Below are 44188 nucleotides of genomic sequence, written 5' to 3' on the forward strand. Positions count from 1 at the left end.
ATATAGAAAGGCAAATAAATCTACTTGAAGGAGAAAAACATGCAAGTGGCTACTCAGACGGCTCCGATCTCAAAGACACAATTATGGATTGGTCGCGGTGTAACCGCACTACCTGTTTTGTTCCTGCTCTTCGACAGTGTTATTCACATGATGCAGATTGCGCCTGTTATGGACTCACTCAATCAGCTCGGATATCCAGTCAACCTGGCCCTCGTTCTCGGTATTATTGAACTTGTTTGTCTTGTTGCCTATATATTTCCGCCTACCTCTGTGCTGGGAGCAATCCTGCTGACAGGCTATCTTGGAGGAGCGGTCGCTACCCACTTGCGTGTTGGAGATCCCCTTTTCAGTAACGTTCTCTTCCCCGTTTATGTTGGCATACTGATCTGGGGAGGACTCTACCTGCGTGACGAGCGGCTGCGCGCGCTTTTCCCGTTCCGCAAGTAGTGAGTGATCCCGGTACGGAATAGCAGAGTAAAGGAAGACACAGCATGACGAATATAACGGATGGAAACGAAACAAGCAAGAGCCATACAGGTAATTATGCTCCAGTGAATGGCCTGCAGATGTATTACGAGATCCACGGCACGGGCCGACCACTGGTGCTATTGCACGGCGCCATGTCAGCGATCGATACCTCATTTGGAAAATTGCTAGCGGGCCTTGCCGCGACCCGACAGGTGATTGCTATCGAACAACAGGCGCACGGACGCACGGCCGACGTGGATCGTCCGCTGACGATGGAGCAGATGGCCGAAGATACCGCTGCCCTGTTGCGACACATAGGAGTCGAAGAGGCTGACTTCTTTGGCTACAGCATGGGAGCTGGCATCGCTCTGCAGATTGCCATCGCGCATCCGAAACTGGTGCGTAAGCTGGTCCTGACCTCGGTCACCTATAATAATGAAGGTTTCCATCCCGGGCTGCTGGCAGGAATGGAAACCTTGAAACCAGAAGATCTGGTTGGCTCTCCATTTTATGAGGAATACATCAATATTGCTCCCAGGCCCCAGGACTGGCCTCAGCTGGTCTCCAAAGTGAAGCAACTGGATAGCGCGATGCCAGATCTGTCGCCTGAAGTTATTCGAGCAATTAAGGCACCCACTCTGCTCATTATTGGAGATTCCGACATCATTCGTCCCGAGCATATCGTAGAGATGTTCAGGTTGTTTGGCGGAGGCGTAGCCGGTGATGTCGTTGGCCTGCCACATTCACAGCTGGCGATCCTGCCTGGCACTACCCACGTAACGACAGTGTACCGCGCTGATTTGTTGCTCCCAATTATCCCGCCGTTTCTTGACGCACCTATGCCAGAGAGCAAATAATGTGAAGCGGGAAGGGATCGATACCGGGTAGCGGTGAGCAAGTGAGCCGTAGATGGGGTGCTATGTGCATGATCCCATCGCGGCTCTTATTGATGAGAGAGGAAACGTCATGTCAGAGATTGACTATTTGCTGCATCCGATTGGTTTTCTACAATCGTCTCTTAAGCGTCGTGAAGATGCGCCCAAGCAGGGTCGTGAGGGGGCTCCCGATGCCTGGCTTATTGTGAATGAAGCGGTGGTCGAAGGACTGGATGGGATTGCGGTGGGTGATGAACTGATCATAGTGAGCTGGTTTCATAAATCTCAACGCGACACATTGAAGGTACATCCTCGTGGAAAACGTGAGATACCTCTGACAGGCGTCTTTGCGACACGATCGCCCGATAGACCAAATCCGCTGGGTCTACACCGGGTAACGGTGCTGGAAATCGCCGGAACAAGGTTGAATGTAGGGCCAATAGAAGCAATTGATGGAACGCCAGTCATAGACATCAAACCAGTGCTCCATCAATCAATAGACGCATAGTAGTGTACAGTCCATGATTTACCGTGGGATCGTTTTGTCAAATGGGTACACTGCTTTAGTAAATTATGGAACAAAAGATGTTAATGGCGTTCCATAGCTGGAGATAAATGTGCACGGCGGATAGCACCACTCAGCATAGCCAGCGCGGCCAGCAAGATCTGGCCGCCGGAAGCCAGCAGTACAGTGACAACCGGGCCATAGTATTGTAAGGACAAACCAGTCAGGGTAAGTCCTAGAGGAGCAAGGCCATTGCTAATCAGGCGAAATATACTATTAACTCGTCCGCGCATTGCATCAGGCGTGAGCGCAAAGCGATAGCTCATATTTACAATGTTGTAAATCGGGCTAAGTAAAAATATGGCGCCTATGATGCAGCCGAGCAAAAATGGTGCTGGTAAGGCCACCAATAGTAGCCACAGCAATGATGGGGTCTATCCCTGTTGAGTAACGATCCTACTCGTAGTGAGTAACAGGATGTGGTGTTGATTGCTGATTCTTAGAACTAAAAAGACGTGCTACATTTTCGATGAGGTTGATAGTGTCTTTTCGGATCCGGATGCTGGTCGGGCTACAAGCGTCAGCAAGCGCCCAAAAAGCGTTTTATTGAATGGACGATAGCGTGTATTCTGGAAAGCTGTAAAGAGCCAACGATCCTCTTGCTTGACCGCAACCATAGTCTGCGTGGAGAGAGACCTGCGTGAAGGTCGCTTCTGATGTTTCTGGATTATTCTTCCTGTGGTATGAAGCAGAGCGACATCGGGCGCCAGAAAGCGCATATCCTGGATATTACCGCTCAACCGGGAACCTTTCATAAAGCCCTCAAAAAGTGGGCGATGGACCTGCGCGATAGCGGCTTTTCCTTTGGTATGTGTGCCATCGAAGGTAATGTAATCGGCATCCTCAGTGAAGACGGCGGCGAACGCATCGGTATTGCCCCAGGCCTCATTAAGTTGAGTAAAGAGAGTACGAATAGCTGCCTCATCGGCCTCTTGCCCATTTACATGTGAAAGTTGCTGCATTTTTTAATCTCCATCTTACGGCTCTATGACAATATAGACTTGTTTAGCGCTTATAATATTTACAATCTAAATATCTAGTTTAAACTAGATATTTAGATTGTAAATAAGAAACAGACTAATGTCAAGGCATCAATGAGAAGATATTTAACTGAGAGGATTGATTTTAAGAGCGTACTACAATGACGTACGGTAATGCATGTGGTAAAAAGCGCGAAGAGCATTTATGATTCTCTGACGGTTGTCCCAAAAAGGATCCCTCTACCCTCTACCATAGTAGCATCGCTTGTGATGCTTATCTTTCTATCGCCTCCCATATGCTCGGTCGGGCGATGGAAAAGAAGATATGGTGCAGGCAACCTCCCTGCGTTCTCTTACGTAATCACTATCTAGGAGGAACTATCATGAACGAACACGATGCTCCAATACGCACACCAATAAACCCGCTCAGCGAACGCTTCTTGCGCTGGATCAGCGGGAGCGGGCGCGGGCAAGCGTTCGGTCGCCTGCTCAGCAGGTTGATCGCGCTCCCTCAGCTCAAGCGTCTCTCCGCCAGCGAGATCCCCTGGACTCCGCTTTCGCGACCAATCTCCGAAGCCACGGTCGCCATCGTCACGACGAGCGGTGTTCATCTTAGTCGGGACAAGCCCTTTCATTTGAACAGCGACTCCTCCTTTCGTGTCATTCCACGTGATACGAAGGCCGCCGATCTCACGATTACGCATCAGGCATACGACAGGACGGATGCTTTACGGGATATCAATCTCGTCTTCCCATTGGGGCGCCTGCGTGAGCTAGAGGCAGAGAGCATCATCGGTCGGGTTGCAGACGAGCACTTTGGATTCGGCCTGAGCGGAAGCGCGAAAGCGCTGATTGCCTCCGGACGAGAGATCGCGCGCCGCCTGGCCCACGCACATGTTGACCTGGTACTCCTCGTTCCTGCCTGACCAATCTGCACACGGTCCGTGGGACTGCTAGCAAGAGAGATCGAGGCTGCGGGCGTTACGACGGTCGCGCTTGCACTCGTTAAGGAGGTCGCCGAGGCGGCGAGAGCGCCGCGAATGCTCTATCTGCACTGGCCCTTTGGGCACGCCTTGGGCGAGCCGGGAAACGTTGCCCAGCAACGCACAATTCTACACGATCTGCTGTCCATGGCCCGCAGCGCGTCACGGCCTGGGCTTGTGATCGAGCTTCCCTATCGATGGCGACGAGAGACCTACCCACCAATCGTCGACTGGACCGCCGATAGTGTTGCCGCCGTGTAACAACATATGTGCAAAAAAACTGTGGAGCACCCTGAATCAAGCACCCAAAAGCGGTGTATTGACCATCCGAATTTACAACCACTAAGCGTTGTAGATCCCCTGTAGAGCGACTTCTCAGGTGGTCAATAGCTGGGCTGCTCATGCTTCGCGTCGATTGCTCACTCTACGCCTTAAAACCGGGTCTTGCTCACTTTCGATAGTTCGAGTGTCGTCGCTTTATGATCACACCGCAAGAGATCGCTCTAGAAGCCTCGAAAGCTGTTCACTCCCGTCCGCTGATGAGCTTAAACGCCGGAAGTGAGCAAGACCCTTGAAGAGATTTTGCGCTATCTTCACTTTAATAGCTAATTGTATAGCATTGCTATTAAATGCCATATATGTTATATTGTTTTTCAATGAGACAACGTTGTCATAATAGATGGGCAACCTGGTTTTTTTATTCTCTGTGGGTCATTTAGAGCAAGGAGGCTCTTTGGTGCAACCTACAACAAACCGCAAGCTGCAGCATATTGTTGCTCATACGCGTGGACCCCCTGTCATCTCCTCATGATGACTGCAGCTAAAGTCGTCTTCTCCCTTCTTTCTCATTCATGCTTTTTGTTGCAAGGAGGCAATGTTATGCTCAAGATGCGTTGGCTTTTCGCGCTTTCTTCCTTCTCCTTCCTCTTCACATTGGTTTTCGGCATCACTACACTTCCTGCTCATGCTTTTACATCGTCGGACGCCGATACCGCTATGCAAACTTATGTCAACACCTTTTACGACTCCAACGCCAAATATTTTTACTATGACACCAGCCATAGCAAATACAATGACTTTTGGAAGGAGGCCATTAGCTGGGACATTGTCATGGATGCGTATCAGCGTACCAACAGTGCTACCTATCGGCAAATGATTGACGATGTGTACGATGGCTTCATGGCTCGCAATTCCGATATGTCAACTGCTTGTAATACGTCTAACTCTTTTACCCTGAGCAATAATTATAACGACGATATTGGCTGGTGGGCTAAAGCCAGTATTCGCGCTTATGAGATTACAGGGGAAAGCCGCTATGAAAACTGTGCAAAGCGGCTCTTTGATTCTATTTATGCCTACTGGGATACGAGCACCTATGGAGGCGGTATCTGGTGGACACGCACCAATCCCACACAGAAAAATGTTGCAACAAATGCTCCGGCTGCGATAACGGCTGCAAAACTCGCGGTAGACCTGCCTGATAACAGCTATCTTAGCAAGGCGGAAGCGATCTATTCCTGGGTGAAGAGCACACTGACGAATGGTTCTGGTACTGTATACGACGATTATGATTCGGGGACTTTGCATACCTGGCAATTTACCTACAATTACGGAACGTTCATCGGCGCGGCCGATGCCCTCTATCATGATACCAACACTTCCTCATACTTGACCGATGCGGAAAACGCTGCGAATACATCAATGACGGCAGTCACGCAGAATGGTATCCTTCAAGATGAAGGAACAGGCGACGGTGGTGGGTTCAAGGGAATTTATGCCCGCTATGTGGCGGAACTGGCTACCACCTATCACCAGAGTCAATATCTCAGCTTTTTGCAGAAGAACGCTACAGTTGCCTGGAGTAACCGCCGTAGCCCTGATAATCTTATCAACACCAACTGGACGACCGAGGCTCCTAGTGGGACCATTGAGACGCATGCCGCAGGCTCAGCAGTAGCAATTCTACAGGACGTGCCGGTAGACAATATTACTGCTTACCAGGCAGAGAACGGAACATTGCACAGTTTATCTACAGAAGCAATCTACAGTGGTTATCATGGTACAGGATATGTAGCTGGCTGGAATAAAGATGGACAATGGGTTGATTTCTCGGTGTCAGTTCCTACTTCGGGAGCCTATCGTCTGATTCTGCGCTACGCTGGAGGCGCGGGTAACGCTTCTCGCTATATCTATGCCAATGGTAAAGGTGTTGTGAACAATCTCTCGTTCCCAGGCACAGGCAGTTGGAGTTCGTATAGTACAGTGACGGTTTATAATGTAAACCTGAACGCGGGAAGCAATACCATCTCGGTCATCTACAATAGTTCACTAGGGAGCAAGAACTGGCTCAATCTGGATGAATTGACGGTAGTCGCGCAGTAAATGGTAGATCGCCCCTTTTGATGAACCGTTTAGGCATTAGCAATAGTGGTTGTGTTACTAGAAAGAAGGAGTGAGTGTGAGTGCCTGTGGCATCCACGCTCACTCCTTACCTTACTACCCCCGAGAGCAGGTGATGAACCTGCTAGCTATAAACATCTAACTAGTAAGCTCCCGAGAGGACAACAGAAGCAGGATTGTTATCGATGCGCTGCCAGCCGGTGATGGGCGTACCTTGATAGAGCCAGATTGACCCATCGTTATGCAACTGGTAGAGATCTCCATTGCCATCGGCGGCAATAGCAACGGCCGCAGGATTGTTATCGACCTGTTGCCAGTTATTCGGGGTACCCAGATACTTGTAGATCGTCCCATCGGTATGCAACAGGTACAGTCCCCCCACGTTATCGACCGCAAAGGCAATGTTGCCACTCCAGCTATCCAGTTCCTGCCAGCCAGTCATCGGAGTGCCCTGGTAGAGCCAGAGTGTGCCATCGTTATGCAGTTGATACAGGTTGCCCTTGCCATCAGCTTCAATAGAGATGGTAAGCGGGTTGTTATCGAGCTCTTGCCAGGTATAGGGAGTGCCCTGATACTTCCAGATCGATCCATCGGTATGCAGCAGGTACAGTCCTCCCAGACCATCAGTTGCCAGCCCAATATTGCCAGGCCATTTATCCAGTTCCTGCCAGCCAGTCATCGGAATGCCCTGATAGAGCCAGACCGTACCATCGTTATGCAATTGGTAGAGATGGCCTTTCCCATCGACAGCAATCGCCGTAGCAGCCGGGTTGTTATCGACCTCCTGCCAACTGAACGGAGTGCCCTGGTAGAACCAGATCGACCCATCGTTACGCAACTGGTAGAGATTGCCAGAGCCATCTGTAGCCATCGCGGAAGTTCGCACATTGTTATCCAGTTCCTGCCAGGTGGACCCCTGATAGAACCAGATTGACCCATCGTTACGCATCTGATATCTATTTGTGCCGAACTGGCTGAAGCCGCGCATGGGGTATTGTTTCGTGGTGTAGTAAGCGGAAAGCTCAGCAATTGAAGTGAAGTACGAACTGCCGCCTGGCGTCCCGATAATACGTACGCCATCGCCCCATGTGTCGTTGAATGTGAACACATAGTTGGTATTGGCTCCGGCTGCATTGCTGTAGGGATAGCTCGGCGTGACATGCAATCCAGAGACGTTCACCCACTGGAAATTCTGGCGCACCTGGACGGTTAGACCATTGCTATACCAGCCGCCATCGCTAAACATATTGCCAGTCGTATAGACGACCTTATTCAGGTTATAGGCCTGATTCCAGGTATAGCCCCACCAATCTTGCGTCTTGGCCGCCTGATCATAGTCGTCTTCGTTCTCCGAAAGGTTGCCGTTGTTCAGTGAATCCGTGAAGTTTGCTCCACTCAGCGAGCCAAAATGCGTACTCTTACTGATGGCAGTTGTGCCATTGCCAGTCTGAGCCAGGTTGTTCGTATCACTTCTGGCATTTGCGGGCGTCGTGGATGTATACGGCTGAACATACATCTTACGCAAGTCGAAGTTGTAAGAATCGCCGCTACAGCAGACATTGCTCTGCAAATACATCGATTTACCGTCCGCGCTGATGAATTTAGAAGGGATACTGGTGCCGTATTGTCCGCGATTCTGGGTCAATTGAATGGGACCAAAGTCTTTCGACATAAACAGGCTCCATGGTCCCCAGGGATTGGGCGACTCATAGAATTCGTGGGTTGCATAGCTCCATGAGCTGAAGATATAGCGGTGCAATGGAGCATCGTAGGTGACGCCACCCTGACCGAAGGGGTGTCCATTGGTACAGCAGAAGTTGCCAAATGTCTGCGGATACATTTGGCGATCATCTTCTAATACTGGAACCTTGGCGTTAATGTCGCTGGACCAGGTTGGATTCCCACTGCCATCGGTACCGGTATAGAATTGCCAGCTTGAGCGCGTTTGTACGCTGGCACTGGGAACACGACCCAGGTAGAGCGACTGCTGGTCACGCCAGTTGCTATCAAAGCCATAAGCGTACACATATCCATCGATGGAATTCGCGTAGTTCTTGCCATAATCAAGGAAAAAGATCGTGGTAAAGGCGCTATTCGGGAACATCGGAGCATTGGCATCCCAGGTCCAGGTAGCCCCATGGTCGACCGATTTCGCAATCGATGCCGCGGGGACTGAATTAAAGTGATCTCGCTGTATATTCTGGAATGCAAGGTAGATCGTGTTATTGACGCAAAGCATGCCCGTTGGTTTGAGGTAGTATGCTGGTCCGCTCCAATTGGTTCCGACGTTCGTGGCGAGCGTCGTACCTGTCAGGTTCGGTGGCGTTCCGCTGATACGACTCACGGCCATATCAAAACGATTGGTGGTGCCTCCTGAGAATGCAGTGCCATCACCATTGGCTGCGTACAGATTGTTGTCGTCAGCCCAACACGAGGGCCATAAATCACCATCAGATGGTGTCTGATAGGTAGAGTAGGATTCTTCTTGTGCGGTTGCAAAGAAGGTGCTTTGTGGCGCCAGGGTCGCGACCCGCAGCGAGATGTCGTCGAACCGTGCCCAATAATCTGTCCCCTGCCCCCAGAATCCTCCATAGACAGTGACGGTTGTGTTTGGACCGGAATTAAAGTTCACGATCTGCTGCGTATAAAAAGGCAACGTACCGAATGACATCTCCTGGAGGACCGTCACACCATCAGCTTTACGAACGCCGAAGTATCCCACGTTTTGCGCAAAGCTGTTTTGTATCCAGCCCGTGAGCGTGTAATTCGTGTTTGGCTGTACTGGAACAGCCTGGATAATAGCGTGCCAGTTGCTATCGGAAGTACGTATCCACGCGTTGTTCAGGCCGGAATGGGCAAAGCCTGCGTTCAGATCAATCCCCTGGCTTCCTGGACCTTCCACATTCCAGGGAGCCGAGACCGTCCCCGTGGTCTGCTGCTCGAAACCACTATCTTGCACCAGATTTTGGGTGGCATAGGCTTGCCGGGGGGTGGTGGCAAGAGATGCGTTTCGTGAAGACGTGGTCGCAGCATGTGCTGAAGAGGAACGCATGAAGGGGATGCTTACCATGACGACGAGCATGGCAGTCAAAAAGATACTTGTAAGACGTTTAATCAATGAAAGCCTCCCTGCTTATTGAAAACGTTTTCCTATATATCCGTGCAAAACGTTCTCATAAACTTTGAAAACGTTTTCAAATAAATATAGTAAAAATAGTACCTGATCATTATTGGATTTGTCAATAGAGGTGTGAAGCGAATTATCACAAAGAAACGAGCTCTTTTTCTGTTAAGTGGGCACCTATATTCGCTAATTGTCCTTCAAAGAGGTGCATAGATGTCAGAATTTCATGAAAAGGATTTCTTAATAAGAGAAATATGCAGAGGCTCGTAGTGGCAGGTATATCGGCCTGGAAAGCTATTGGGGTCAATCTGTATTTATGGTCCCAATAGCTTTTCCAGAGAGCAAAACTCATACGTCAGGATCCACAATCGCCATTTCGCCTGCGGGTGTATTGCGATAAGCTTCAAATAGCTTCATAATTTCTAGCGACTGCTCCAGCGTGCCTTTCTCTGGAGCACGACCTGCCAGCACGCTTTCACAGAAATGCAGCACTTCCGGGACATAGCCCAGATAAAACAGATTTTTATTGTATAGCTGGCCCAAAGAGAACTCTGGCTCCCAGTATAGTGGGGCCTCTTTTTCATCTACGAGATACGAGGCTGAGCGACCATACCCCAGGCCGCTCGCTTTGCGGTAGTATGTTATCTTCAAGCCATTTTGTACCACGATATTCGCCTTTTCGCCTACGATTTCCAGGTATTCTAGTGGACTACTCGCCGATATGCCTGCGCACATGTGCAACGTTCCCACAGCCCCGGAGTGAAAACGCAGTGTCGTGATGCTCCCGCCGTTATGAGGTTCCCACTCATAGGAGAGGCGATGGACCTTTCCCATCAAGTAGCCTAACACAGCTCCCGGATGATAAATATGATCCAGCAGGCCCGTAAGCTGTCTCAGATCCTGACGTTGCTCGAAGGCTGGCATCGCTTGTGGATAACGCAAGTAACACGAGGAGATACGTCCAAAATCGAGCGTAGAAATAAGCTGTTTCACCTTCTCCATGCCTGGAGTGAAAATCTTCTTTAAGCCTGTCATCACGTAACGTTGATGCACCTTGCTGGCCTCCATCAGCTGACGGATTTCGGCTGTGCTGGCGGCCGTAGGCTTTTCCATCCAGACGTGCGAGCCATGTGCGAGGGCGTCCAGGGCAATATCCGTTGCCTGCACCCGACCATCAGGATGATAAGAGGTCACAATGAACACGGCATCTGGCCGTTCATGGTCGAGCATCTGGCGATAATCAGTATAGTAAGAGCGTGCTCCAAACTGGCGTGCATATGCCTCCGCGCGCTCACCTTGAATGTCAGCGATAGCAACCAGGTCTACGGGAGCATACTGAAAGGTCGGGTAGACATTCCGAAAGGAGTGGCCGCCAGCTCCAATGAAGCAGACACGTAACTTACGCTCATACTCAAAATTATACTTTACATACCTCTCGACTTTCTTATCCATCGAGTGCTTCGTTTCAGATTGCATCAACAATTCCTTTCCTTCTGGAACTTCTGTGTATCAAATTCCTGGGACTTTTCTGGTGATGGTTGCTAAAATGAAATATGAATGGTATACAATATACAATATATCAAAGTCAGTGGGAAGAGGTATTTGCATTGGAGAGAGCAGCATTGACCAATAAACTGGAACATCAATCTCTCACTCAGAGAATCCACGATCGAGTCCGTGAACTGATCGAGTCAGGTGCATTGTCACCTGGAACACAACTCGATGAACGTAAGCTCGCAAAAGATATGGCCGTGAGTCGAACACCTTTACGAGAGGCAATCGCGACGCTTGTTGAGGCAGGCATTGTTGAGCGACACCCTTATCGCGGGAACTTTGTCCGTACGTTCAGCGCCGGGCAAGTAAATGATCTCTATGTGGTTCGCCAGGCACTCGAAGGATTGGCTACGCGGCTGGCGGTATCCAAACTTTCAGAAGAAGGATTGGCAGAGCTACACCTGATTCTCGATGAGGCCCAGGCAGCGCTGGAACGTAGTGACTTGATTGGCTACAGTAACGCTGATCAACGTTTTCATGAAGCTATCGCACAAGCCAGTGAAAACGAGATCTTGATAGAGTCTCTTAATCGCTTGAAATGTCAGATTCAAATCGTGCGCTTGAGCGCGAATCGTGACCCTGACGTGGTTGCACGTACTGCTCTGGAACGTCCTCGCATTCTTGCTGCATTAGAAGCACGCGATGGAGACCTGGCGGCCCGGCTGATAGAGGAGCATATTGATGGAGTTCGCCGCGCTGTAATCTCTCAGATGTCAGCAACAGAAGCCTAGAACTTTCGGCTCTGGGATAGCTATTATCATTGGTCAATATGAATTATAAGGAGGATTATCATTGAATACACACGATAAGGTCAGAAAGATAATAGATGAACCTATGCAACATTTGAGTTGGGGACACCTCTCCTGGTTAGTAGGAGCGAAACAAATGCCTGGAGCGGAACAAACAATGGGAGTCGTCACGATTTATCCGGGCAAACGCAATGCCTTGCATAAACACCCCAACTGCGAAGAACTGCTCTATGTCGTCTCCGGTGAGTGTGATCATAAGCTAGGAGATGAAATCTTCCATCTGACGCCAGGCAGCGTGATTTGTATTCCGCGTGGAGTACCACATTGGGCCAGGTGTACCAGTGCCGAATCGTTGGTAGCGGTGATCTCTTTCTCATCTCCCGACCGCCAGACCGATACCCTTGAAGGTGATGAAGCGAGCTGATGCTGATTACAGCCGTGGTATAGTTTCTGGTAAGTTCGTCAATAACATCCAAGTGCGGGAGAACCGTGCAATCAGATACTGGACACTTTGTCACCAACCTCTCTCTGATTTCGTAGTCAAAACAAGGGAATATCCAGGCCAACAACAAATAGGGAAAGGAACATTGTCACCATCAAAACACACATTTGCATCCGGGCCTCAGTAATCCGGATGCAAATTCGACGGAGGAAAAAGGTTATGCCAGAGCTCAATGCCAACACGTGCAAGATCTTCAAGGCAAATTTGGGCCACTACTCTTTGCTGGAAATCATCCATCATGTGGTGGGCAATGAACTTGCTATCATTGTCGGATATACAAATCGTCTACAACGAGCAATATGGACATCAGAACAACCGCTAGAACAGAAGGCCTGGGCACAGAGTCGTGAAAAATGGGAGGATTATTTGCGCATCATTACGCAGAAGGAGGCGCAACTCAATGACTTTCTCACACAAATTCGTGTATTAACGCTTCATCCGGCTGATGAAAGATTTTGTTCAACCATGTTGAAACTCGATGTTACCGGCTTAGTACAGAAAATCATTGACCGACTTTTTCCCCTTTTCTGTGATCAAGAAATCCAGGTTCATGTGCCTGAACAGCCATACTTTATTGTATGTGATCCTCTTTGGATCGAAGTTGTATTAGAACATTTGTTTACGCATAATCTAGCCTTTCATGATGGCTCCGAACCAGCCACTATCTCTCTGGAGTGTCGCGACGAGCCTGCGTATCATCTTCATGAAGTACAAATAAGTATCCGTGTCACAAAACGCCCAGTCAAACGCATACCGATTGCCGAAGGGAAGATGTTTGAAACGTGGTCGCAGACACTCGACCAAAGAGATCAGGACGTTTGCATAGCATTATGCTATGACATCCTGCAAAAACATGGAGGACGTCTTTGGACTGAACAAGGACAGGAACAAGCAGAAAGTATGATTATTGCACTACCCTTAGCGTCAGAAGCAAGTGCCGAATAATGCCATTTGACTTGATTAATTATTGGATCTTCCTTCGAAATGGATAGAGTCAAAAAGAGAAATAAAAGATATAGCTGTATAATAAACATTTTTTTTATTAATATCTATAATCGTAATCAGCCGGTTAAATACCATCCAAAATTGTATAAAGGAGTTTAATCTACAGATGACTCAAGAAGCTAAAAACATCGCATCTGAGTACCGAGGATATGCACAGGCATTTCAAGGCGAGAGCGTGGTACAAGCCTATCATTTTCGTGCTCCTTATCCGTCTGAAACCTTTGCTCTTCTGGCTGGACTCATTCGACCTGGTGAACCCAGCCATGTCCTTGATGTCGGCTGTGGCACTGGCAATATTGCTCGTCACCTCGTCGAGCGAGTTGATCGGATTGATGCAGTAGACTTTTCGCAGCAGATGATCGAGCAAGGCAAACGCCTTCCCAATGGAGACCACCCTCATTTGCGCTGGCTCTACGGGCGCGTAGAGGATGCGACGCTTGATCCACCGTATGCGCTGGTGACAGCAGGTGAGAGTTTGCACTGGATGGATTGGGGGATCGTCATGCCACGTTTTCATGAGATCCTGATGAAAGATGGCTATCTGGCTATCGTGGCAACCCACACGATCCCTGATCCCTGGTCACCTCTGGGTGAGATCCTTCCGCGTTACAGAACGGATAGATATCAAGGACAGCCAGATGACACGCAGCAGCAAAGCCTCTTTCAAAAAGTCGGTGAGTGTACAACCAGGCCAATTACATTTGTCCAATCTCTCGACGACTTTATCGAATCCTTTCACTCACGGGCAGGCTTTTCTCGGGAACGTATGGGGCAGGCACAGGCTACGGCTTTTGATCAGGAAGCAAAAAAGATCTTGCTGAAATCCTATAGCGATGGCACGATCACATTCCAGGTCACGGCACGTATTGTGTGGGGTTTCCCAGGAGGCCACTAAAGAAGTTGTTGGACGGAGGTGCAGAGGGGTTGTGTTGATGGAGCAGATAGCTTCCTCCGTCCTTGCAAGCAATGATCTACCACTGGATTATTCCTTCGAGTTAAGAAACCTGGAAAGTGTCTGTGCCAGGATCATGAGCTTGACTCACCTTATTAATTTATTGTATTATCTGTATATCCAAATTAATTCGTTGGATAGATTGCCTACATAATAGGCTAGGATCTAAGATATCAGACCGTGTTTGGGGTAGTCCCACAGGTCTATAAAATCAAAGCCCTGGAAGTGATTGGTCACGAGATCATTCCTGCGGTCGCGGACCTCTAGTATCCGGCGGGGGGTGAGTTCTGTAGTGTGCCGAAAAGACGGCAGAAGGAGGTGCATCGATGCCATATCAATATAGATGGCTGGCAGTCATAGCAGTTGGCCTCTCACTTTTTCTCTCAGCGCTGGATGCGACTATTGTCGCGCTGGCGCTGCCGGTGATGGCCCACCATTTTCAGCTCTCGGATAGCCTGGCTTCGTCGATCACCTTGAGTTATGCAATCCCTATGACCTTGCTCATCTTGCCGGCTGGGGATCTTATCGGGCGTTTTCGGGTTTTGCCAACCTTCCTGGTGGCTGTGCTGGGCTTTGGGCTGGGGAGTCTCATCTGTGGCCTGGCGCCGAATTTCCTGATCCTCCTGGCGGGTCGTGTAATCCAGGGCGGTTTGGGTGCAGTGATTGCGACGCAGGGTTTTGCTGTGGCTGCGGCGATGGTTCCGCCGACAGAACGTGGACGAGCAGTTGGCCTGATTGGTTCCCTGGCTCCTCTGGGCGGAGTCACTGGTCCGGGTATTGGTGGCTTGCTCCTCTCTCACTGGAACTGGCCAGTTATTTTCTTTGTCAACGTACCAATTTGTTTGCTGGCGGCTCTGCTGGGGTTCTGGAGCCTGCGTGGAGTAACCATGGGGGATCGTCACTCGGGATCGCGGAATGGATTTCAGCATATGGGAGCGTTGCTGCGGCGCCCGTCATTTCTTTGGGGGCTGCTTGGATTTCTCAGCAGCACGACTATTGCTGGAGGTCTCTACTACCTCTTTCCGTTTGATCTGAGCAGCGTGCAGCACTTTACGCCTTCTGTGGCGGGTGTGTTGCTCTTGTGCATGCCACTTGGCATGGGGCTGATAGGATTTCTGGCAGGCTATCTGGCGGACCGCTATGGTGCACGGCCATTGACGCTAATCGGTACCGGTCTCCTTCTAGTCGGTTTAGTACTGCTCTTACTGGTGCTGTCGCATCCTACTTCTGTACTTGATTGTACCTGGCGTCTGATGCTCATCGGTGTGGGTATGGGTCTCTTTAACGGCCCCAATCAAGCTTTGTTGATGAGTGTGGGTCACCGGGAGACCATGGGCGCAGCTAGCGCGCTTTCTAATCTGAGTGCGCGTCTCGGATCGGTTTTCGGTCCATTGTTGCTGGGCATCCTCTGGTCTGTTCTACCAGGGCTTGCGTTGCAAATGAACGGCGGAGGAATTGTTTTGGCGTTTCTGGCCGTGCTGTGTGTTTTCTGTGCCTGGATAGCGAAGCCTCAAGCACAACAGGATCCGCGGCAAGGCGAGTCGGCACACGTTGAGCAGGAAGTTGCCCGGTGAGCAAAAGTAATGAAAGAAAGGAATTTCTTGAGGAAAGCTCAGGTTTCTGGGAACACGAACTTGACGGTGAATTGTTATATACATTACTATGAGTTAGAGTTGTCTTTTTAGGGCTACAATTATAAACCGGTAGAGGAAAAATAAATATGAACAAGTTGACACCGCAAGAAGAGCGGGTAATTTTGCATAAGGGGACTGAGGCTCCTTTTAGAAACGAGTATGATGAGTTTTTTGCCGACGGCACCTTTATCTGTCGGCGTTGTAACGCTCCCCTCTTTTCTTCGGAGAGCAAGTTCAATAGTGGCTGTGGCTGGCCAGCCTTTGATGAGAATTATCCGGATGCGGTACGCCGCGAGATGGACGCTGATGGCAGGCGAACAGAGATTTTGTGCGCTAACTGTGGTGGTCACCTGGGACATGTCTTCACCGGTGAGCGCCTGACGGCTAAGAATACACGCCATTGTGTCAACTCCCTGTCAATTCGCTTTATCCCTAAAGGTAAAGAACTTCCTCCCACGTTGCACGAATAATGGTTCAATAAGAAAGCGAGCAGCCCGGCAATCTAGCCGGGCTGCTCGCTTAAGATCCCTATCATATCACTCGCAATGGCGTGTCCGGCGGCTATTCTGCGTCACCATGAGAACTGCATCCTCTATCTTGATAGAGATTCTTCCACGTTTCTCTCTATCTAAACGAGAATGCACGCGAAAGGTTTTGTTTCCATGTGGCTTGAAGGACGGTTGGTTGAGAGTAGCCAACCAGTACGTTTACACATAGCGAATGGCACCATTGGTACGATAGAAGAGATACACACTTCACCTTCCACCTCTCTCTGGATTGCACCAGGATGGATAGATATCCAGGTCAATGGAAGTCGGCCATTCTAAGGAACATCTATGTTTCATTTTCAAAGCGCATTATTGTAGAGTCAAATACCCCTTGGAGTAGGTCTCTGGAATCATTTCAAATTCCCATGTAATGTGGTATATCATATCTTTATGCAAATATTGCCACATATTTCCGCATACGTAACAAAAATAACAAATCTGCATTAAAAAAACCTCTTTGCTAGAGTCTTATATAGTGACACTCACACACAACTTTCTGTAGTAAATGTTCTGATTGCCGATCAATGGTTTATGATCACTTTTCCAAGGGTGTTTCTTCTGAACACAAATTTTCATGCGGAGTGATGTGTTTGCAGTGCATGATGTTTTAAAAGTAATTATGGTGCATTGACTGCGAAAGGAGAATAACAAGTATCAATCCAATAAAAAAGAGCTATAGGTGTCTCTGAGGAAGGGATTGGTTGAAGGGGAGATTGATCCGTTATTTTGTCTTCGTAAGCGACCTCTTATATTGAAGGATTCGATACATGATTAAAACAGTACTCTTGCGGCTGTATACGCGAATAGTTCAAGCACTTGATCAATCGGTTGGTTGGTATAGGATGCCACTCCTTCTCGGACTTGTGATGCTAATCGCGATGCGTATCATCTTGAGGAAGCAGAACTTGTATGATACCTCTGGAGTGAAGTCGACAGGCTCAGGCAAATCTTCATCAGGTGGAGAGAACGCACGCTATCTGGTTGCACGCACGGCGGATGGAACCTATAACGATCTGGATATACCTACAATGGGCAGTGCCGGAACACGGTTCGGGAGGAACGTCCCACTTCAGGATGCGTATCCTGATACGGATAGTGCCATCCTCACGCCTAATCCTCGTATCGTTAGCCTCGAATTACTCGCTCGCGACACCTTTCAACCTGCAACGACACTCAACCTACTTGCGGCTGCGTGGATTCAGTTCATGATCCACGACTGGTTTAGCCATGGCAAAAACCAGAAAGAGAACCCATGGAAAGTGCCTCTGGCTGATAATGATCCCTGGCCGGAACATCCTATGACGATCCTGCGCACGAAGAGCGATCCAACACGGGCGCAAGGCCCTGATGGCTTACCTCCCACCTATCTTAACGCCGTGACGCACTGGTGGGATGGTTCTCAGATTTATGGAAGCGATGAAGCGACCCAGACCAGCGTGCGATCAGGAAAAAATGGCAAACTGATACTTGGTGGGGATAACTTACTTCCTGTTGATGCGGCCACTGGCATCGATATAACCGGCGTCAATGGCAACTGGTGGGTTGGCCTGGCTTTGTTGCACACACTCTTCACGCTAGAACACAATGCGATCTGTGACCGCCTGCATGCAGAATATCCATCCTGGTCTGACGACGACCTGTTCGATCATGCCCGACTCGTCAACGCAGCTCTTATGGCGAAGATCCATACCATCAATTGGACTCCTGCGATCCTCAGTCATCCTACTTTACAAGTTTCGATGAATGGTAACTGGTGGGGAGTAGCGACGGAAAAAATATATAAACTCTTTGGGCGCATCAGTAAGAGTGAGGTTATCAGCGGAATTCCAGGCTCTCCTAAAGACCACTTTGGGGTACCCTACGCTATTACGGAAGAGTTTGTTTCTGTCTATCGCATGCATCCTCTCTTGCCTGACGAGATCAGCTTCCGTTCTGCAGTAAATGACGAACTTATCCAGAGGCGAACTTTTGCTGAGGTTGTGGACAAACAGGCTCATGAGACCTTAGAGCAGATCTGTATGACGGATGTTCTTTATTCGTTTGGCACCTCGTATCCTGGCGCGATCACGCTGCACAATTATCCTCGCTTCCTTCAACAACGTACAGATCTGGATGGGACCATATTCGATCTGGCAACGATAGAAATTTTGCGCGATCGAGAACGTGGTGTGCCGCGTTACAATGAGTTTCGCAAGCTAGTTCATCGCCCACTTATCAAGAGTTTCGATGAACTGACTGACAACAAGGTATGGGCGGAGGAGCTTCAACGCATCTACGACAACGATATCGACAAAGTCGACCTCATGGTTGGCTTGTATGCAGAGAGGCCCCCGAAAGGTTTTGGCTTCAGCGATACGGCCTTTCGTATCTTTATCCTCATGGCGTCCCGCCGCTTGAATAGTGACCGATTCTTCACAACCGATTATACTCCCACAGTCTACACTCAAGCTGGCATGGATTGGATTGTCAATAATGATATGACGACCGTCTTGCTGAGGCATTGTCCTGGTCTGGCACCATTGCTTAAAGGCGTAAAGAATGCCTTTGCACCCTGGCCAAATGCGAAATCCTGAAGACAACCAGTACATATTGTCAAGCGTTAGCTACTTTTCGGAAATGAAGGAGCGCGAAGTGAAACAACTTCATGTACACAATTGGTTCGGTAGCATTGATTCGTCACCCTATGTTGTAGTGCAACCTGACAGCGTCGAGGATATCATCGAGATTATGCAAAATCATGAGAAGTATCCCAGTCCAGTTCGCGCTGTTGGCTCCAATCATTCCACAACACCTTGTGGAGTAGCTGAGGGTGGCACACTAGTCGATATGCGCAAAATGAATCGGATCATAGAGATCAGGCCCGATTCTGTGACTGCCGAGGCCGGAGCACTCTACATTGACGTGAACCAGGAGTTGCAAAAGCACAACCTGCAATTTAATGTGAATGTGGAACTAGGGAACCTGACGATTGGAAGTGCCTCCTGTGGTGGAACCAAGGATGCATCGATGCCAGGTGAGTTTGGTCAGGTCTGTTCCTACGCTTCTGTAATTAAGATGGTGACGCCTTCAGGAGAACTCCTAGAGATCACAGAAGATCAGCCCGAACTTTTACATGTAGCCCGATCGAGCTATGGTTTGTTCGGAATCATTTATGAGGTGACATTCAAAGTACGACCTTTGCAAGCTATGACTGTGTATCATAAGTCATACACCCTTGATGAGTTTGCCAGCCAGCTCCCCACACTCAGGACACAGGGGAACTCAATCATGCTGTATCTTAACCCGTTTCTGGATAGAGTTGTGGTTGAGTTCAGACGCTATCATGACACGAAAAAACCACAAAGTCTCACGTCCTGGCAATGGAAAATACGGAACTTTATCTGGAGCACGCTTTCGCCATTCTATGCCTATTGTGTCACGAAGTATGTTCCGATTGTTCCTATCAGAGATTTCCTGTTTAATCTGTTTAATCGGCTTATTTTCATCATTTGTGTCCTGCTCATTCGAGGAAACAATACCCTTGCAATCGCTCAACAAATTAGATACCCTGCAGTGGCAACAAACAGCAAATACACATTTAGCATTTGGGCCTTCCAGGAAGAGAATTACATCGATAACCTGCGGGCCTACTTTAAATTCTGTAAGGATTACTATCGATCTACAGGCTATCGCTCCAATATGATCAGTGTTGGCTATCGCATCAACCAGGACGATAGTTCAATGTTCTCCTACTCGTTTCGAGGGACGGTCATGACCTTCGACCCGGTTTCTACTGGAAACCCAGGCTGGGAAGCATTTCTGACTGCCTATAATGAGCTGTGTAGTAGCCTTGGAGGCGTACCGTTGTTTAATCAAACTAACTTACTCACCTCTGAACAAGTTGCTCATGCATTCGGAGATCGCATCGCTACTTTCGAGAGCTATCGCAAGCGTTTTGATCCAACAAACCGCTTGCTCAATGGCTACTTCAGCAACCTTTTCACTGTGGAGGAACCCATATCGGATAGGACTTTATAAGACTTCATCAGTGAATGGAGACGTGTGGGAGCCAGGAGCTCGAGGTCAGATCTAGATGCTGCCGGATGGGCAATAATCTCATAACGAAGGTGCAGGACATGGTTGGTAAGTCAACGAGAACAGAAGCAGAGAGGTGAACGATGGCGACAGCGGGCCAAACATTTGAGAATCCCGTGACGGGTGAGAGGATGGTGTTCAATAAAACAGCACACGAGACGGACGGGACGCTGCTGGATATCGAATTCTTTGTCAAACCCTCTTCTGAGAAAGGGTTAGCCGCCCATTTCCATCCGCACTTCGCTGAACGAGCCGAGATCATCGCCGGTTCAGCCCATTATAAACTAGGTCAGACCGAACTGCCAGCAGAAGCAGGCGATGAGATTCTATTACCGAAAGACATTCCACATATCCATCCGTGGAATATAGGTAGTGATGTGTTACATTGGCGGAAGATTACGCAATTAGACAAACCAGATAGCCACATGCTCTTAGCTTCAGCAGCGTTTTTCGAGTCGTTGTACGCTTTAGCTCAACAGGGAAAGGTAGAAAAAAATGGTTTGCCCAAAAATCCACTGCAAACTATTGTGTTGTTGCAGGCGCTTCAGCCCTCAGCATATGTTGCAGGACTCCCCATTTGGATCCAACGACCATTGTTCGGAGTGTTGGCAGCCATTGGACAAGCACTAGGCTACAAATCTTCTTACACCGCGGTCAGTACATCTAGTACACCAGACCGACTCTCTCGTTAGGTTGGCTCTGGTTTGTATAAGATAGTTCCTTTGTAATAATCGTACGCCTGGAACGACACATCCTAAAAAGGAGAATAACTCATGTCATCCGAGGAAAGCAAGACGCTTGCTCAGGAATACTTTGAAAGACTCATAAACGTTCATAACGTTGCTGTGGTAGACGAGTTGTTTGACTCCAATATTAGATTCCATGATCCCGCTATTCCTGGTGGAAGTATTAGTGGCCTGGACGCCATCAAGCTCTTCTTTAACACCTTCTTTGCTGCATTTCCCGATGTTCAATTCACTATTGAGGATTTGTTGGCCGAAGATGACAAGGTTTCGGCTCGCTTTACGTGGCGCGGGACTCATAGGAGCACAATCCTGGGTATAGTTGCAACCCACAAGGTGGTGACAGTGCCAGGAACAAACATCTTCCATATGGCGAACAACAAGATTGTGGAAGTGCGTGTCTGTATGGACACACTCCTGTTCGTAAAACAACTCGTTGAACTCCCTCAGTTCGGATAGGTGATTATTGAGGAGAAGGAGCGTCATGTCGCATCAGATAGCACTGACGATAATTACCAGGATCAAGACTGGGGAGACGGAAAATCTCAAGCAACTGCTTACAAACATGAATGATACTGTTGCAAATAACGTGATCATCCCTTTTGGGAAGCTCTCCAAGACTCACTTTGCACGGTTCATGGTACTGGATGAATCGATTGATGTGGATGGCTTGTCCATTGCACCGAGTCTGGTGTTCATGATTGACTGCGATGCTCCACTTGATCGAAATCTGAAAGAACTCGTGGATGTAGCGGGCGCGGGACTTGATAAGATCTATTGCCATTGTGAAGGTTATCCTTGTCATAGTGAAGTAACGCCCGGAAAGCGACTGGCATACCTTCGCTCCAACATGGAGAAGACCAACTTGTTCTATGTGAATACAATTGGCAGGACTGTACAACAAATCCGCCAGGAGGCACAACTGAGAAAGGCTATTCAAGACTTCCTGGACCATTCTCAGCAAGACTGGGAGAAGCAGGATCCTGTGAAAGTCCGTGCTGCAATCCAGTCATTCGTGCTCAGTGAGCTCAGGTTAAGCTGGGCCAGGAAACCCGCGACACCACCGAGCTTTTTTTTCAGGCTGAAGGAAACGCTACACATGGTCGGAGTGCCGCTTTTCCTACTTATCTTCTTCCCTCTTGTTTTTCCGGCCTTTCTTCTATGGTTGGTGCTACTCCGTTTCCATGAGCTCACCGATCCTGTGCTACCTATCAAGCTTGATCCCACACACATACAGGCGCTCGAGGGTGACGAGGATTTTATCGTACAAAACCAGTTCGCCACCGTTGGCTACGTCAAGTCTGGATGGTTCTGGCGACTCACTACTATAGTCAACTTTTGGCTCGCGAATTACGCCACCCGCCACATTTTTAACAAAGGAAGTCTTGCTGGATTAAGGACTGTCCACTTCGGCCATTTGATAAGGATCAATGATAATCGGCGCGTGATCTTCACCAGCTACTATGATGGCAGTCTTGAAAGCTATATGGATGATTTTATCGACAAAGTTGCCTGGGTATTAAATACAGCTTTCGGTAATATCATTGGCTACCCCAGGACCAGATGGCTGATTTTGGATGGTGCGAGAGACGAACAAGGCTTCAAAAACTATAATCGTGGGCATCAAGTACGAACACAGGTTTGGTACTCAGCTTACGATAATCTTACAGCGGTCAACCTTGAGAACAATGCGAAGATCCGAGCGGGACTCTTTGGTGATATGAGTATATCCGAAGCTGAGGAGTGGCTCCGTCTCTTGTGAGGAGAGCATATACAGCGGAGCTACATCGACTCTTCTTTTCAAGATGCGCATGCCAAAGAGTACATCAGGGTTTTACTCATCCAAAGGGCTACCTGGACTGAACTATCACGAGCGAGAGGACTCTTATGCCTGATACACTCAACCTTGAAGATATCCAGGGAATTATCATACGAGGCTATGGCAATCTCACTGCTGCTTGTTACGTTTTGCTTGAAATTAGTGACCCTGGCTCTGCCAAAACCTGGCTAGGTTCGATAGTCAACACGATCACCAATGGGCAAACCAGACCGGAAAATGATGCTCTTAATATCGCTTTTACTGCTTCCGGCTTAAAAAAGCTTGGTCTAGAACCAGAAGTATTGGCGATGTTCTCCAACGAATTTATTGATGGTATGACTATCCCACACCGCAGTCGCATCCTGGGTGATGTGGAAGAAAGCGCTCCAGAGCATTGGGTCTGGGGAGGGCTCACCTCTCATTCCATTGATATGGTGCTTATGCTCTTTGCCAGAAACGACCAGGAACTCTTAGATAAGTACAATATGTACTTGAATACATTCCCAGCCCATGGACTTGTGGAAGTAAAGAAACTGGATACCGTCAACCTTGGATACTTAGAGCATTTTGGTTTCCATGATGGTATCTCGCAGCCTGCAATGACAGGATTGTCTGAGTCCGAGAGCCCCATGAATACAATACAAACGGGCGAATTTCTCTTAGGGTATCCAAATGAATATGGTCTCTATACAGATAGACCGTTGATTAAATCCATTGCTGACCCACGGAGTCTACTTCCCCACGATGTAAGTGGCTCTGGTAACATGGACCTGGGTCGGAACGGCAGCTATCTCGTTTTTCGGCAACTGAGCCAGGATGTTCGTGGCTTCTGGACGTTTCTCGATCAAGCCACAAAGAATCGAGATGGTAGTAGCAACCCCACTGCTCGTACCAGGCTTGCATCAAAGATGATTGGGCGATGGCCCAGTGGTGCTCCACTTGTGAAAGCGCCGGACGAGGATGATACGAAACTGGCGGACTTCAATGACTTTGGCTATCAGCAGACCGATCCCCACGGTTATAACTGTCCTATAGGTGCTCATATTCGTCGTGTTAATCCTCGAGACTCCTTGGAGCCTCAACCGGGTACCGAAAAATCCATCGCCGTAGGTAAGCGGCACCGTATCCTGCGTCGTGGACGCGAATATGGCCAACCGATCGACCCCAAGGATCTGTTTGATGACAATGGGTCAGTTGGAGAAGACCAGGATCGTGGACTTTATTTCATTTGCTTCTGTGCCAATATTGCCCGTCAATTCGAATTCATTCAGCATACCTGGGTTAACAACCCGAATTTCGATGGTCTTTATGAGGATGTTGATCCAATTCTAGGTGTTCATTCACCTGATAGAGGGACGTTTACTATACAGGCGAAACCTGTAAGGGAGCGGATAGTTGGTCTCCCAAGGTTTATATTTGTCCGAGGCGGTGCTTACTTTTTTATGCCTGGTATCAACGCCGTTCGTTACCTGGCAAGCCTGGGCCGTTAGGATTGCTAACAGTTGCCAAATTGCTGTAATTACCATGAGCTTGACCCACAAAAGCGGGTCAAGCTCAGCCTCAACCACACGCTTCAGGCGTGGTTTCTTCGGAGACAGGCTACTGTACGGATGTTGCTCTCAGAAGCTTGTCTCCCTTTAGGGACAGGAGTGTCACGCTAACAGTCTCCTCTATCATGATACCCTAGCGGACGCTGCCGGCTTCGACTGCATGCTGGTGAAGATCAATAACGCAGAATTTCCCCTCGGCCAGGCTTCCTGGTATCACCACTAAGGAGGTTCCTAGTATTTCATGCTTTAGTTCCTTGCCGCTTACCAGCACGAGGCGTGGGTTATATGTTTTGATAAGCTCAGCAAGTACTTCGCTCCCTTGCTCATGGAAACCCTTGTGCTCCGGTAATGTGGTAAAGAGGAAGACTTTCTGGTAGTCTTTAAGCTCGCCCAGGAATTTTAGCTGGTATTCCACTTCCCAGCCTGGATAGCGCAGGGTTTCTCGCTCTTCACGTATCGTATGAGGGTCGTCTATTACCGTGCCACCTATTCCAGTAAAGACAATGTAGCCGGGAGCCATGGCAAAGGTAGCATGCACCCCTCGTAGATAAGGATAGACAATTTCAATATTTGCCGCTGCCCGTAGATACTCTTCAATGGGCACGTCCTCTGGCCCAGGAATGTAAAACGTGGGTAAACGGGCCGCTGCGAGCATCTTGAAGAGTTTGTTGTAGGGCCGATTCGTAGTGCCTTTAGAAGCCAGGCTTCCGAGAATCGCAATGGCTTCTACATCCATCTCGGCAACTTTCTTGACCAACCGCTCAACTTCTTCCAGATTGCCAAGAGGTTCTGATGCTGCCAATATTTTGTTTATATGCTTGCGCATCTTAAATAACTCCTCTTATACAATTGTGCTCATTTTTGTCACATCTTCCGTTGTCATGGAGAACTTTCGCCCTTGATTCGCACGCTTTACAGTCAGATATGCTGTTCGCGGCGGAAGATCCAAAAGATCGGATCGATCAAGGCAGTCAGCACGACGCTGAAAACGATACTTGTCACAATGGGAAAAAGCATCACAACATTCGTTTTCTTATTCCTGTTTCTTCATTTTTTGTACCTCTCTCCTATGCACGATAGGCAAAGTAGAAAGTTTCACCTTCCAGGAAGATGACTACGAAGAGGAACAGGTTGTGTTGCATCGGTTCTTCATCTCCCTGGCTGATGATGGATAGCGATACATGAGCCAGGGATCGTTGTTGGCTCAGAACAAAGAAAGGCGAGTCACAGGAGTTGAGCGGTGATAAGGGCCTGGCGAACGCGCTCCACCTCTTCATTATTGAGACGGATCATGGGCCTGCCCACAACATTGGTCTCAATGATACCTCTCAGTTGCAGCGCGGTCTTGAAGGCTCCCATTGCCGAAGAGCCAGCGCCCATGCGTGTCAGGCCCACAGAGACGATATTGAAGAAGCGATAGAGGCGTTCCTGTTCTTTGCGAGCGGCCTGCCAGTCTCCCGCCTGGGCCGCCTGATACAGGCGAACATACCCTGAAGGATCGATATTTCCCAGGCCGGGTACCGCGCCGTTTGCACCTACCATCAGGGCGGCATCCACTAAGAGTTCCGAACCTGTGAAAATAAGGAAATCCGAATGGATGTTTTGTTTCGCCAGGATGAGGCCACGGAAATTGGCCTCATCCCCACTGCTATCCTTCAGGCCGCTGACAAGCTTCTCCTGGACCATACGCAAGAGCGTGGAGGCCTCGATCTTGCTATGAACGGCGACAGGGATGTCATAGGCCAGGAGCGGAATAGCAACGGCATCATGGACAGAGCGGAAATGCTCAAGGATTTCCGCCTGCCCTATACGTGTATAAAATGGGGCAGTGACGACCAGAGCATCAACGCCTGCTCGTTCAGCAGTTTTCGCATGCTCGACAACCCGGGCTGTCGTCATGTCGATTGTGCCCGCGATAACAGGTACCTGACCGGCTACAGTACGTACCGCGACCTCAAGTACTGTGGCGCGCTGTCTATCCGTGAGGAATGCCACCTCGCCGGTTGACCCCAGCACGAACAGGCCATGGACGCCAGCCTCCAGTTGAAACTCGATCAAACGCTGGAGTGAACGCGTATCGATTTCAAAGTCTTCTGTCATGGGGGTGCTGAGGGGTGGCACAATGCCGCCAAAATCTGCTGTAAGAGTGCCCATCGTTTATCTTCCTTAACTAGTATCGCTATGATAGATGTTTATGCTATTTGTTGTAGTGTTTAAGAGGCTACTACTTCATCGACTGGCTGATTACTCTGATTGATTTCTGGTAGCGTGTCGAATGACTCAACACCAGCGGTCCAGCGCAGAATGCGGCCAGGAACATTAAAGATGATGTGGTATAATGGTGTCACGCAGCGTTGTAGGATGTCGTACGTCAACGATAAAAATACTATATCTTTTTGGTGTTGTCCTACAAGTTGGTAAAGATCAGTGTACAACATACTAGAGAAGGATGCAAGGGGTGACAGTTTCAAAATTTCCTGCACGCAGCGAGGCGTTGCAGCCAAATATACAAGAATATATTAAGCAATACATTATTGAGCATCGGCTGACTGCCGGCTCGCCATTACCCGGTGAGGTAGAGATAGCCAACGCGCTTCATGTCAGCCGTAACGCAGTTCGCGAGGCGATAAAAGTGTTACAGACGCTGGGCATCGTCGAAACGCGGCATGGTCAGGGAACCTTTGTCGGTGATCTTTCGATGCAGGCGCTGGTCGCGGGTCTCTCGTTTCGCGTCTTATTTGATGCTCCACAGGATTTACGAACTTTACGAGAATTATTGGAGATACGCCAGGTTCTGGAATGTAACCTGATAGCGCGTCTTCCACAGATCATCACACCGGCCCATCTGGCGGATCTGCGCTTGCTTGTGGCCCAGATGGAGGCGCGGGCGGCCCATGGAGAGTTATTTGCTGAAGAGGATCGAGCCTTTCACGAGATATTGTATCGACCGCTTGGCAACAACTTGATTATCCAACTCTTGCAGGCGTTCTGGGATATATTTCACGCAGTACGCGAGCAATTGCTAAGTTCGGCCGAGGACTCTATGCTCACGGTCAAAGTGCATCAGACCATTGTGAACGCGCTCGCCGCGGGTGATGGCGAGGCCGCGTCGGCCGCTATGGTAGCGCACTTCGAAGGTATTCGCGCCAGGCTTGCCAACTCCCAGTGACCGATCCAGACCGGCATCGAAGATGCCATCCTCAGGATAACAATTCAAGTAGAAGCGTCTGAAGGCCGAGCATAAGGTAGTATGTAGAGCAAAAACTGTGAGTGACCTCGCAGGAGCACAGTGGAACTGGTGTGAAGCAATCAGCGTGATGAGAGTGTAGGAGAGCGTCTCTCAACGGTAAAAAGAGGAAAAGTCGAACCGCTCTGGGATAGAGGAGATGGACTTCCTGCTGAGGAGTGCTCTCAGTGGAGGGAAAAAGGTAAAAAACGAAGTAGCATGTTTTGCTTGTTGGATGAGACACAGGATGAAGGTGGATAGACTTTCGTTGTTCGTAATCGACCGGCCAGCACTTCTGAGAGGCATACGCATTACCGCGTCTGCTACGGTTCCTCTCATTGTCGGCCAACAACTGGGGCAACCTGCTTTAGCTTTGATAGCCGCCCTCGGGGGGCTCTTCGTCGCGATATCTGACACCGATGGCTTCTTTCGCATTCAGATCCTCTCATTGATCGCGACAACAGTCGGTATCAGTACCGCGGCATTTATAGGTACGATCGCCGGAAACGTCCCCTGGCTCGCCATACTGTTAGCGTTGGCCGCATCTTTTGTAGTAGGACTTGCTGGTGCCTTTGGCAATACCGTTTCCCGAGCCAGTTTTCCTGTACTCATAACACTGCTAGTCATGCTGAGCCGTCCCGACAACGTGAGTTCTGCGCTGATTCGCAGTGAGGCGATGTTGCCAGGCGCCTGCTGGGCAATTGCACTTTCACTCTTGCTAGCACTCATACAACCACTCCCGCCAAGGGAAAATGCTGTAGTCACCTACTATCGCTCAATTCAGGCGTTTTTAAAGAAGGCTGGGGAGGTCATTCTGCTCAGGCAGGATGAGCCTGGAGAGTGGGAAAAAGCTGCTCAGAATGAGCGAGCGGCGGCACTGGAGGCCCACCTTGCGGCCCATACGACGCCAGGCTCCAGGTTGTCTCCACTGGTCTATAGCAGTGCGCAGGACCAGCACCTCTTCGCATTAACCCTGCTGGCAGATCGTTTGTTTGATACTGCGATTGTCCTCCTGGAAGACATTGAAAAGGTCGATACCATCACATACGATGAGCACATACAGATCAGTATCAGACAGGCGTTACACTCTTTTCTGCACTCCCTGGAGGAGTGTATCCAGTTAATAGAAAACAAACAGACGGTTGAGCAGGTGCAGAACACACGTCAGCTTCAGCAAGCTATCGACCCACTCAGGCAGCAGGTGGCAGCAAAACAGCAGAAAACTGACGAGCAACTATTGATGAATCATGCAGATCCATTCCAATTACAGCATATCATGCAGGATTTCGAGCAGGTACAAGAGATCTTGCAGGAGATAATCACCATTGAACAGCAGCCACTGGAAAGTAGCGAAGATGAACGCGACACAGCGCTATTGCGAGAATTTTCACAACTTAGCATGGCTTCTATCATCCAAAGGATACAAGATAATCTCAATCCTCATTCATCTATCTTTCGTCACTCGCTGCGTCTTAGTCTTGCCACTACGCTGGCGGTTGCTCTCTATGAACTATTCCATCTCCCCTATGGTTACTGGATTACCATCACCGTGGCAGTGGTTCTGCGACCACAATATGGAGCAACGCAACAACGAGTATTTCGGGGGATAGCGGCAACTGTCGCTGGAGGAATTATTGCCGCCTTGCTAATTGCGAGTGTGCACAATATGCTGGTTCTCTACCTGCTTCTCATCGTGTCAGGGATTATTTCCTACTCCCATTTTCCAAACTACTTTGGTCGTTTTTACCTTTTCCTCACACCGTTTATCCTTCTGTTGTTCGACATGCTATATCCCGGCACCTGGCAGACCGCGTTCATACGCATTCTCGATACGCTTATTGGTGGCGCGCTGGCCTACCTGGTCTATACTTTGCTCTGGCCACGAGGAACACGGGTATATGTCTCAGATCTACTGGCGAACCTGATCCTGGCAAACCGTGATTGCTTACATCGTGTTGTAACAAACGTTCTGGAGCATCACGTCGATATAAAAAAGTTGCAGCAGGCCAGAGAGCATGTCAAAAGTAAATATGCAGCGCTTATTAGCGCCTATCAACAGTTACAGGATGAGCCGGAAAAAGTACGCGGAAATCTGACACTCATTGGGAACATGATGAGTTACAATCAGTATTTCTATGATAACGTTACCTCGCTTGCGAACGAGTTGCAGCGCCTTTCAGATCGTTCATGTATCACAGATCTTCGATCGATAGCGCAGGAAATCGAAAACCTGCTAACAATTGTGGCAAATGCTGTTCACAGCGAGCAGCAACTACCACAACCAGTGTCGCAACATGAGATTATACAGCGCCTGCAGGCAGAGCTTGCCAGGTTTCAGCCTGAACAGCCAACAGGTGTTGCCAATAACCAGAATGATACACGCTCATCAGGAAGGAAAGTGTGCCAGGTTGCGGTATACACATATCTCAAGCCCTTAACCGACACAGCTATCCGTATGTATGCAGCGCTGGTGGAACGATAATTTATTTCTATAGAGGATATATCTCTCTTGTAACAAAGTAGCCGACTGTATAAAACTCAAGCGGATGACGAATATGCAAAGGTTGCCAGGAGGAAACGTGAGGGTTCATATATGTACCATTCTTTTGCCAGAGAAATCCATCAGAGCATGACATGTACGTTTTGTCACATCATCCGCAATGAAGAATAAGAGAGCCAGAGCGGTTTGCAAGGCTGAGCATGATATCAGTGTGCCCTCGCGGAAGAATCATTTTACCAGGTACGTTACAGCCTCCAATCATTTCTTCCACTATTTCATTGCTCGTTTGCTTGAAGCTCGTTGCGTATCATGTGGGATGAGCCAGGTTGTCAAATTACATGTTTGGTGAAACCTCACTTCCTTCCAGAACGTGTTTAGAAAACAGAAGCCTTTTTGCTCCACTGTAAAGCTTTTCATAGCACAACACAAGAGAGATAGACAACTAGCGGTATACTACTATGGGTGGTAGAAGAATAAGACTGTATCTTTGGCATCCCAGAGCAACGGCTTACGATGCTACCATATACTTTCCCTGGTGGCATCAGCCTTTGTTCGGCTATTTAGTTGGACTCTTCCTTGTGGTTGTTACGGTGCTTGCAGACCAGCTGGTGAGATCACCTCATTTTATCTGGACGCCTTTTTGTCTGGTGACAGTCTTCGTTGGATTCATATGGGGAGTTGGTCCCGCGCTCGTCACACTAATATTTGGATTGCTTGGCTTCAACTTCTTTGTTGTTCCTCAATATCACTTACTTACCTTGAATATTGAGAACGATTTCATGCTATTTGTCCCCTTCGTATTTGCACAATTTATAATAGCTTTTCTCGCAGCTCAGCATGAAGTACAATACAGGCGTGCCCTTCGAGCGAAGCAAGAGGTACAATCGTATGCGCAGGAACTAGCCGCTACCAATCAACAACTTGAGAGAGCCAACCACCTCAAGGACCGTTTTGTCACACGCGCAGCACACGAATTAAGAACTCCTCTTACTACGATCTTAGGGGAAGCACAATTCGCATTGCGTCGCCTGAACAAGTTAGAAGAACCAACGACAGAATTGCTCCGCTGGAAGAAACATATTGAAAAGATTGAGGGACGAGCTCGCGGTTTGCATGCATTAATTGAAGAGTTGATTGATCTTAGTAGTTTCCGTTCAGGGGAGGTCCAATTACGGTTAAGCACATGCGATTTTGAGAACCTCTGCCGTAAAGCCGTCGAGGATCTGCGTCCAGTTTCGAGGCGTTCTCTTGAGTTCAAGGGCCCTTCAGCCCCTGTCATCCTTCAAGCTGATAGCGAACGACTCTTCCAACTTGTCATCAATATCATAAGGAATGCCATTCAGTATTCACAAGAAGACACTGTGATCCACGTCAGCATAAGCACAGAACCTTCCCATGTACTGCTCCAGGTTCATAATGATGCTCCTGCGCTTTCTCAAGAGCAACAAGAGCATCTTTTTGAGCCATTTTATCGTACTCCTTATGCTGAAACCATGTTCAGAGAAGGATGGGGACTTGGTCTCGCGACGAGTAAAGAAATTGTCGAGCGACATGGTGGGCGTATTTGGGTGGAATCATCTGAAGGAAAAGGCTTCACCTGTTTTGTGCAAATTCCTCTTGTTGGCTTCTCCTCTTCATAGCGAGCTACGAGGCTATGGCAACGAGCGCACTCTCTACTCGTATTTCTTGGATTAACCCGACTTGTGATAATCCCTGCATTATAGGCTTTGTATTTGCTGTATGTGAAGACACGCCCCTTCATCCAAATTGTCCTGTTGGCCTTCAGCAATCATGCCCGTTTTTCGTCGGTTGCGTGCGATGCGTCCGATTTTGTGGGATCATTATAGTGCTTTTATCAATATACATGATCCGTACTGGATCATGAGTTTTTATGCTCATGATTTTATAAGTGCATAGAAATGCAATGTGATAATATAAAGATGTAAAGAATTGATCCTCACCATATGAACTTATCGACTTATTATTCCCGCTGTACCTTCGGGAATTGAACAAGCGGCATCTACATCGATACCACTGAAAGGATCAGCCCATTTCATCATTTGACCATGATCGAGATTGCCAAACCAACCCCCATCGCCTTATACAAAACCGAGTGGAAAGCGGTTCGACGTTGCGAAGAGGCTCATGCACATGGGCATATAGAAGCAGTAACAGATGAAAGTATTTTTTGTGGGGTATCGGTGCATCTAGTAAAGGAAGTGGACTATGAGCGATATTGAGGGAACAATGCGCGTTCCCTACTTCGAGGGACGAGGCGTTATCAGTTCTAGAGAAAAAGCAGTACCAGAGGTAGGACTGGGACAGCTATTGATTGCTATAAAAGCCAATGCAATCTGTGGCTCAGAGCGTGGAGCTTTTTATGAAGGTTCTGTCTGTACACCCGGGCATGAGGCCGCGGGCATCGTAGCTGCTGCTGGTCCTGGTACCAGTACAGCAGTAGGAACGCCTGGAGTGATCTTCCTCATGGACTACTGTGGCACCTGCCGTTCTTGCCGCCAGGGTTATACCAACCAATGTTTAATGAAACGTGGTGATATGGGCTTCAATCGTGATGGTGGTTATGGGCCATACGAACTTGTTCATGAGAACATCTTCTTTCCCATTAACGCCGATCTTTCTCTGGTAGAGGCGACACTGCTGTTGGATATTATGGGGACGGGTGGACATGCGATACAACGAAGCAAGTTGGTTCACAAGGATATCGAGTCCATCGTTGTTACCGGCGCTGGTCCTATTGGCCTGGCTGTTCTGGCAATGGCAAAAATCACCTTTGGTGATGACATACCAGTGCTCATCTCTGATGTCAGCACGTACCGGCTGGCATTAGCTGAGCAATTGGGCGGAATGCCTATTCACCTCAAAGAGAAGACTTTGCTGGAAGGTGCGAAGATGCATGGTCTGAGTTCTGTAGACGTTGCTATTGATACCAGTGGTCGGAAGAATGCTCGGCAGGAGGGTTTGCAGTTACTTGCGCAGCGTGGAGTGCTAGTTTGCGTCGGTCATGGTGAAGATTTACACTTACAGGTTTCTCCCGACCTTATTGCTGCTGAACGCGCGGTTATGGGCAGCGAGTACTTTACCTACAGGGAATTTGCTGCGAATCTGGAATCATTGCGTCAGCATCGTTCCTATTTGCGCCAGATTATTACGCACACCTATGATGTATCTGAGATACAGCGTGCTTTTGAACTTTTCTTTCAAGGCCAGACAGGAAAGGTTGTTATTACTCATGAATGAGAACGGACAGGTCAAGGTTGCATTGATTGGAACTGGAGGCTGGGGTTTACAGCATGCTCGTATCCTTAGTATGCACCCAGAGGTAGATTTCTGTGCGATCGTGGGGCAGACGGCTGAAAAAGTACAGGCCCGTGCGGCGCAGTTTGGGGCTCGTGCCTATCTTGATATTCAAGAGATGTTAGATAAAGAGCAGCCTGATCTGGTGAATATATGTTTGCCAAATCAGGCGCACTTCAAGCCGACGCTGCAGGTCATTGAGGCTGGCTATCCGCTTTTTGTTGAGAAGCCCCTGACGTTTAATATTCATGAGGCGGATATGTTGTTGGAGGAAGCGGCCAAACGTTCCCTCTTTTTCGCGATCAACTTCAACCATCGTTATGCGAAGCCGGTACAGATGGCTTATGAGGCAATTCGCACTGGTCGTACTGGTGAAATAGTCTTTGCCTCCTGGCGTTTTGGTGGTGAGGGGATGAGTAACCATCCCCATGCGAATTTGATTGAGACGCAATGTCATGGCTTCGATATGCTTGAGTTTCTGTGTGGACCGATCGAGTCAATTATGGCTCAGATGACAGATAAAACGGGTGGTGGCTATCGCACGCTGGTACTTGCATTGCGTTTTGCCAATGGAGCTGTTGGTAGCCTGATCGGTTCCTATGACACGTCCTATGCATATCCTGATACCCATAGAGTAGAGATCAATGGAAGCATGGGGCGTATCCTTATTGAGGATACTGTACGTCGCTATACCTATCATCGAACTGGCGATGAGCTAGGCGAGATCTGGCAAGCAGGTTATTTCAATGATTATGCGCGTGAGTTTCATCGTACCTTTGATGGGCACTTCGATGCGGTTGTGAAGGCTTTGAAACACAATGAAGTTCCCCCTGTGCATGCGGTTGCGGGACGCCGTGCCCTTTTGCTGGCCCAGGCCGCCATTACCTCTTTTGAACAAGGAAAACGTGTGACTATTTCGTCAGTATAAGAGACAATGGTGTATGGTGGGGGGTCAGACATCGTGTGTTCATGCTGGTAAATAAGGTGACGAGTGAGCAATTAGCGCGAAGAGTGAGCACGGGGACAAACATTCCTGGAAAAACCGCTTCCCATCTGGTATACTTCCTCTAGAAGTTGTAAATGGCGAGGCGTGGGAATGTATGGTCGCACCGGCAGTAGAGGGCATTGATTTATTTAAAATTGCGGATCGCTCCATTTCAGGGTGGATTCCCAGTTTCAAAGCTAGCACCGTTTCCCATGTCCGGCAGCCGTTCTGTAGCCAGTTGGAAGAACGCCTTATGCTCTGGCTGGAATACCACCCCCAGGTGGCCCGCTACGCGCGGGGTGACATTGGCCCTCAGTTTGCCACGACCTACCGACTGCCAATCCCAAAGGATGCCCCCTTTACCATTGGTTACACCTTTGAAGGCAATCCCCATACCTATCTCCCCGATATCGTCGGCACGCTCACATCAGGAAAACTGTTCATCGCTGAGGCGGGCATGGAGGATAACAAACGAGGGAATCGCAACCTTGCCAAAGCGGAGGCCGCACGAAGGCTGGCCAGCCTTGGGCAGGGGGTTTTCTGGATTGGGACCGAAAAGACACTCACGAAATTTCGTCACTACAATCTGGTCTTCTTGCACGCCAGGCGAGAGAGCTTTCTCGCCTTTGCTGACATAGCCGAGGCCGCGCAGGGAGTCTGGCCTTGGGGAGAAGTCGCCAGTGTTGAGGAGGTCGCGCAAAGGCTCGCCCAAAGATGGCCGACCGCTCTGGTAGAAGCGGCGGTCTGGAAAGTGGTGGCAGACAGCGCGGCAACGGGGCATCTGTTGGTCGATAAGGAACTGACAGACCAGGGGCGGTTACAGTACAATCACCCGTTCGGACTCTGCCTGGTGGCCGCAGCGCGTGGAAGCGTTATCCCATTCAAGGAGACGTTAGATCAGCCTGAGACGACCTGGCTCCAATGGCGTCGCCGCCTCGACAAAGTGCAACCGTTCTGTCGTGTGACAAGCCACACCAGCGAAGAGGTGCGCGAGATCCTGGCCTCCCTGGAAACGGTGTACCGGGAACTCATCCCGCAGCTCAACCTGCGCCGATGGTCCGGCTCGATCTACACCTGGCTCACCCAGCCTGTCCTCGACCCAGCGAACTCTGGCCGTGTCACGATGGATTATTTGATGAAGCTGGTAACGACAGCCCTGGAATGGACCTATCAAGCCAGAGAATCCGATGTGCGGGCAGAGACGCTGGAGCTAGCCGCGTCCCTGCTCGTTCTCCGCAAAGATACGCTTCGGATCATTGATGGAGCAGGACCAGGCGTCGAAGCAGATCAGGCATCAGACACGAAGCCAGAGCAGGCGAGCGAGACGCAAGCAGAACAGGTCTCTTCCTCCAATGAAGAGCAAAAGATTCCACCGATCTCCCCCACAGAACAGGCGACTCAGGCTCAATCTCGACGACCTGAGTCTCATCCCAAGAGTGGAGTCCAGTTGGAGCCGAACCAATCAGCCAAATGCACGTTTTTCGGGGTGGTTCCCATTGACATCAAGCGTTTTGAGGAGAGTGGTGTCTCGCTTGTGGAGTGTCCCGACTGTGGGAGAACATGGACCCTTTCTCCGCGCGGCGGAGTTCTGCGTTTCAAGTCTCACGACAAACGCAAAACGAACACTCCCAATACCGGACGACGGTGGGCCATGGGAAAAACGACCTGGGAAGTCGTTGGAGGAGAGAGAACGTGACACCCATTTTAACCACGAAACTGTATCTCCCGCGGCTTCGACCGAACGTGGTCAGACGTCCTCGCTTGCTCGAGCGGCTGAACGAGGGTCTGCACTGCAAACTGACCCTCATCTCTGCCCCCGCTGGCTTTGGGAAAACTACGCTGGTGAGTGAATGGCTTGCCGGAGGCTCTCGACCGACCGCCTGGCTCTCACTGGATGAAGGGGAGAACGACCCCGTACTCTTTCTAACGTACCTGGTCGCGGCTTTGCAGACGATTGCGGCGAATATGGGGGAAGGAGTGTTGGGTCTGCTCCAATCAAGTCAGCCACCGCCACCCGAATCAATTTTGACGGCCCTGCTCAATGACCTGACCACCACGCTCCTGGAGCAGTTCGTCCTCGTCCTGGATGACTACCACGTGATTGACACCAAAGCGGTTGACCAGGCCCTCACCTTTCTCGTCGAGCATCTGCCACCACACATGCACCTGGTTATTACCACCCGTGAAGATCCACAGTTCCCCCTGGCCCGGTTACGTGCCCGGGGCCAATTGACCGAACTGCGCTCCGCCGACTTGCGGTTTACCCCCTCCGAGGCCGCCGAGTTTCTCAACCAGGTCATGGGCCTCACCCTCTCGGCAGAAGACATCGCCGCACTGGAAAGGCGCACCGAAGGCTGGATTGCCGGTCTGCAATTAGCCGCGCTTTCCATGCAAGGCCACCAGGATGTTTCCGGGTTCATCCGGGCCTTTGCGGGAGACCATCGCTACATTGTGGACTATCTGGTCGAAGAGGTCCTCGAGCGTCAGCCCGAACCTGTCCGCAGCTTCTTACTCCAGACCTCCATTCTTGACCAGTTGAGTGGTCCACTCTGCGATGCTGTCACCGGCCAGCAAGAAGGCCATGCGCGGCTGCTCGCCCTGGAGCGCGGCAACTTCTTTGTCGTTCCGCTGGATGACAAACGCCACTGGTATCGCTATCACCATCTCTTTGCCGACGTTCTCTTTGCGCATTTGAGGGCGGAACAACCCGATCAGGTAGCTACTCTGCACCGGCGCGCGAGCGTGTGGTACGAGCAGCATGGCTCAGTGGCCGATGCGATCCGCCACGCGCTGGCCGCCGAGGATTTCGCGCGAGCAGCAGACTTGATAGAGCTTGAACTGCCAGCAATACAGAGGAATAGGCAGGAGGCCACGCTTCTTGGCTGGCTCAAAGCGCTCCCCGACAAGATGATCCCTTTCAGGCCCATGCTCTGCGTTGGGTATGCCTGGGTGTTACTGTCTGGCGGCGAGCTAGAGGCCGCTGACGCCCGATTGCAGGACGCCGAACGGTGGCTGGATATGATGGCAGACCGACGAGAGAAACCGGAAGCCCCATCGGCTGAGATGGTCATTGTGGACAAAGAGGGATTTCACCGTCTCCCGGTTTTCGTAGGCGTTTACCGTGCCGCACTGGCCCTGGCTCTGGGCGATGTACACAACGCCATCCAACACGCCCAGCGGGTGCTCAACCTCGTACCTGAGGAAGACTATCTCGGACGAGGAGCGGCAACGGGACTCCTGGGGCTCGCCTCCTGGATGAATGGGAATCTAGAGCTCGCGCACCGAACGTTTGCTGCTGGCATGGCGAGTATATGGATGGCCGGGAATCTCTCTGACGCAATCAATGGGACCATCGCCCTGGCTGAGATCAGGATGGCGCAGGGTCGCCTCCATGAGGTCATGCGTACCTACGAGCGCTCTTTGCAGAAGGCTCTGGAGCAGAACGTGCCTGGGCTGCGAGGAATAGCAGACCTGTATGTGGGAATGAGCGAGTTCCACCGTGAGCAGAACGACCTGGATACCGCCATGCAGTTCCTTTTGAGAAGCAAGGAGCAAGGCGAGCATACCGGGTTACCGTCAAACCGGCATCGTTGGTACGTGGCTCAGGCTCGAATAAATGAGGTCCAGGGAGATCTGGATGGCGCTCTCGACCTGCTCCACCAGGCAGAGCGCCTGTATATGAGAGACCTCTTTCCCAATGTGCGTCCGGTAGCGGCACTCGTGACACGGGTGTGGGTTGCGCAGGGGAGGTTGGGTGAAGCCCTTGGCTGGGTGCGTGAGCGGGGCCTTTCCGCTGCGGACGATCTGAGTTACCTGCGCGAGTTCGAGCACATCACCCTGGTCAGGGTGCTCCTGGCGCGGTATAAGAGCGACCGTACAGACCGTTCTAGGCTTGAGGCCATGGGATTGCTGGAGCGCCTGCTGAAGGCAGCGGAAGAAGGTGGGAGGACAGGAAGCGTCATCGAAATCCTGATGCTCCAGGCCCTCGCCCACCAGGCGCAAGGCGACATCTCTGCTGCTCTTGTGCCGCTGGAACGCGCACTCTCGCTGGCCGAGCCGGAGGGCTACGTCCGCATGTTTGTGGACGAAGGCCCACCTATGGCGCTCCTGCTGAAAGAGGCCACCAAACACGGGGCCCCTGCCTGGGGGGCAGGCAACGCCCCGAACTATGTTCGTCAACTTCTGGCAGCCTTTGACAAGGGTGAGGACAGAATGCCCGTCAAGCAGAATGTGATCGAGCCACTCTCGAAACGTGAGCTTGAAGTGCTTCGGCTGCTCAAAACCGGCCTGGACGGCCCGGAAATTGCCAGCAAACTCTTCGTGTCCCTGAACACCTTGCGTACCCACACCAAAAACATTTACAGCAAGCTCGGAGTGAACAACCGTCTGGCAGCGATCCTCCGGGCTGAGGAACTCGATTTGTTCTAATGAACGAACACAGCCCCCACCAGCCCCGGCAGGTTTGTCGAACCACGTGCCAGGGCTTTTTCTTTTCCTCACAGCCTCTCGACAGCCTCTCGCTGAACCAATCACCACAGCAATCACCACCTGTGGTGATGCCTTCTCACCACATGCTCTTGTATCTTTTCATTAAAGAAAAGAACGCCTGCAACGGCGTTGAGCTTCATCCATAGGAAAAAATGCACGACGCGTACCATGAAGGAGAAAAAACCATGGCTATCAACGAACGAACGAATGTAATCAAGCAGACTGCAACCCTGAAAGGAGACAAACACATGAATACCAATCGCGAGACCTCAGCCATGAAGGAGAGCAACATGAAGATCACCGCCTCGAATCTCATCCGTTGGACCGGCCTAGCAGCTATGGCGGCCGGGATCTATTTCGCGGCCATTCAGCCGATCCATCCACCTGATGTTGTTGCGTCTGTCACCACCAGCGCGTGGGCGATCATCACCCCCCTGAAGACGGCCATGTGCCTCCTCTTCCTGATCGGCTTCGCGGGGCTCTACGCCAGGCAAGTGAAAAAGGCCGGTTGGCTTGGTCTGGCCGGGTTTGTCCTGTTGAGCCTCAGTTGGTGGCTCCAGACGGCATATGTCTTCGCCGAAGCCTTCATCATGCCAGTGTTGGCGACCTCGGCGCCGAAGTTTGTGGATGGCTTCCTGGGGATCGGCGCTGGGCGCGCGAGCGAAGTGAACCTCGGAGCCCTCCCAACGCTCTATACGCTACTGGGGATCCTGTATATGCTCGGCGGCCTGCTGTTTGGCATCGCTACGCTCCGCGCCGGCATCCTGCCGCGCTGGGCGGCTGGTCTGCTTGCCGTCGCGTCCGCGCTGACTCCCTTGGCTGCGCTGCTCCCGCACGCGACCCAGCGGCTAGCGGCGATACCGGTGGGGCTAGCTGTGGCCTGGCTGGGCTTTGCGCTCCTGTCTGAGCGACGAGAGCAGGCCTCCGAACCCGTACCCGGCAAGGTAAGCCCCCAGCTCAGCCCAACCGCAGCCGAGTAAGGCGCTGGAAACTGCATAGAGTGGACAAGCGGCCACACGGCCGCTTGTCTCATCGGTAAGGCGCGTCAACCCCGCCAGGCTACTGCGTAAGGCGTCAAACACGGAGTTGAACCAGGCTGCTTAGGCAAAGTCCGAATTGTCAAATCACCACATCAATCACCACAGGTGGTGATCCTTTCTCACCACATGAACTGGTATCTTCTCATCAAAGAAAAGAACACATGCAAAAACGTGGAGGTTCATCCATATGAGGAAAATGCACGAGCCTGGACGTTACGAGATTCGCATCGAGGGACACCTTGAGAAGCGGTGGGCCGACTGGTTTGAAGGCCTGACCATCACGGCTCTCGACAACGGCGAGACGTTGTTAACCGGCTCGGTAGTCGATCAGGCCGCCTTGCATGGCTTGCTGAGAAAAGTGCGTGATCTAGGCCTGCCATTGCTCTCGGTCATTCACGTTGCACCCGAAGGGGAATAAGATCATGAACAAGCAGATCGAGTTGATCACTCCGAATCAATCCAGAGCTTCAGTTCCTACCAGGAAGCGGACTACCGCCTCCACCAGAGCCGATTGGCTGGTACCGGCCGCGCTGATCGCGCTCACCGCTATCCCGTCCCTCGCAGGGACCGTCCGCCTGGCCGGCCTGGCCGAAAGCACAGGGATGACGCCGGACGATGCACACTTCTACGCTATGCCCCTGCCGGTGGTGCTCCACATCCTGGGCGCCCTCCCGTTCTGCATCCTGGGCGCTTTCCAGTTCGCCCCCGGATTTCGCCGCCACAGACCTGGCTGGCACCGCCTTGCCGGGCGGCTGTTGGTCCTATGCGGCCTTGCTGCCGGTCTTTCGGGGCTGTGGATGACCCAGTTTTATCCCCTCCTCCAGACTGGTCTCCTGTATAGCTTTCGGATGTTGTTCGGCTCGGCCATGGTCCTGTCGATTGCCCTGGGCCTGGTTGCCATCCTGCGGCGGGACATTGCCCGACACCGCGCCTGGATGATGCGCGGCTATGCCATTGGCCAGGGCGCGGGCACGCAGGCGCTGACCGGTCTGCTCTGGGTACTGATCTTCAGCACACCGAATCAGCAGACCCACGAGTGGCTTATGGGTGCCAGTTGGGTCATCAACCTCGTTGTGGCCGAATGGATCATCCGCAGGAAGAGTTCAAAGGGTCGCAAAATGCAGAAGCGGGCACACAAGGCGCGACCTCAGCAAGCGATTTACTAGCAACACGCCTAACATAACATACTTAACATAAGGAGAATTCTCAAATGAAAGCACAACCTGGGGCCAGGATCGAGCCCCACGACTTACAACAACGGACAGGAGATCCTCACGTGACGGAACAGACTCGAGGAGCGTCGCCACGCCAGCTGGCCAGAATTGCCGGCGCCCTGTACCTGATCAACATCGTCCTAGGCGCCTTCGCCACCGCCATTGTTCCCGCCATGGTGGTCGTGTCCGGCGATGCGGCAGCCACGGCCCACAACATCCAGACGCACGAACTGCTCTACCGGCTCGGCCTGGTGGCGCACCTCGCGGTCACCGTGACCAACGTCCCCCTGGCGCTCATCTTCTACGAACTGTTCAAGGTGGTGAATCGAAGGCTTGCCCTGCTGGACGCGTTCTTCATCCTGGTCGCGACCGCCATCGAGGCGGCCGGCCTCCTCAACCAGTTCGCACCGCTGGTCCTTCTAGGCAGTGAATCCTATACGAGCGCTCTTCCGGCGGCACAGCTGCAGGCGCTGGCGTACATGCCCAACGTCCTGTCGGGGATCCACTACAGCATCCACACCGTGTTCTTTGGCTTCGACATCATCTGCTTCACGTACCTGGTGCTCAGGTCAAGGTTCCTTCCCAGAGCCATCGGCGTCCTGCTGGCGATCGACGGCCTGGCCTACCTGGTCTATAGCTTCGCAAACCTCCTGGCACCGGGGTTTGCAGCCCATCTAGTCCCCTGGATCCAGCTGCCCGCGCTCTTTGGTGAAGGATCGCTCTGCCTGTGGCTCCTCTTGGTCGGTGTGGACGTCGAGCGATGGAAAGAGCGGGCGAGCGCGGCAATCCGGATGCGGTCCACGCAAATGGGGGCACTGGAATGAAAGCTGTGGTCTGTTGCAGATACGACCCACCCGAAGTCGTAGAGGTCGTAGAGCTGGCCAGCCAAGCCTGCGACCTGTTGGTGGCGAAGGCTTTGTGGATCTCAAGATGTACGCTGCCGACAACGCGGCGTCCACGGCTTGGAACGTGGTCGCGAATGCCGGACTTGTCCGCATGGGCGTCGTCGCCCACCTGTTGGATGGGATATGTTTTATCTTCCTGGCCCTTACCCTCTACATCCTGCTGAAGCACATGCACAAGAGCGTGGCGAGGACAATGGCCGTCCTCGTCGCATTCGCGAGCTGACTCTAGGAGGGCATGTTGTCTTTCTTCCTGGAGGTTTTCAGATGAATTTACAAGGTGTCGATGGAAGAAGCAAGATGGGAAGCGGTTTTTCAAACGTCAATGGTTGTACTGCTCACTTTTCGCGCCGAGTGCTCGCTCGTCACCTCAAAACGTGCTCACTTATCACCTTATTTACCACATGCGCGAGAACCGACGCTGCAGGTGTTTCAAGAGAGATACCCCGCATATTTTATGCTCTTTTTATATTAAAACTGGATCTTTGCTGCATATGTATCTGTTGTATAATCATCGTACAGAACATCTAAGATCGCTTGCTATGATAAAGACACCAAATATCTATTCTACAAAAGATTATATTGATAGATAGCATGATGTGGCATATACTATAAAGCAATGAAAATCACCTGCTGTGTTTTTTAGAAGGAGTGTTTTATGACAGACAGGGATCGTGAACTTTCTCTCTCTATTTTATGTATTGATGCGCTGTCTGATCGTGATTACTATCAAGAGATAAAAAAAATGATATCGACTTCAAAAGGTGGCATCAATATACAGATCAACGATAATCATAAAAGCACTCCTGAATTAAATGAGCAAGCAGAGCGTTCAGCTTTAAATCAGGTCAAGAGCCAGGATGATCCACCTGATATCGCCGTACTGCTATTGAGTCCTGATTATTATAATAATTGTAGTGCTTTTCATGCTGAAATTATCAAAAGGTATAAAAAGGACGAAATTGTAGTTCTGGGTATCGCTATTGCTGCCTGTGATTTTGAGGATACGGGTACAATACCGATCTTATTTAAAGACCATCCTCTTGGAGAGAGGGAAATTACGGACGCATCCTACCAGGAAATTGTGAACAAAATCAATGTTGCTATTGATCATGTGCTCAAAAAGAGAAAATTAGCCTCATTAACGTCAATAGTCACAGAACAGACTGATATTGGTTCCTGGCCTATTCCTCCTCGGGTTCAACCCTTTCCTACGCCCAATCCGGGCGGATTGTCGCATGTATTCATACATTTTTTTCGGAATGTGTATGAAAAGACCCCCGTGCTATATCGATATTTATCGATTGGTATCGTAGCATTACTTGTAGGCGGCCTGGTTGGTTATCAACTTCATCCCCAGGCTACCAGTTCTAGTATTCCCAACACGCCTGCCTCTCTACTACGTGCGCCTGCACACATATTGCTGGTGACAAGTGATCAGGATAGTGGGCCTGGTACCTTGCGTGACCAGGTGGAGAGAGCTCATGATGGTGATATCATTTCTTTTGCACCATCTGTGAAGGGCGTTGTATTGAAGAGTTCCCTGGTTATCACAAAGAGCATTTCTGTATGGGGAGATAGCAGTCATGCGCCAACACTCTTTGATCAGGCCACCAGTACGAGGCGTGACAAGAGCAGTCATCCGGTCACTATTGAAAGTGGTACAGGTTCCGCCAGGATAGATGTACGTCCTAAGCACTACGTGACGCTGTCAAATCTGACATTTTTGGGAGATAATATTCCCCTCGATAATGCCTTTATTATGAATGCTGGTGATGAAAATACTATTGGATCAGGAGAACTCTTACTGATTGATTGTGATATTTCACAATTCGAGTCGGATTATAACGGAAGCTTTATCAGTAATATCGGGGGAAATGTCGAGATTCGAAATTCTTATTTCTCGAATAATAGCTCGCACGGTGACGGTGGTGGTGCAATCTATAATTTACGGGGAAAGCTGACACTTGATCATAGTACCTTCACCCAAAAT

39 protein-coding genes and 3 pseudogenes are annotated in these 44188 nt (G+C 50.3%); 32 read left to right on the forward strand and 10 right to left on the reverse strand.

Going from position 1 to position 44188, the window contains the following annotated elements:
* The first annotated feature begins 39 nt into the window (after window positions 1–39).
* The 3 genes from JMI88_RS26985 (at window position 40) to tsaA (ending at window position 1851) form a co-directional block, all read left to right on the forward strand.
* On the forward strand, window positions 40–447 hold the full coding sequence (locus JMI88_RS26985) for a DoxX family protein (RefSeq protein ID WP_201365064.1): 408 nt from the start codon (window positions 40–42) through the stop codon (window positions 445–447).
* A 44-nt stretch (window positions 448–491) separates the two neighbouring features.
* Entirely contained in the window at window positions 492–1325 is an 834-nt protein-coding gene (locus tag JMI88_RS26990; RefSeq protein WP_201365065.1) for an alpha/beta fold hydrolase, read from the forward strand.
* 109 nt (window positions 1326–1434) lie between these two features.
* Window positions 1435–1851 carry a tRNA (N6-threonylcarbamoyladenosine(37)-N6)-methyltransferase TrmO gene (tsaA, locus tag JMI88_RS26995; RefSeq protein WP_201365066.1) on the forward strand — a complete coding sequence of 139 codons (417 nt, stop codon included), beginning with the start codon at window positions 1435–1437 and terminating at the stop codon, window positions 1849–1851.
* Between the two features lie 80 nt (window positions 1852–1931).
* Here tsaA and JMI88_RS27000 read toward each other — a convergent pair whose 3' ends face one another.
* Together JMI88_RS27000 and JMI88_RS27005 are read right to left on the reverse strand one after the other, a co-directional pair.
* The gene (locus JMI88_RS27000; RefSeq protein ID WP_201365067.1) at window positions 1932–2174 is read right to left on the reverse strand and encodes a hypothetical protein; all 243 of its coding nucleotides are present in this window, start codon (window positions 2172–2174) and stop codon (window positions 1932–1934) included.
* Between the two features lie 192 nt (window positions 2175–2366).
* Window positions 2367–2870, reverse strand: coding sequence for an SgcJ/EcaC family oxidoreductase (locus JMI88_RS27005; RefSeq protein ID WP_201365068.1), 504 nt, complete (start codon window positions 2868–2870; stop codon window positions 2367–2369).
* Window positions 2871–3271: 401 nt separating this feature from the next.
* On the opposite strand from JMI88_RS27005, the gene JMI88_RS27010 reads away from it, so the two are divergent.
* The 3 genes from JMI88_RS27010 to JMI88_RS27020 all read left to right on the forward strand — a co-directional run bounded on the left by JMI88_RS27010 (window position 3272) and on the right by JMI88_RS27020 (window position 6253).
* Entirely contained in the window at window positions 3272–3814 is a 543-nt protein-coding gene (locus tag JMI88_RS27010; RefSeq protein ID WP_201365069.1) for a glycine/sarcosine/betaine reductase selenoprotein B family protein, read from the forward strand.
* An 18-nt stretch (window positions 3815–3832) separates the two neighbouring features.
* Window positions 3833–4132: a hypothetical protein gene (locus JMI88_RS27015; protein ID WP_201365070.1), complete on the forward strand. Its 300-nt coding sequence runs from the start codon at window positions 3833–3835 to the stop codon at window positions 4130–4132.
* 618 nt (window positions 4133–4750) lie between these two features.
* Window positions 4751–6253 (forward strand): glycoside hydrolase family 76 protein, encoded by a 1503-nt coding sequence (locus tag JMI88_RS27020; protein WP_201365071.1) that lies wholly within the window; start codon window positions 4751–4753, stop codon window positions 6251–6253.
* A 160-nt stretch (window positions 6254–6413) separates the two neighbouring features.
* Here JMI88_RS27020 and JMI88_RS27025 read toward each other — a convergent pair whose 3' ends face one another.
* A complete protein-coding gene (locus JMI88_RS27025; protein ID WP_201365072.1) occupies window positions 6414–9389 on the reverse strand; it encodes a DUF4185 domain-containing protein in 2976 nt (991 codons plus the stop codon).
* Window positions 9390–9743: 354 nt separating this feature from the next.
* The gene (locus tag JMI88_RS27030) at window positions 9744–10871 is read right to left on the reverse strand and encodes a Gfo/Idh/MocA family protein (protein WP_201365073.1); all 1128 of its coding nucleotides are present in this window, start codon (window positions 10869–10871) and stop codon (window positions 9744–9746) included.
* A gap of 131 nt (window positions 10872–11002) precedes the next feature.
* Here JMI88_RS27030 and JMI88_RS27035 point away from each other — a divergent pair, with 131 nt between their 5' ends.
* From JMI88_RS27035 to JMI88_RS27095, 13 genes are all read left to right on the forward strand, one after another.
* Window positions 11003–11680, forward strand: a complete 678-nt coding sequence (locus JMI88_RS27035) for a GntR family transcriptional regulator (RefSeq protein WP_201365074.1) — start codon at window positions 11003–11005, stop codon at window positions 11678–11680.
* Window positions 11681–11783: 103 nt separating this feature from the next.
* On the forward strand, window positions 11784–12122 hold the full coding sequence (locus JMI88_RS27040; RefSeq protein WP_373323984.1) for a cupin domain-containing protein: 339 nt from the start codon (window positions 11784–11786) through the stop codon (window positions 12120–12122).
* A gap of 237 nt (window positions 12123–12359) precedes the next feature.
* Entirely contained in the window at window positions 12360–13145 is a 786-nt protein-coding gene (locus JMI88_RS27045; RefSeq protein WP_201365076.1) for a histidine kinase, read from the forward strand.
* Between the two features lie 166 nt (window positions 13146–13311).
* Window positions 13312–14100, forward strand: coding sequence for a class I SAM-dependent methyltransferase (locus JMI88_RS27050; protein WP_201365077.1), 789 nt, complete (start codon window positions 13312–13314; stop codon window positions 14098–14100).
* A gap of 383 nt (window positions 14101–14483) precedes the next feature.
* On the forward strand, window positions 14484–15731 hold the full coding sequence (locus tag JMI88_RS27055) for an MFS transporter (protein WP_201365078.1): 1248 nt from the start codon (window positions 14484–14486) through the stop codon (window positions 15729–15731).
* 146 nt (window positions 15732–15877) lie between these two features.
* Window positions 15878–16261 (forward strand): methionine-R-sulfoxide reductase, encoded by a 384-nt coding sequence (locus tag JMI88_RS27060; RefSeq protein ID WP_201365079.1) that lies wholly within the window; start codon window positions 15878–15880, stop codon window positions 16259–16261.
* Between the two features lie 192 nt (window positions 16262–16453).
* Window positions 16454–16618 carry a hypothetical protein gene (locus JMI88_RS27065; protein ID WP_201365080.1) on the forward strand — a complete coding sequence of 55 codons (165 nt, stop codon included), beginning with the start codon at window positions 16454–16456 and terminating at the stop codon, window positions 16616–16618.
* Between the two features lie 488 nt (window positions 16619–17106).
* The gene (locus tag JMI88_RS27070; RefSeq protein WP_201365081.1) at window positions 17107–18912 is read left to right on the forward strand and encodes a peroxidase family protein; all 1806 of its coding nucleotides are present in this window, start codon (window positions 17107–17109) and stop codon (window positions 18910–18912) included.
* Window positions 18913–18970: 58 nt separating this feature from the next.
* Window positions 18971–20356, forward strand: coding sequence for an FAD-binding protein (locus JMI88_RS27075; protein WP_201365082.1), 1386 nt, complete (start codon window positions 18971–18973; stop codon window positions 20354–20356).
* A gap of 140 nt (window positions 20357–20496) precedes the next feature.
* On the forward strand, window positions 20497–21105 hold the full coding sequence (locus tag JMI88_RS27080) for a cupin domain-containing protein (protein WP_201365083.1): 609 nt from the start codon (window positions 20497–20499) through the stop codon (window positions 21103–21105).
* An 81-nt stretch (window positions 21106–21186) separates the two neighbouring features.
* Window positions 21187–21615 carry an ester cyclase gene (locus tag JMI88_RS27085; protein ID WP_201365084.1) on the forward strand — a complete coding sequence of 143 codons (429 nt, stop codon included), beginning with the start codon at window positions 21187–21189 and terminating at the stop codon, window positions 21613–21615.
* 25 nt (window positions 21616–21640) lie between these two features.
* The gene (locus JMI88_RS27090) at window positions 21641–22918 is read left to right on the forward strand and encodes a hypothetical protein (RefSeq protein ID WP_201365085.1); all 1278 of its coding nucleotides are present in this window, start codon (window positions 21641–21643) and stop codon (window positions 22916–22918) included.
* 125 nt (window positions 22919–23043) lie between these two features.
* Window positions 23044–24465, forward strand: a complete 1422-nt coding sequence (locus JMI88_RS27095) for a Dyp-type peroxidase (RefSeq protein WP_201365086.1) — start codon at window positions 23044–23046, stop codon at window positions 24463–24465.
* Between the two features lie 193 nt (window positions 24466–24658).
* Here the strand turns inward: JMI88_RS27095 and JMI88_RS27100 are convergent, their stop codons facing one another.
* The 4 genes and pseudogenes from JMI88_RS27100 to JMI88_RS27115 all read right to left on the reverse strand — a co-directional run bounded on the left by JMI88_RS27100 (window position 24659) and on the right by JMI88_RS27115 (window position 26900).
* Entirely contained in the window at window positions 24659–25351 is a 693-nt protein-coding gene (locus JMI88_RS27100; RefSeq protein ID WP_201365087.1) for a metallophosphoesterase family protein, read from the reverse strand.
* Window positions 25352–25443: 92 nt separating this feature from the next.
* Window positions 25444–25551 (reverse strand): annotated as a pseudogene (locus JMI88_RS40900) (hypothetical protein); the annotation flags it as partial.
* Window positions 25552–25749: 198 nt separating this feature from the next.
* Window positions 25750–26679 carry a dihydrodipicolinate synthase family protein gene (locus JMI88_RS27110; protein WP_201365089.1) on the reverse strand — a complete coding sequence of 310 codons (930 nt, stop codon included), beginning with the start codon at window positions 26677–26679 and terminating at the stop codon, window positions 25750–25752.
* A 59-nt stretch (window positions 26680–26738) separates the two neighbouring features.
* Window positions 26739–26900, reverse strand: coding sequence for a hypothetical protein (locus JMI88_RS27115; RefSeq protein WP_201365090.1), 162 nt, complete (start codon window positions 26898–26900; stop codon window positions 26739–26741).
* 83 nt (window positions 26901–26983) lie between these two features.
* On the opposite strand from JMI88_RS27115, the gene JMI88_RS27120 reads away from it, so the two are divergent.
* From JMI88_RS27120 to JMI88_RS27130, 3 genes are all read left to right on the forward strand, one after another.
* A complete protein-coding gene (locus JMI88_RS27120) occupies window positions 26984–27694 on the forward strand; it encodes a FadR/GntR family transcriptional regulator (RefSeq protein ID WP_201365091.1) in 711 nt (236 codons plus the stop codon).
* Window positions 27695–27998: 304 nt separating this feature from the next.
* The gene (locus tag JMI88_RS27125; RefSeq protein WP_201365092.1) at window positions 27999–30233 is read left to right on the forward strand and encodes an FUSC family protein; all 2235 of its coding nucleotides are present in this window, start codon (window positions 27999–28001) and stop codon (window positions 30231–30233) included.
* 476 nt (window positions 30234–30709) lie between these two features.
* On the forward strand, window positions 30710–31891 hold the full coding sequence (locus JMI88_RS27130) for a sensor histidine kinase (protein WP_201365093.1): 1182 nt from the start codon (window positions 30710–30712) through the stop codon (window positions 31889–31891).
* On the opposite strand, the pseudogene JMI88_RS27135 reads toward JMI88_RS27130, so the two are convergent.
* Window positions 31864–32025 (reverse strand): annotated as a pseudogene (locus tag JMI88_RS27135) (zinc ribbon domain-containing protein); the annotation flags it as partial. The gene JMI88_RS27130 and the pseudogene JMI88_RS27135 overlap by 28 nt on opposite strands.
* Before the next feature lie 452 nt (window positions 32026–32477).
* Here JMI88_RS27135 and JMI88_RS27140 point away from each other — a divergent pair.
* The 6 genes from JMI88_RS27140 (at window position 32478) to JMI88_RS27165 (ending at window position 40497) form a co-directional block, all read left to right on the forward strand.
* Window positions 32478–33509 (forward strand): alcohol dehydrogenase catalytic domain-containing protein, encoded by a 1032-nt coding sequence (locus tag JMI88_RS27140; RefSeq protein ID WP_201365094.1) that lies wholly within the window; start codon window positions 32478–32480, stop codon window positions 33507–33509.
* Complete coding sequence (locus JMI88_RS27145) at window positions 33502–34494, forward strand: Gfo/Idh/MocA family protein (protein WP_201365095.1); 993 nt, start codon at window positions 33502–33504, stop codon at window positions 34492–34494. The genes JMI88_RS27140 and JMI88_RS27145 overlap by 8 nt, the downstream gene beginning before the upstream one ends.
* 172 nt (window positions 34495–34666) lie before the next feature.
* Window positions 34667–36247 (forward strand): DNA repair protein RAD18, encoded by a 1581-nt coding sequence (locus tag JMI88_RS27150; protein WP_201365096.1) that lies wholly within the window; start codon window positions 34667–34669, stop codon window positions 36245–36247.
* Window positions 36244–38979, forward strand: a complete 2736-nt coding sequence (locus tag JMI88_RS27155) for a winged helix-turn-helix domain-containing protein (RefSeq protein ID WP_201365097.1) — start codon at window positions 36244–36246, stop codon at window positions 38977–38979. The genes JMI88_RS27150 and JMI88_RS27155 overlap by 4 nt, the downstream gene beginning before the upstream one ends.
* A gap of 245 nt (window positions 38980–39224) precedes the next feature.
* A complete protein-coding gene (locus tag JMI88_RS27160; protein ID WP_201365098.1) occupies window positions 39225–40019 on the forward strand; it encodes a hypothetical protein in 795 nt (264 codons plus the stop codon).
* A gap of 247 nt (window positions 40020–40266) precedes the next feature.
* Window positions 40267–40497, forward strand: a complete 231-nt coding sequence (locus JMI88_RS27165) for a DUF8691 family protein (RefSeq protein WP_201365099.1) — start codon at window positions 40267–40269, stop codon at window positions 40495–40497.
* A gap of 49 nt (window positions 40498–40546) precedes the next feature.
* On the opposite strand, the gene JMI88_RS39675 is transcribed toward JMI88_RS27165, so the two are convergent.
* On the reverse strand, window positions 40547–40816 hold the full coding sequence (locus JMI88_RS39675) for a hypothetical protein (RefSeq protein ID WP_236023085.1): 270 nt from the start codon (window positions 40814–40816) through the stop codon (window positions 40547–40549).
* Here JMI88_RS39675 and JMI88_RS27170 point away from each other — a divergent pair.
* From JMI88_RS27170 to JMI88_RS27185, 4 genes and pseudogenes are all read left to right on the forward strand, one after another.
* Entirely contained in the window at window positions 40712–41245 is a 534-nt protein-coding gene (locus tag JMI88_RS27170; RefSeq protein WP_236023084.1) for a DUF2306 domain-containing protein, read from the forward strand. The two genes, JMI88_RS39675 and JMI88_RS27170, sit on opposite strands and share 105 nt — an antisense overlap.
* Window positions 41246–41289: 44 nt before the next feature.
* Window positions 41290–42117 carry a DUF4386 domain-containing protein gene (locus JMI88_RS27175; RefSeq protein WP_201365101.1) on the forward strand — a complete coding sequence of 276 codons (828 nt, stop codon included), beginning with the start codon at window positions 41290–41292 and terminating at the stop codon, window positions 42115–42117.
* Window positions 42118–42211: 94 nt separating this feature from the next.
* The gene (locus JMI88_RS27180; protein ID WP_268906028.1) at window positions 42212–42421 is read left to right on the forward strand and encodes a DUF4386 family protein; all 210 of its coding nucleotides are present in this window, start codon (window positions 42212–42214) and stop codon (window positions 42419–42421) included.
* A gap of 432 nt (window positions 42422–42853) precedes the next feature.
* Window positions 42854–44188, forward strand: a pseudogene (locus tag JMI88_RS27185) (hypothetical protein); the annotation flags it as partial.

This window comes from Dictyobacter formicarum, assembly GCF_016587435.1.

Coding starts and splice junctions, on each gene's coding strand:
- JMI88_RS27080 (WP_201365083.1), top strand. CDS start 20,497: ATGGCGACAGCGGGCCAAACATTTGAGAATCCCGTGACGGGTGAGAGG.
- JMI88_RS27110 (WP_201365089.1), bottom strand. CDS start 26,679: ATGGGCACTCTTACAGCAGATTTTGGCGGCATTGTGCCACCCCTCAGC.
- JMI88_RS27165 (WP_201365099.1), top strand. CDS start 40,267: ATGAGGAAAATGCACGAGCCTGGACGTTACGAGATTCGCATCGAGGGA.
- JMI88_RS26990 (WP_201365065.1), top strand. CDS start 492: ATGACGAATATAACGGATGGAAACGAAACAAGCAAGAGCCATACAGGT.
- JMI88_RS27170 (WP_236023084.1), top strand. CDS start 40,712: ATGCCCCTGCCGGTGGTGCTCCACATCCTGGGCGCCCTCCCGTTCTGC.
- JMI88_RS27010 (WP_201365069.1), top strand. CDS start 3,272: ATGAACGAACACGATGCTCCAATACGCACACCAATAAACCCGCTCAGC.
- JMI88_RS26985 (WP_201365064.1), top strand. CDS start 40: ATGCAAGTGGCTACTCAGACGGCTCCGATCTCAAAGACACAATTATGG.
- JMI88_RS27100 (WP_201365087.1), bottom strand. CDS start 25,351: ATGCGCAAGCATATAAACAAAATATTGGCAGCATCAGAACCTCTTGGC.
- JMI88_RS27020 (WP_201365071.1), top strand. CDS start 4,751: ATGCTCAAGATGCGTTGGCTTTTCGCGCTTTCTTCCTTCTCCTTCCTC.
- JMI88_RS27040 (WP_373323984.1), top strand. CDS start 11,784: ATGCAACATTTGAGTTGGGGACACCTCTCCTGGTTAGTAGGAGCGAAA.
- JMI88_RS27085 (WP_201365084.1), top strand. CDS start 21,187: ATGTCATCCGAGGAAAGCAAGACGCTTGCTCAGGAATACTTTGAAAGA.
- JMI88_RS27070 (WP_201365081.1), top strand. CDS start 17,107: ATGATTAAAACAGTACTCTTGCGGCTGTATACGCGAATAGTTCAAGCA.
- JMI88_RS27050 (WP_201365077.1), top strand. CDS start 13,312: ATGACTCAAGAAGCTAAAAACATCGCATCTGAGTACCGAGGATATGCA.
- JMI88_RS27045 (WP_201365076.1), top strand. CDS start 12,360: ATGCCAGAGCTCAATGCCAACACGTGCAAGATCTTCAAGGCAAATTTG.
- JMI88_RS27090 (WP_201365085.1), top strand. CDS start 21,641: ATGTCGCATCAGATAGCACTGACGATAATTACCAGGATCAAGACTGGG.
- tsaA (WP_201365066.1), top strand. CDS start 1,435: ATGTCAGAGATTGACTATTTGCTGCATCCGATTGGTTTTCTACAATCG.
- JMI88_RS27175 (WP_201365101.1), top strand. CDS start 41,290: ATGAAAGCACAACCTGGGGCCAGGATCGAGCCCCACGACTTACAACAA.
- JMI88_RS27000 (WP_201365067.1), bottom strand. CDS start 2,174: ATGAGCTATCGCTTTGCGCTCACGCCTGATGCAATGCGCGGACGAGTT.
- JMI88_RS27055 (WP_201365078.1), top strand. CDS start 14,484: ATGCCATATCAATATAGATGGCTGGCAGTCATAGCAGTTGGCCTCTCA.
- JMI88_RS27060 (WP_201365079.1), top strand. CDS start 15,878: ATGAACAAGTTGACACCGCAAGAAGAGCGGGTAATTTTGCATAAGGGG.
- JMI88_RS27125 (WP_201365092.1), top strand. CDS start 27,999: ATGAAGGTGGATAGACTTTCGTTGTTCGTAATCGACCGGCCAGCACTT.
- JMI88_RS27005 (WP_201365068.1), bottom strand. CDS start 2,870: ATGCAGCAACTTTCACATGTAAATGGGCAAGAGGCCGATGAGGCAGCT.
- JMI88_RS27130 (WP_201365093.1), top strand. CDS start 30,710: ATGGGTGGTAGAAGAATAAGACTGTATCTTTGGCATCCCAGAGCAACG.
- JMI88_RS27160 (WP_201365098.1), top strand. CDS start 39,225: ATGGCTATCAACGAACGAACGAATGTAATCAAGCAGACTGCAACCCTG.
- JMI88_RS27145 (WP_201365095.1), top strand. CDS start 33,502: ATGAATGAGAACGGACAGGTCAAGGTTGCATTGATTGGAACTGGAGGC.
- JMI88_RS27140 (WP_201365094.1), top strand. CDS start 32,478: ATGAGCGATATTGAGGGAACAATGCGCGTTCCCTACTTCGAGGGACGA.
- JMI88_RS27150 (WP_201365096.1), top strand. CDS start 34,667: ATGGTCGCACCGGCAGTAGAGGGCATTGATTTATTTAAAATTGCGGAT.
- JMI88_RS27095 (WP_201365086.1), top strand. CDS start 23,044: ATGCCTGATACACTCAACCTTGAAGATATCCAGGGAATTATCATACGA.
- JMI88_RS27030 (WP_201365073.1), bottom strand. CDS start 10,871: ATGCAATCTGAAACGAAGCACTCGATGGATAAGAAAGTCGAGAGGTAT.
- JMI88_RS27065 (WP_201365080.1), top strand. CDS start 16,454: ATGTGGCTTGAAGGACGGTTGGTTGAGAGTAGCCAACCAGTACGTTTA.